Source organism: Nonomuraea sp. CA-143628 (assembly GCF_050942315.1).
Taxonomy (GTDB): Bacteria; Actinomycetota; Actinomycetes; order Streptosporangiales; family Streptosporangiaceae; genus Nonomuraea.
In genome coordinates, this window is record NZ_CP192072.1 from 8,231,974 (window position 1) to 8,287,876 (window position 55,903).

The following is a 55,903-nucleotide window of genomic DNA, read 5'->3' on the forward strand; positions in this document are numbered from 1 at the left end:
ACAGGCGGTGACCCTTGCACACCAGTCTGCGCTGGAGCCGGGAGCTAGCTGAAGGTTCGCTGACAAATCCGGAGCATACGGAGACGCACAGACAACTCTGAGCCCGCTCGCAGCCTCGTACCCATCTGTTCACGCCATGATGGGCCTTCATGAGATCGACTATCCCGCCGAAGGCGCTCAAACTCGGCGGGCTCGCCCTGGCCGTCCTGGTGGCAGGCTCCGGCCTGGTGCTGGCGCTCCGTGACGATTCGGAGCCCGCCGCCCAGGTACGGCTGGCGGCGGCCAAGCGGGGCGTCGTCACCGCCTCGGTCACGGCCGCGGGCAACACCGTGGACGGCTCGCGGCGTGACCTGGGCTTCGGCGGCTCCGGAACGGTGACCAAGGTCTACGTCAAGGTCGGCGCCAAGGTCAAGAAGGGGCAGGTGCTGGCCCGGGTGGACAGCCGGGCGGCCCGCGAGGGCTACACGGCCGCCACCGCCGACCTGGCCGCCGCCGAAGAGGCCCTCGACACCGCCTCGGCCGCCGCCACCAGCACGGCCTCGTGCGCGCCGAGCAGCGGCGGCACGTCCGCCTCCGTCGCCGGGGCGGTCGCCGCGAAGGGCGCCTTCGGACCTTCCGCGGTTCCTGTCGTGGACGCCGGCCCCACCACTACGCTCACTCCGGGCACGACGCCCACCCCCCGGCCCACCTGGACGCCGACCCCGGAGCCCACGCCGAGCGGCCCCGAGCCGCAGCCCACCGTCACGGTGACCGTCACGGCCACGGCGACCGTCACCGCGACCGTCACCGCCACACCGGAGGGCGGCCGGCCATCGGCCTCGCCGACCGGCACCTCCACCGGCAAGCCGTCCGCCAAACCCACCGGGAAACCCACGGGCAAGGCCACCGGCAAGCCCACAGGAAAGGCCACCGGGAGGCCCACGGGCAAGCCGTCGACCGGCGCCTCGGGCCGGCCGACCGGGAAGGCCACGCCCGGAACCCGCCAGTCCCAGGGCGGCAGCCCCTGCGCCGGCACGAACGGCAAGGGCGGCATCAGCGAGGACCAGGCCAGTGCGAACGTCGACCGCGCCCAGGCCGCCCTCGAACAGGCCGCCGACGCGGTGCGCGGCACCCGGATCGTGGCCCCCGCGTCCGGCACGGTTCTGTCGGTGGCGGGATCGGTCGGCGACACGACTGGCACCAGTACGTTCATCAGCCTCGGCGACCTGAACGAGCTCCAGGTCGACGCACTGGTCACCGAATCCGACGTGAACAAGCTCAAGCTCGGCCAGCAGGCGAGCATCACCCTGGCCACGCGCGGCGCGCAGAAGTACCAGGGCACGGTCACCCGCATCGCGCCGACCGCGACCGTGAGCGACCAGCTCGTCCGCTACTCGGTGACGCTCGCCTTCGACCAGCCGCCGCGCGGGCTGATGCTCGGGCAGACCGCCTCGGTGTCGGTGACGACGGGCACGGCCAATGACGGGATCTACGTGCCCGCCGAGGCGGTGAAGAGCCGGGCCGACGGTACGAGCGTGGTCACCGTACGCTCGGGCGGACGCGATGCGGTACGGGCGGTGCGCACCGGGGTGCGCGGAGACCAGTACGTGGAGATCACCTCGGGCCTGAGCGAGAGCGACCAGGTGGTCATGGCGGACAGCGGCACGGGCGAGTTCCCGGACGACAGCTGGCCGGAGAGCTGACGACCCACCGGCCGGGCCACATGGGGTGGCTCGGCCGCTTCTCCGTTGAGCGAACCCTCAGCCGTTTGACAGCGAACGTTCAGGCTCGGGCTCGGGTGGTGGCCGGGATGGTGAGGCTGTGGGCGGTCTTGGCTGGAGCGCCCTTGCGGGAGATGTAATCCAACGTCCGGAAATCCACCGAAATATCGTCACGAGTGACCTTGGCCATCAGGTAGCCCCGCCGCTGGTCGATGTAGGAGATGTGCGGGTTCTCCTGCAGCGACTCGGCGATCCACGTCCGGTCCCGGTACCCATCCCCGTCGCTGGCGATCGACGACGTCACCAGTTCCTTGGCCACCACGGGCGAGTCGGGGTCGTCGAAGTCCGTCTTGAGGTCGGCCAGGTGGTGCATGTGGGCGTCGCCGGTCAGCACGACCGGGTTCGAGGTGCCGGACAGCGAGCCCAGCAGCCGGGTCCGCTCGGCGGCGTACCCGTCCCACGCGTCGAGGTTCACCTCGCGGCCCGGCCCCACCTTGTAGTCGCGCTGCGCCATCAGGATCTGCTGCCCGAGGAGGTTCCACCGGGTGCCGGAGCCGCGCAGGCCGTCCTCCAGCCAGCGCCACTGGTCGGCGCCCAGCAGCGTACGCCCGGCCGCCAGCCGCTCGTCGCACCCGGCGCGTACCCCGTCCAGGCACGCCTGGTCGTCACGGAACTGCCGCGTGTCGAGCAGGTGGAAGCGGGCCAGCGACCCCCAGGAGACGCGCCGGTTCACCCGTAGCACCGCGCCCTGCAGGCTCTCCCTGCGCAGCGGCATGTTCTCGTAGTACGCCCGGAAGGCGTCCGCCCGGCGCCGGGTGAAGTGGGGAGCGTCGGTGCTGGAGACGGACCCGGCCCAGTTGTTCTCCACCTCGTGGTCGTCGAAGGCCACCAGCCACGGCGCCACCGCGTGCGCCCGCTGGAGGTCGTGGTCGCTCTTGTACTGGGCGTGCCGCAGCCGGTAGTCGGCCAGCGTCTCGCACTTGCCCGGTGTGTGCGTACGCACCCGGCCGGCCAGCGCGGTGTAGCCGCTGGGACCGTACTCGTACATGTAGTCCCCGAGGAAGACCACCAGCTCGGGCTCCTGCTCGGCCAGCCGCCGGTAGGCGGTGTAGTAGCCGTGCTCGTAGTGCGCGCACGCGGCGACCGCGAACCTCAGCGGCACCTCTCCCGTGGGCGTGGTCCTGGTACGGCCGGCGGGCGAGAGCCTGCCCTCGCTCTTGAACCGGTAGAAGTAGTCACGCCCCGGCTCCAGGCCCGCGACCTCGACGTGGACACTGTGAGCGGCGCCCGGCCGCGCCTCGGCCGTACCGGACTTGACGATCTTCGAGAAGCGCTCGTCGGTGGAGACCTGCCAGTCGACGTCCACACCACGGGAGGGCATGCCGCCGCGACCGTCTCCGGCGAGGGGGTTCGGGGCGAGCCGGGTCCAGAGGACGAAGCCGTCGGTGGACGGATCTCCGGAGGCGACGCCCAGGTTGAACGGGTCGGATTTGAGGGTTCTGGTCTGCTGGAATGAGGCTGCTGCTGCCTGCTGGGATGGCGCGAGGAACGTCACTGCCGCCGCGGCGAGGAAGGATCTGCGGTCCACGGTCCAGGTATGTCCACCTCGACTGACAGGGTTGTGACAGTGGAGTCAAGGCTGGATGAACAGCGTCAGTCCTCCTGCTCCGTCTCTTCTCGCAGTCCTTCCAGAAGCTCGCGGGCCCGCACGGCGCCGATCTGATCGTCGAGGGCCAGATAGGCGTCGAGGGCTTCCTGGCAGCGTTCGGCCGCGGCCTCGTAGCGCTTGGCCCACTCGAGGGCGACGGCCTCGTCGTAGCCGAGCCCGGCCAGCTCCCAGACCGCCTCCCGCCATTGCCCCGTGTCCGGCTGCCCCGTGCCCGGCTCCCCCGCCTCCGACGCCGCGGTCAGGGCGGCTCTGGCTTGGGCGTACGCCTCGCTGATCTCGGCGAGGTCGTCGCTGGCGAAGTAGACGCACTTCGCGCGCAGCCTCATGGCGCAGCCTGCGGCGAGGAGCTCGCCGGCGTTCCGGTAGAGGTCGGCCGCCACCGCGTACGCCTGTACCGCCTCCACGTCCAGATCGAGGTCGGCCAGCTCCTTGGCCGCCTCCATGGCCGCGGCCGGGTCGCCCGCCTCGCGCAGGGCGGCCTGTCCGGCGTCGTGTTCGCCCATCTCGAACAGCGCGCGGATCGCCGTACGGCTGTCGGTGTCCGCCGGGTCGATCCGTCCGTCCGGCTCGCCGCGGCGGACATTCGGGAGGAGAGGGAGGTGGGCGACCAGCGGCTCGGCCGCCAGGGTGGCCGCCACGCGACGCGTGTGGACGTCGTCGCCGTTTCGGACGTCGAAGCGGGCGGCGATCTCCCGCGCCCCGGCCGCCAGCTCCGCGTGCAGCTCCGGCACGGGCACGTCACGGCCGGCCCGCCGTACGGTGAGCCCGTCGTGGCCCGTCTCCATCAGGCGGCGCAGCACCAGCGCGGCGCCCGTCATGAACGAGCGGGCCTGCGCCGGCGACGGCGGCCGCTCCAGCAGCGGCAGCTCCCGCTCCAGGATCTCCAGCCCGCGCGTCTCGTTCCCGGTCAGCGCGCAGAATTCCAGGTGGTCGCCGATGTCGTCCAGATATCCGATCTGTCCCTGCACGATCCGGTACGCCCGCCGGTGCGCCTCCGCGGCCTCGTCCAGATGCCCGGTCTTGAGGTACGGCGTGAGCAGGGTGCACAGGATGCTCTGCGGCTGCACTCCGCAGGTGAACGTGCCCGAGACGACCGGCCCGCCGACGGCCACGGCCTCCTCGTACCGGCCCAGCGACGCCAGCACGTACGCCCGGCCGCCGAGGTCGCAGGCGCGGCAGTCGGACAGGTCGTCGCGCGGCGCGGTCTCCCAGCGGTGCAGCCACTCCTCGACGCCCGGCTCGTCGCCGAGGTGGAGCGCGACGCGGCAGCGCTGCGCGTACACGGCCTGGGGCGCCCCGGCCTCGCGGTAGCGCCGCTCCATGTCGTCCAGCGCGTCGAGCGCCCGCCGCAGCGGGATCTCCGGGAACCTGCGCATGTCGTTCATGATCCACTTGAACTGCCAGAGCACCCTGCGCGCCTGCCACTCGGTGAACCGGCCGGGCTCGGCGTCGTAGGCGGCCACGGTCCGGGAGAAGGTGGCGAACGACTTCGCGGGCTCACCGCCGTACTGGTACGCCTGGGTGAGCGCGAGCCGCGCCGCGATGGCCGGCTCCGGCTCGCGCAGCGCCTCGGCCTCACGCAGCGCCCGCTCGGCCAGCACGGTCCTGGCCTCCCCGTACGGCAGGCGCGCCGCCTCCGCCAGCAGCGTCTCGACCTGGTCAGTCATGCGTGCCCCCCTGCACGGCCCAGTCGAGCAGGCCGAGGAACGAGCGGTTGAGCGCCGCGGTGTCGGCGGGCCGCAGCGGGTGGTGCCCGTGGAGCAGCGCCATGCCGTACAGCGCCTCGACCGCGGTGGCGGCCAGCGTCAGGTCCGGCAGCCCGGTGACGCGGCGGACCAGCGGGTTGCGGTGATTGAGCACCAGCCTGGGCCGGTCCACCGCCAGCGTGCGCTCCATCGCGCCGAGCACGTCGGCCCAGAGCTCGTCCCCCAGGTCGCGGGCCTCGCGCAGCTCCGCGTGGTGCTGGGCCGCGCGGCTGGTCAGGTAGAGGGCGGGCAGCGAGGCCGGGTCGAAGTCGCGCAGCACCACCTCGCAGCCGAGCGGGTCGAGCACCCGCCCTGCGGCGCCGAGGAAGGGGCGGGCGCGTAGTTCCGCCTCGGGGTCCGCCGGGCCCAGGTGGGTGACCAGCTCACTGGGGTCGAGGCGGGCCAGCCGGGCGTCCGGGTCGACGCGGGTGAGGCGCGGCAGGATCTCGCCGTCGTAGACGTAGCCGCCGTTGACCAGGCCGACGCCCTGCGCGCCGGAAACGGCCGCGAGCTGGCGGAACTCGTCGACGCTGGTGGTGTAGCGGCCGTTCGGGTGCCTCGTCCTGAACTGGGCGAGTGTCATCCGCCCGGCGCTGGTCTCATACTCCAGCCATTGATCGACCAGCCTGAGCATCTCGTCGTCGTGCAGGGCCAGAGCCTTGACGCCCAGGTGGTGCAGGCCCAGGAAGGCACGCAGGCCGTCGGGGTCGGTCTCGGCCAGCCGGACCAGCCAGGCGCGCAGCTGGCGGCCGAGCTCCAGGCGGGTGTGTTCGAGGAGGTCGTCCTCGTAGAGCGCCTCGCGGCTGGCGGTGGGCCGCAGTTCGGCCGCGTCGACGACGCAGCGGGCGAAGAACGCCCACTCGGGCAGCAGGCCGTCGGCGCTCTCGGTGAGGAGCATGCGCTTGAGGTAGACGCGGTGGCCGCCGCGGACGGCCGGGTTCGCCGGAGTGGGCAGGATGTAGGCCACGCCGGTGAGCCCGGCTTCGGGGACGTGGAGGTCGACGACGTCGAGCGGCGTGAAGCCGAACAGCTCCGCGCCATGCTTTTGCAGGAAATTCCGTCTCATCGCGGGAGAGGCGTGCTTTGTCTGCCAGGGCGGGGCACCGACGGTGGTGCGGCGGCCGTTCACGGTGACATCGATCGGCAGGAGCGAGCCGTACAGCTCCGCCAGTTCGGTGATCGTCCGCTCCGTCACCCACTCGGCGGCGTCCGGCCGCGCCGCGAGGGTGACCGTGGTGCCCGGCTCGTCCCGCTCCTCCCCCGCCGGCGCCACCTCGTAGCGGCCGTCGGAGCGTCCGGTCCAGAGCACCGTCGGGCCGCCCGTCGCCGACCTGGTCCGCACGCTGATCTCGTCGGCCACCAGGAAGCCGGACAGCAGGCCGATGCCGAACTGGCCGAGGAACTCGTGCCGGGCGAAACCCAGCTCGTCGCGCTTGGAGGAGCGGCCGATGGTGGCCAGGAGCACGTGGACCTCGTCCTCGGTGAGGCCGATGCCGGTGTCGTGCACACTGAGCCGCCCATCGGCCACCTCGATGGTCACCGTGGCGGGCGCCTCCGGGTCGGCCGCCCGGCGTGCGGTGATCGCGTCGGCCGCGTTCTGGAGGAGCTCACGTACGTACACGCGGGGGCTCGAGTACAGATGGCGGCTGAGCAGGTCGACCACGCCGCGCAGATCGACATTAAACGCGCTTTCCATTTGAAACACCATAAATCACATAAGACGTAATCCGCCGCTCGATTAACGCGCCTCACGCCTTGAGCACCTCACGTCTTGAGCGCCTCCCGCAGCGCCTCGGCGGAGGTGAAGCGGACGCCTGTCATGCCCGCACGCTCGGCCCCGGCCACGTTCTCCGCCCGGTCGTCGATGAACACGATCTCGGCCGGGTCGGCGTCGAGATCGGCCGCCATCCGGTCGAAGATCTCCCGGTCCGGCTTCACCAGGCCCATCCTGCCGCTGTAGAAGCGGTGCTTGATGTTCGCGATCCAGGGCAGCCCGTCCAGGCCGTCGGCCAGGCAGGCGGGCGCGTTGGACAGCAGGGCCACGTTGCCGCCGTCGTCCAGGAGATCGTTCAGGATGGCGACCGTCCCCTCGTCCGGGTAGGCCCAGCTGGCCACGTCCATCGCGACCAGCCGGGCGATCTCGGCGATGGAGGCCGGCCGGCCGAGGACCGCCGACCAGTAGGCGGCCGGGGACAACGCCGCCCGGTCGAACTCCAGGCGGTGCTCCCAGTAGCCCCGCTTGAACGCCTCGGGATCGGCGTTCACCGCCTGGGCCATCTCGTCGGCGTCGGACTCGGACTGGGGCAGGGACAGCACGTTGCCGTAGTCGAAGACAATCCACGTCATGGCAGGAATGGTCGCAGATGCGGGTCGAGCGCCGGGCAACCCAGGTATTTCTCGGCGGTGTGGAAGTCGATCCAGTCGAGATTGACGAGTTCCTCGACGTCCACGCCGGTGAAACTGCCGCACAGATCGGGTGGGATGGCCGCGATGTCGTCTTTGTCGGCGATGTTCACCCAGCGCTTGACGCCGGCGGGCCGGCTGCCGAGTCCGTTGATCGGGGCGGGCAGGAGGCGCTCGAAGACCACGTTGCGCATGCCCAGCGGGCTGCCGAGGGTGATCAGCAGGTCGACCTCGAGGTCGGGGTTGGCCCAGAGCGTCTCGTAGGCCACGACGCTGCCCAGCGAATGGGCGATCACCACCCGGGGGCTGTGCTTCCTGATCGTGTCACGGACCGCCTCCTGGCACCTCTCGCGCCGGGCCGGGTCGGTCAGGTAGGCCGCCACCTCCGGCGCGAACAGCGACGCGAACGCCGCCGACCTGCTGTCGAGCCGGGCCAGCAGCCACCCGGTGAACAACTTGAGCGCTCCGGTGAAGCGCTCCCCCAGGCCCATGTTCCTGGCCCAGTCGACGAGCACCTGGTGGGCGGAGCCCTGCATGGCCGCGAACGCCTGCGGGCCCTCCTTGGGCCGGCCGTCGTGCAGCAGATGGGAGAAGTAGGCCACCTCGCTGAAGTACGCCCGGCCCTCTCCCCCGAGCGCCGCCTGAAGGTAGCGGTCCCACTTGAGGCGCATCGCCTCCGCCGCCCCGGTCGCGGAGTTGCCCGCCGCCACGTAGTAGTTGTACTTGCCGATCCCATGCACGCCGACGATGCCCGCCACAGCGCCCTCCCTGTTTCCCCGTGATTCCAGGCGATGGTGACACACCTCACTTGCAGATGGTTTGCTGGTTTAGTCTTGCCTAAAGGTTTAGGTAGAGCTAAAGTTGAGTCACCAGGAACCGACCGCTGAGAGCGAGACCGAGATGGCCTTTCGCCGGAGCATGCCTGACGAGGTGAGCCCGGGCGGTCTCGCCCAGGACGCCGTCGACGAGATCACTTGGTATATGCGCGAACACAAGGTCTCGCGGGCCGATCTGGCCGCCTCGATGGGCGTGTCGCCGGGCCGGGTGAGCCAGATCCTGTCGGGGGACGAGAATCTCACGCTCCGCACTCTCGGCGCCGTGGTCAAGGCGCTCGGCGCCCGCATCGAGTTCACGCTGAGCGAGGCCGAGGAGGAGTCCATCCTGCTCGTCGAGGAGCCTCGCGGCTCTCATGGGTGAAACCTGAGCAGCCTGAGCGGCGCGGCTCATGGGTGAGGTCTGAGCGGCGTGGCGATTCGCGACCGCGCCGGCGGTACGAACCTGGGCAGCGACCGATACCCGCTCCGATAGGCCGAGGCCAGCAGCCGCAGCACGTCGTTCTCGGCGTCATGCCGGAGGATGCCGTGCAACCGGGTCAGATCATTGATATAGCGCTCATACCTGGCCAGCCGCGTGTGCCGGGAGCCGCGCAGCGCGGTGATCACCTTGGACCGCGACGCCCCGTCCTCGACCAGCGCGGCCACGTCCAGCCGCCGCTCGATCGCGTCGAGCCTGGCGTGCACCCGCTCCTTCCTGCGCTCCTCCACCGAGAGCCGCTCGCCGATGCGCTCGTGGTAGCGGTTGGCGGCCAGGCTCAGCTCGTAGACGCTCCACGAGTCATCGACCCGCTTCTCGCACCAGACCCGCTGGTCCTCGGCCATCGCCTGGTCGAGCTTGGCCAGCAGCGACACCAGCCAGAACGTCGCCGCCTCCTTGGCCAGCGAGCGCCGGTCGTCCTCGCGGGAGCGCACCTGGCTCAGCCACAGGCCGCCGGGCGCGACCGCGCCCAGCACCGTGGACAGGTAGTTGTTCAGCAGCTCACCGCCTACCAGCGCCACGGCCGAGGAGACCAGCCCGGTCAGCAGGATGATGACGACCGCCAGCCACCAACCGCCGGGCCCGAACGGCCGGCCCTTGCCCTGGCAGCGGAGTAAGAGGAAGCCGGTGGCGGAGGCGATGGCCAGGGGCACTGTCAGAGCTATCTGCGTCGCCGTCACGTGCACCAGGGCCACCTGCGCTGCCGTCACGTGCACCACGGAATTCGGCCTCCCCCACAGATCGTTCATTCCATAGTCGCAGCGCCGTCTGTGATTGAAAATCCCATTGCTTTGGGCATATGTCGCTCGGATACGGTTACCTTCCACATCGAAGAACAGGAGCACCCCGCCATGCCCGGCCCGCTGGTCGTCAATGACTCGGTCGTCATCCCCGACGCCGAGCTCGTCTGGCGTTTCTCCCGTTCTTCAGGCCCGGGCGGCCAGGGCGTCAACACCACGGACAGCCGGGTGGAGCTCGTCTTCGACGTGTCGGCAACCACGGCGCTGCCGCCGGAGCTCAAGGCCCGCGCCCTCGACCGGCTCGGCTCCCCCACGATCACCATCGCCGCCTCTGAATACCGCTCCCAGCTGCGCAACCGCGAGGCCGCCGAGCAGCGCCTGGCCCAGCGCGTCCGCGAGGCCATCGCACCCCCGCCCAAGCGCCGCCGCGCCACCAAGCCCAGCCGGGGCTCGGTCGAGCGCCGCATCGCCACCAAGAAGCTCCGCTCCGACGTGAAACGCCTGCGCCGCAGCCCCTGACCCGCCTTGGCTCGGGTCTGTACGGAAGGACCTGCCGAAGGTCGTCGCCTGCTGTTGGACGACGCCGACGTGGCGGGAGAGCTCCTCGATCTCGTCGATCAGCGGCGTCGCCCGCATCGCGGCGGCCGTCGTGGACCGGAGCCGGGACTATGCCGAAGGGCCTGCCAGGACGAGCCGGGGCGTGAACACGGGCCGCGTCCTGTGCGGTACGGGGCAGAGCTGGCCGACCACTTCCCGCACCTGGTCGCGCAGGTAGAGCGCCGTCAGACGGCCCTGGTCGTCGAAGTGCGGGCAGGTGGGCGAGAGCACCAGCTCCGTGCCCATCACGACCGCGCCCGCGCCGGTGAGCTCCTTGAACAGCTCGGCCTGCGCCCACATGGCGCCGCAGGCGCGCACACTGGCGCTCATCACGGCGACGTGCTTGCCCGCCAGGCGTCCACTGCTCGACATCCAGCGCAGCGCGTGGCCCAGCTCAGCCGGGAGCAGGCTGTGCTCGGGCGCGGTGATCAGCACCGCGTCGGACTCGTCCAGCGTGCGCAACAGGCCCCCGACCTGCTCCGGTACGGGACCGAGGGAGTGAGGCGGGACCGTGCCGAGCCCCCGCCAGCACTCCAGGCGCGCCCCCCGGGGCAGCTCACCCTCCATTGCCTCCAGCAGCCTGGTGATGAACGATCCCGCGTGGAGGCTCGCGGCGATCCCGAAGATTTTCACCCTTCACTCCCAAGGATGTTGATGTGTGGCCCGTAGTCGGGAACCTTCCCGATGTCGCGGATGTCCAAGACCATCTCCGGGTCAAGAGGGGGCACGGGCTTAACGGATGATGGGCCGATGGAATACGTACGCGTGGGAATGTCGGGCCTGAAGGTGTCGCGGATCGGCCTGGGCATGATGAGCTACGGCGACCCGGCGGACTCTCCCTGGTTCCTGCCCGAGGAGGCCGCCGAGCCGATCGTGCGCCGGGCGGTGGAGGGCGGGGTGACCTTCTTCGACACCGCCGACATGTACTCCGGCGGGGTCAGCGAGGAGATCACCGGCAGCCTGCTGCGCCGGCTCTTCGACCGCCGCGAGGACTACGTACTGGCGACCAAGGTCGGTTACCCCATGGGTAAAGGGGTCAACGATCGCGGGTTGTCGCGCAAGCACATCCTGGACTCGATCGACGCGTCACTGCGGCGGCTCGGCACCGACCACGTGGATCTCTACCAGATCCACCGCTGGGACGACGAGACGCCCGTCGAGGAGACCATGCGGGCGCTGGACGACGTGGTCAGGGCGGGCAAGGCCCGCTACATCGGGGCTTCACTCATGTACGGCTGGCAGCTGGCCAAGGCGCGGCATGTGGCGAAGGCGGCGGGGTTGACCAGGTTCGTGGCGATGCAGACCCGCTACAACCTCGCCTACCGGGAGGAGGAGCGCGAGGTGCTTCCCTACTGCGCCGACCAGGGGCTGGGCGTGCTGCCGTACAGTCCGCTCGCCCGTGGCCTGCTGGCCGGCGGGGAAGGGCGGGCCACCACCAGGGCGGCCCACGAGGACCGCGCGCCCGAGAACGACGGCGTCGTGGCGGCGCTGCGGGCCGTCGCCGGGGAGCGCGGCGTGCCGCCCGCGCGGGTGGCCCTGGCCTGGCTGCTCGGCAAGGGCACTGTCGCCGCGCCGATCGTGGGGGCGACGCGCCCCGGCCACCTGGACGACGCGCTCGCCGCCGTGGACCTCGTCCTCACCCCTGACGAGGTCGCCCGCCTGGAGGCCCCTTACCAGCCGCGCGAACCCTTCGGCTACGGCTGGTGATGGGCGAACGGCCCGGACTCTCGGTCAGCGCTGGGCGGCGCGAGCCTTGCGTTCGGCCCGGCGCTCGACGAACCTGGCCGCCGTCGTCTCGGTCTTGGCCAGGAACGCGGCCAGCTCCTCCCGGGCCTGCTCCCCGCCCGCGTCGAGGCCGGTCTTGTCGAACACCGACCACTGCTTCAGCACCGGCATGAGCACGTCGTCGAGGTGCAGGCGCAGGTCGTAGATGCCCTCGTTGGCGATGATCATCGCCTTGCGGGTGAAGCCCTCGATGCTGGAGCCGGGCATCTGGAAGGTCTTCACGACGTCGGTCACGGCGCGCATGGTCTGGTTGGGGTCCAGCTCGAAGGCGGCCTTGAGCAGGTTGCGGTAGAAGAGCATGTGCAGGTTCTCGTCGGCGGCGATCCTGGCCAGCAGCCGCTCGCAGCCCTCGTCGCCGGAGGCCCGGCCGGTGTTGCGGTGCGCGATGCGGGTGGCCAGCTCCTGGAAGGAGACGTAGGCGAGCTGCTCCAGCATGGTGCCGTACTCGGTGGCGAAGCCCGACTCCATGTGCGTCATGCGGGCGCGCTCCAGCGCGACCGGGTCGACCGCGCGCGTCACCGTGAGGTAGTCGCGGATGGCGACGCCGTGCCGGCCCTCCTCGGCGGTCCAGCGCCCCACCCAGGTGCCCCACGCGCCGTCACGGCCGAACGTCGTGGCGATCTCGTGGTGGTAGCTGGGCAGGTTGTCCTCGGTGAGGAGGTTGACGATGAGCGAGACCCGGGCGGCCTCGGGCAGCTTCGAGTCGCCGTCCTGCCAGGCCTCGCCGCCGTAGACGCCGTCGAAATCACGGCCTTCGCTCCACGGAATGTACTCGTGCGGGAACCACTCTTTCGCCATCGCATGGTGGCGGTCGAGCTCCCCGGCGACCACGGGCTCCAGCTCGTGCAGAAGTTGCGTCTGCGTCATCGCCTTCAAGATCGTCTCCCTGTAGGTTACGGTACCGTAAGTTAGGCTACCCGAAGGTCATACCGGCCAAATAGGGTGGTCGTATGCGACCGAGTGTCCGTGGTGTCCTCCTTGACCATGACGAGCAATTAGTGATCTTCCGTCGGACGGTGCCGGGGCGCCAGGTCTACTGGTCGGTGCCCGGCGGCCACGTCGAGCCCCAGGACGCGACCCTGGAGCACACGCTGCACCGGGAGCTGCTGGAGGAGCTGGGCGCGACGGTCTCGGGCGTGACCCCGCTGACCACGGTCACCTATCCGTGGCAGGGCGAGGTCAAGACTCAGCACGTATTCGGCTGCCGCCTGATCGACATGGACCCGGCCCTGCGGCACGGGCCCGAGTTCGAGGACCCGTCGCGCGGGGTCTACGAGGTCGTACGGCTGCCGCTGCGGGAGGCTGAGATCACCTCCCGGCACGTCGTCCCCGAGGCCGTGGCCGCCTACCTGTCGGCCAACATCAGCGCGCTGCCGCGCCTCATCGGCGGTCCTCGATCTCCCACAGATGGTCGATGACGTGCCAGGCGGTCCGCCGTACGGCGTAGGCGGGCGGCCAGCCGGTGGTCTGCGGCGGCTGCCAGGGGCGTGACAGCACCTCGGCCAGCTCCTCGCGCATGGCGTCGCGGTCCGCCGGGCTCTTGTAGGGCTTGTGCCGTACGCCCACCTTCCGGGCGTAGGCCCGCTCCGCCTCCGCGACGTGCGCCACGACCTTCGACAGGTCGCGCCCGCCACCCCGCGGCCCCTTGCGCAGGTCCTCCGGCGACTCGGCGGCGACCTCGTCGAACAGCTCCCAGGCGGCGCGCAGCAGCGTCACCCGGCGGCCCGCGGTCTCGGCGTCGACCGGCTCCTGATCGAGCTCGGGGACCGCGAACGGCGCGCCGAAGTCGGTCATCTCGCTGCCCGGCTCGCGGGCGACCACCACGGGATCGCCCGGCTCGAACGGCAGCCCGGCCCGCTCGGCGATCACCCGATAGCGCGGCGCGTAGTCCACGAGCAGGTCGATGGCCGCCTCCTCACCCTTGGCCACCCGGCACCAGCCGGGCCACTCCAGCGAGCAGGCGAAGACCTTCTTGGGGCCGACCTCCAGGTAGATGTGCGTCATACGGGGCACCTTGCCAGGCTTACCTGCCAACCTGTGTCAGGTTCAGATCAGGTCGATGAGATCCGCCACCGAGTCGACGACCAGCGACGGCCGGAACGGGAAGCGGTCGATCTGCTCGCGCTGGGTGACGCCGGTGAGCACCAGGATCGTGTAGAGACCGGCCTCCATCCCGCACACGATGTCGGTGTCCATCCGGTCGCCGATCATCGCGGTGGTCTCGCTGTGCGCCTCGATCTCGTTGAGCGCGCTGCGCATCATCCGCGGGTTGGGCTTGCCGACGAAGTAGGGCTCGACGTCGGTGGCCTTGGTGATCATGGCGGCGACCGCGCCGCAGGCGGGCAGCGAGCCCTCGGTGGACGGGCCAACCGGGTCCGGGTTCGTGGCGATGAAGCGGGCGCCGCCCTCGATGAGGCGGATCGCCCGGGTGATCTGCGTGAAGCTGTAGGTACGCGTCTCGCCGAGCACCACGTAGTCGGGGTCGAGGTCGGTCAGCACGTAGCCGATCTCGTGCAGCGCCGTGGTCAGCCCGGCCTCGCCGATCACGTAGGCGGAGCCGCCCGGCCGCTGGTCGTCGAGGAACTGGGCGGTGGCCAGCGCCGAGGTCCAGATCGACTCGGCGGGCACCTCCAGACCGGAGTTCGCCAGGCGAACCGACAGGTCCCGCTGGGTGTAGATGGAATTGTTCGTCAGCACCCGGAATTTCTTGCCGGACTCGCTGAGCCGCTTGATGAACACATCCGCACCCGGGACGGGCCGACCCTCGTGTACGAGAACGCCGTCCATGTCGGAAAGCCAGGAGTTGATCCGCTTACGCTGAGTCACGCGGCCCATCGTACAGAGTGTCCCTTATCGACTTCCCGACCAGCACATGAAGAATGTTGTTCATGTCGTTCACTGAATCCGCGCGGGACCTGCGGGACGAGCTCGTCCGGCTGCGTCAGTCACTGCACACCACCCCTGAGATCGGCCTCGCGCTGCCGCGTACCCAGGAGAAAGTCCTGACGGCGCTCGACGGGCTGCCCCTGGAGATCACCACCGGGAAGGCGCTCAGCTCGATCACCGCCGTACTCAGGGGCGGCCGGCCGGGTCCGGCGGTGCTGCTGCGCGGCGACATGGACGCGCTGCCGGTCACCGAGCGCAATGATCTGCCCTACCGGTCGCAGATCGACGGGCAGATGCACGCGTGCGGCCACGACCTGCACACCGCCATGCTCACCGGCGCCGCGCATCTGCTGAGCGCGCGGCGGGCGGAGCTGGCCGGGGACGTCATCTTCATGTTCCAGCCGGGCGAGGAGGGTCACGAGGGCGCCAAACACATGATCGAGGAGGGTGTGCTGGACGCGGCCGGTGCGCGGCCGGTCGCCGCGTACGGGATGCACGTCGTCTCCTCCATGCTGCCCCCGGGCCTGTTCGCCTCCCGGCCCGGGCCGCTCATGGCCGCGGCCGACGTGTTCGAGGTGACGGTGAAGGGACGCGGCGGGCACGGCTCCAGCCCGCACCGCGCGCTCGACCCCATCCAGGCGGGCTGCGAGATGGTGACGTCGCTGCAGGCGATGGTGACCAGGACCTTCGACGTGTTCGACCCGGTCGTGGTCACGGTCGGGTCCTTCCACGGGGGCACGGCCGACAACGTGATCCCGGACGAGGCGCGCTTCGAGGCGACGGTGCGCACGTTCTCACCGGGCAACCGGGAGCTGGTCAAGCGGCGGCTGGTGGAGGTGGTCGAGGGCGTCGCGGCCGCGCACGGGCTGTCGGTCGAGGCGTCGTTCGGCATGGGCTACCCGGTCACCGTGAACGATCCCACCGAGGCGGACTTCGTCTCCAGGACCGCCGAGGAACTGTTCGGGCCGGGGCGCTACTTCGTCTCGCCGCAGCCGGTGATGGGGTCGGAGGACTTCTCGTACGTGCTGCAGGCCGTCCCCGGGGCATTCGTCTTCCTGGGGGCGTGCCCGCCCGACCGCGACCCGGCCACGGCGCCGTACAACCACTCCCCCGAGGCGCGGTTCGACGACTCGGTGCTGCCGGACGGCGCCGCCCTGTACGCCTCCCTGGCGCTGTCCCGGCTGGCGTCCTGAGCTGAAGGGGGCCCGATGAAGGCATGGATTCCGGATCCGGACCGGCTGCTGGTCATGGTGGACAAGCCCATGCCGGAGCCGGGCGTCGGAGAGGTGCTGGTCCAGGTCGAGTCCTGCGGGGTGTGCCGGACCGACCTGCACCTGGTCGAAGGGGACCTGCCGCCCCGCCACCCCGCGATCTCGCCCGGCCACCAGGTCGTCGGGCGCGTGGTCGGCGGGGACGGGGACGTCGGGCAACGGGTGGGGGTCGCGTGGCTCCGGTGGACCTGTGGGGCCTGTCGCTACTGCCTGGACGGTAAAGAAAATCTTTGCCTTTCGTCGGCCTACACCGGGTGGGATGCCGACGGCGGTTACGCGGAGTATCTGACGGTGCCCGCCGCCTACGTCTACGCCCTGCCCGAAGGGGCGCCCGCCGAGAAGCTGGCCCCCCTGCTGTGCGCCGGGATCGTGGGCTATCGGGCGCTGCTCCGAGCCGACCTGCCGGAAGGCGGCCGGCTCGGGGTCTACGGGTTCGGCGCGTCCGCCCACCTGACCGCGCAGGCGGCCATCGCCCATGGGGCCGTCGTCCACGTGGTCACCAGGTCCAACGCCGCCAGGCAGCTGGCCCTGGAGCTGGGCGCCGCCTCCGCCGGGGACCGCCCGCCCGAGCCGCTGGACTCGGCCATTCTGTTCGCGCCCGTAGGCGATCTGGTGCCCGTCGCGCTGGCGGCGCTCGACCGGGGCGGCACGCTCGCCGTGGCCGGAATCCACCTCACCGACATCCCCACGCTGAACTACGAGCGCCACCTTTTCCAGGAACGGACGCTACGGAGCGTGACCGCCAACACCCGGGCCGACGGACGGGCCTATCTCGACCTGTCATTCGGGCGTCCGCCGCACGTGATGACGACGCCCTATCCCTTCGGCACGGCCGCTTCCGCGCTCCGCGATCTGGCAGATGGGCAGGTCAACGGGGCTGCGGTGCTTATGCTGGGCTAATGGCGCCGAGCGCCATCGACATGGGGCATGAAGGAAAGTTACATTAGCCTCACAACACCTGGAGATTATTGACGTGACCTGTGCGTGACCGTAGGGTCCGGCTAATCCCACGCGATCCTCAACAGGTCCGACACTCCCCGGAGCGGTACATGAAGCGACTAGCAGCGGTAGTAGCGTTGCTGGGCCTGGCCACTGCCACAGCGTGCAGCAGTGGCTCCACCAACAAGTCCAGCTCGGGCGGTGGTGGCGGGCTCTTCACCACGATCGACGTCAACCGGCCCGGCCTCGACGCCTCGGCGCCGGCCAACCCGTACAACCCCAAGGGCAACTCCTTCTCGGGCTTCAACGCGATGCGCATCGCGTGGGTCAAGAACCACCTGACGGACCCGAACCAGGCTCTGCCCGGCATCGCGGCGAGCTGGGAGATCGCGCCGGACAACTCCGCGATCACGCTGAAGCTCCAGCCGAACGCCAAGTGGTCCGACGGCAAGCCGGTCACCGCCGAGGACGTCAAGATGTCCATCGGCATCGCCTACACGCAGGGCAGCACCGCCTTCTCGGTCACCCCGGGCGCGGCGGGCACCGCCGCGGAGATCACGGTCGTCGACCCGCAGACCTTGAAGATCACGCAGGACATGGCGAACCCCAGTCCGAAGTTCGCCCGCGGCGTGCTCGACACGGCCGTCCTGCCCGCCCACGTGTGGAGCAGCGTTCTTCCCGCGGACTTCTGGGACAAGCTCAAGGCCGCCCGGGGTGACGGCGCGGCGGCGGAGGCGGCTCGCACGGAGATCACCGCCATCGGCCAGAAGGTGATCGCCTTCGCCCCGCCCAAGGACGTCTCCGCCGGCCCGTTCGTGCTGGAGCGGGTCAACCCCGGAGAAGCCCTGCTGGTCAAGAACAAGAACTTCTACAACGCCGCCAACGTGGCCCCGGCGCAGGTGAAGTTCCTCAACTACACCGGCAACGAGCAGATCTGGAACTACCTCACCGCCGGCAAGCTCGACCAGTCCGGGTTCGTCGCCGCTCCCACGGACGTGATGAACCGGATCAAGCAGGGCCCGGGCAACGAGGTCATCAAGGGCTACTCGCCGGTCGCCGTGAGCATGGCCTTCAACCAGTCCAAGAAGCCCTATGACAACGTGCACGTGCGCAGGGGCCTGGCCTACCTCATCGACCGCGACCAGGTCACCAAGGTCGCCTCGCCCGAGGGCGGCACGCCGGCCGTCACCACCAGCGGCATCCACCAGAAGGCCGCGCAGGCCTGGATCCCCGACACGCTTCCGAAGCTCGACCCGTACAAGCCCGACGTGGCCAAGGCCGAGGCGGAGTTCAAGTCGGCCGGGCTGACGAAGAAGGACGGCAAGTGGACACTGGCCGACGGCAAGCCGTGGAAGGTGTCCATGCACGCGCCGGCCGGCTTCTCCGACTGGCTGTCGGCGCAGGAGAACATCAAGAGCCAGCTGATCAAGGCCGGCATCGACGCGGAGATCCAGACCAGCCCCGACTACCCCGTCTACCTTGAGGAGCTGGCGGCCGGCAAGTATGACGTGGGCTTCTGGCTCATGGCGCTCGGCCCGGCGCCGTACGACATCTTCCAGCGCCTCTACGGTGCCTCCAACGGCTGGACCAACGTCGCGGGCAAGATCGAGCACTCCCCGGCGGGCAAGAACGGCAACTGGATGGGCGGCCCCGAGCAGATCGACGTCAACGGCACCAAGATCGACCCGGGTGAGCTGACCGGCAAGCTGAACTCGGCCAACGAGGAGGCGGCCAAGCCGATCATGGCGCAGCTGGCGACGGCGGCCAACCAGGACCTGCCGGTCATCCAGCTCTGGGACTACGTCAACAACCAGTTCGTCAACAACAGCCGATTCACCGGCTGGCCCCACGATGACGAGATCCTTCGTCTCGGCACCGGCGTTCTCGCCTCCGGTGTGTGGATCCAGCTCGGTATGGTCAAGTCGAAGCAGTAACTTATGACGCTTATCGCACGACGACTCGCGGGCCACCTGGCCCGCGGTTTCGTCATGATCATCGTTGTCGCCACGATCAGCTTCTTCATCATCAACAACATCCCGGGCGACCCCATGGCGGCCCAGTACGACAAGCTGCTCCAGAGCGGCATGTCTCCTGAGGCGGCCACGCAGGCCGTCAAGGTGTTGTACGGGTTCCAGCCGACGGGCTCGCTGTGGCAGCAGTACACCGACTACATCGGCGGGCTGCTCCACCTCGACCTCGGCACCTCGGTCAGCCGCCCGGGCCAGCCCGTGCTCAGTGTGCTCGGCGAGGCGACCAAGTGGACCATCCTGCCGGTGCTGGGGGGCACGCTGCTCAGCTTCCTCGTCGGCGTCATCCTCGGCGTCTACGCGGCCATCAAGCGCAAGAGCAAGCTGGGCGACGCCCTGGCCATCTCCGGCTCGCTGCTGCACGGCATCCCGCAGTATGTGCTGGCGATGCTGCTCGTGGTCATCTTCGCCACGCTCATCCCCATCCTGCCCGCCGACGGGCCGGTGGACATCATGTTCGAGCCGGGCTTCAACGCCGGCTACATCGGCTCGCTGGCCGAGCACGCGGTGCTGCCGATCGCCACCTACGCGCTGTCGGCCTACGGCGGCTGGGTGCTGGCGATGAAGTCGAGCGTGGTCACCGTGCTCGGCGACGACTTCATCCTGGCGGCCGAGCTGCGCGGCATGAAGCGCTCGATCATCTTCCGCTACATCGCGCGTAACGCGATCCTGCCGCTGTTCACGATCCTGGCCCTGTCTCTGGGGCTGCTCCTCGGCGGCGCGGTCTTCATCGAGAAGATCTTCAACTATCCGGGACTCGGGTGGCTGCTCATCGACAGCATCAACACCCGCGACTACGCGCTGATGGGCGGGGCGTTCCTGCTGATCACCGCCTCCGTCATCGTGGCGAACATCGTGGCCGACCTGTTCTACACGGTGATCGACCCACGGGTACGCAGCGGAGAGGACTCGACATGAGCACCGTGCTGATCCCTGAGACGGCCTCCGCCGCCGCGACCATGCGCCGTAACTTCTGGCTCGGCGTCTGGCGGGTGATGAAGCGCAAGCCCAGCCGGCTGGCCGGTGTGATCATCGTCGCCGGCTTCGCGTTCATGGGCGCCTTCGGGCCGATGTTCTATCCGGCCCAGCTGCCGGACGACTCCAACGCCATCACCCAGGCGCCGAGCTGGGCGCACTGGTTCGGCACCGATCCCCAGGGCAGGGACGTGCTCGCGCTGGTCATCACCGGCTCCCGCTACGTCCTGCTCAGCGCCGCGGTGACCGCGGTCATCACGGTGGTCTTCGGTACGACGCTCGGCCTGTTCTCCGGGTTCAAGCGGGGCCGCTGGGACAGCGTGCTCATGCGGATCACCGACATGAAGCTCACCATCCCCGGCCTGCCACTGCTGCTGGTCCTGGCGATGGTCTGGAAGTTCGGCAGCCCGATCCAGATGGGCCTGGTGCTCGGCCTGCTCGGGTGGGGCGGGGTGGCGCGGGCCGTCCGCGCCCAGACGCTGTCCCTGCGCGAACGCGGCTTCATCGAGGCCGCGCGCGGGCTGGGCCTGTCCACGAGACACATCATCGGCAAGGAACTGCTGCCCAGCATGGCCCCGTACATCGCGATGAACATGCTCATCGCGGTCACCGGCGCCGTCTACGCGCAGGTAGGCCTGTTCTTCCTGGGCGTTCTGCCGTACGAGGCGAACAACTGGGGCGTGATGCTCAACCTGGCCGTGTTCCAGGCGGGCGCCATGATCACGCCGAACGCGCTCGGTTACCTGCTGGGGCCGCTGCTGGCGATCCTGCTGCTCACCCTTGGCATCGTGCTCGTGGTCGACGCCATGGACGAGATCTTCAACCCCCGGCTGCGTGAGGAGTAGCGGTGGCGGACCAAGCGCCGGGAGTGCGCATCGACGGCCTCACGGTCGTCTACAAGACGCCGGCGGGCGAGTTGCCCGCCGTACGCGGCATCAGCCTGACCCTGGAGCCCGGCACGATCACCGGCATCGTCGGCGAGTCGGGATCCGGCAAGTCCACGCTGGCCCTGTCCCTGCTCAACGCGGTGCAGCCGCCGGGCAGGATCGCGGCGGGCAGTGTGGAGATCGACGGGCTCGGCGACGTGGTCGGGCTCGCGGGCGAGGAGCTGCGCAAGGCCAGGGGCGCCCACATCGGGTACGTCTTCCAGGCCGCCCAGAACTCCCTCAACCCGCTCAAGACGGTCGGCAAGCAGCTCCTCGACCTGGGCCGCTCGCACGGCGTCGAGGACCTGCCCGGCCTGGTCCGCGAGGCCAGGGAGTTGCTGGGCCGGATGGGCCTCGACGGGGCCAGGGTGCTGGACTCGCACCAGCACGAGTTGTCCGGCGGCATGCGGCAGCGGGTCGGCATCATGCTGGCGCTGGTGCTCAACGCGCACCTGGTGGTGCTGGACGAGCCGACGACCGCGCTGGACATGATCACCCAGGCGAACATCCTGAAGATCGTCCGTGAGGTGCACGCCGAGCGCGGCCTGACCACCCTGGTGATCACGCACGACATCGGCGTGGTGGCCGAGGTGGCCGACCGGCTCGCGGTCATGTACGGCGGACGCCTGGTGGAGCAGGGGCCCACCAGGGAAGTCCTGGGCGCGCCCCGCCATCCCTACACCAGGGGCCTGATCAAGGCGATCCCCCGGCTGGTCGGCGACATCGACGAGGCCCGCGCTCTGCCGGGGCGGCCGCCGACGCTGGTGACGGTGCCCAAGGAGGGCTGCGTGTTCAGGGAGCGCTGCTCGCTGCGGATGGACGTGTGCGACACCGTCGATCCCTCGGTGGTGGCGGACGGGGCGAGGTTCGTGGCCTGCCACGCGGTGACGGTGAAGGAGCACGCTTCGTGATTACCGGGACGGGCATCACCAAGACGTTCAAGCAGCGCGGCAACATGCTCGGCAAACGGGAGGTCCCGGCGCTGCGCGGCGTGGACTTCGCGATCGCCAAGGGCGGGTCCGCGTCGTTCATCGGCGAGTCGGGCTGCGGCAAGACCACGCTCGGGCGCATCATCGCCGGGCTGGAGAGCTACGACGCGGGCGAGATCGCGATCGACGGGACGCCCATGTCGCCGCTGAAGGTCAAGCAGCGGCAGCCGCACTTCCGCAAGATCCAGATGATCCACCAGGACCCCTACTCGGCGCTGAACCCCACCCGGACGATCTACCAGACCCTCCAGGCGCCGCTGGCGCTGCGGGCCGGGCAGACCGGCCGGCCCAAGGGGTGGATCGACGAGCGGGCCGCCGAGGTGCTGTCGCTGGTCGGCCTCGACCCCGGAACGGTCCTGTCGCGCTACCCGCACCAGCTCTCGGGCGGCATGCGGCAGCGCGTCGTGATCGCCCGCGCGCTGACCGTCGACCCCGAGATGCTCGTCGCCGACGAGGCGGTCTCGATGATCGACGTGTCGCTGCGGCTCGGCATCCTGGCGCTGCTGAAGGACCTGCGCGAGCGGCTGGGCGTCAGCGTGCTGTTCATCACGCACGACGTGGCCACCGCGCGCTACATCGGCGGCGACGGCGAGCTGTACGTGATCTACCGCGGCCAGGTCGTGGAGCGCGGGCCGGTGGACACGATCATCGCCGACCCGGTGCATCCGTACACGCAGTCGCTGCTGTCGGCCATCCCCGTCCTGCACGGGCTGGAGCGGCCCGGTGAGGAGCCGGTGGTGCCGCTGGAGCCGCTCGCCGCCGACCAGTCCGACGGCGGGTGCCTGTTCGCGCCCCGGTGCCCGTTCCGGGGTGACGGGTGCACGAGCGAGCGGCCGCTGCTCCAGGTGACGGAGGGCGTACCTCAGGAGCACGCCTGCTACTACCCGCGGCGGCGCAGCGTCATCGCGCGCCCGATGAGCGAGGTGTGACCCCGGTGACCCGGCAGGGCGACGCCACCGACCTCGCGGCCGCCGCGGAGGTGGCGCGGGCGGCGCTGACGCTGGACGGCGGTGAAGGGGCGGCCCTGGTCGAGCGGCTGGCGCGGCCCCCCGCCGGTCGGCGCTGGACCGCCCTGGTGATGGACGGCGGGGTCGTCATGGCCTCGGTGTCCGCCAAGGATCCGGCCGTCGGGCACCTCGATCTGCTGGCCGTACACCCTGACGCGCGGGGGCGGGGGCACGGCCGGGCCCTGGTCGGCGCGGCCGAGGAGTGGCTGCGGTCGGAGGGGGCGAGGCAGGCGCGCTTCGCCGGGAATCCGCCCTGCTACGCCTGGCCGGGCATCGACGTGCGCTACACCGCCACCGCGTGCCTGGCGGAGAGCCTCGGCTACGAGCGTTATCACGTGGCCTGGAACATGACCGCCGACCTCGGCGCGGACCTGTCCGTCGAAGAGGAACTGGTACGGCTGGCCGAGGCCGGAGTGAGCGTGCACGCGGCCTCGGCGGAGCGGGGGCACGCGGCGGACCGCGAGCGGGTCGCCGCCTTTGTGCGTGAGCACTGGAACGAGAACTGGGCCTGGGAGGCCGCCAACGCCGCCGGGCTGCACTACGCCGAGCGCGACGGGCGGATCCTGGGGTTCGCCGCCTGGGGGGCGCGGCCCGCGTGGTTCGGGCCGATGGGGACGGCGCCCGAGGCGCGCGGGCTCGGCGTGGGCGGCGTGCTGCTGCGCCGCTGCCTGGCCGAGATGCGCGCCGCCGGACTGTCCAGCGCGCAGATCGGCTGGGTCGGGCCGCTGCGGTTCTACTCGCGCGCCGTGGGCGCGCGGGCCGAACGCGTCTTCTGGCTCTATCGACGCGATCTGGCGTGATGTCGCACGCCGGTACGGATTCCGCAACCTTCGGTGCGCCGCTAAACGCGGCCTCCGTAGAGGAGTCGTCCCTCAGGGTGGACCGGGTCGGGGCAGAGGGTGCGCGGGTCCTCCCCGGCGTCCAGGCACCTCGTGAGCGTGTCGGAGCCCCACAGGTGGTCCATGAACAGCTCGGGCCCCCACCAGGCCAGCTCGCCCGGGTAGAGCGTGCGGGCCACATGCAGCATCGACAGGCCGGTCAGCACCGGCCGGTACACCTCCCGGTCGTGCACGTGCAGCTGGACTCCGTGCACGGTCGTGCCCGCGTGCTTGTGGAACGTCGGCGTGAACCAGGTCTCCCTGAACCGCACCCCCGGCAGGCCGAGCGCGTTGAGCGCGGGCGCGAACCGGTCGTCGACGTACGGGGCGCCGACCAGCTCGAACGGCCGGGTGGTGCCGCGTCCCTCGGAGAAGTTCGTGCCCTCGAACAGCCCGGTGGCCGGGTAGGCGTACGCGGTCTCGACGGTCGGCATGTTGACCGACGGCATCACCCAGGGCAGCCCGGTCTCGGCGAAGCTCATGCCGCGCCGCCACCCGTCCATGGTGACCACGCGCAGGTCCAGGTCGAAGCCGAACAGCGTGGCCAGTTCCCCGGCAGTCCTGCCGTGGCGTACCGGCAGCGGGAACCTGCCGACGAAGCTGGCGAACTCCGGGTCGAGCAGCGGTCCCTCCTCAAGGGTCCCGCCGAGCGGGTTGGGCCGGTCCAGCACCACGAACCGCAGGCCCAGCCGGCTCGCCGCGGCCATCAGGTCGTACATGGTCCAGATGTAGGTGTAGAAGCGCGTGCCGACGTCGGCGATGTCGAACACCAGCGTATCGACCCCGGAGCCGGCCACCACCTCGTCCAGTGCCGCGCCGGAGACCTTGTGCGTGTTGAAGACGGGCAGGCCGGTTCTGGGGTCGATCGTGTCGGACTCACTGCCGTTCGCCTGAGCGGTGCCCCGCATGCCGTGCTCCGGACCGAACAACGCCGTCAGCGGCACTCCGGCCGCGCTCAGGGCGTCCGTCGTGGGGGTCAGATCAGGCAGGACTCCTGTGGGGTTGGTGATCAGGCCGAGCCGGTCGCCGCCCGCCAGGGTGGGATCCGTGGCCAGCCGTTCAGCGCCAGTGCGTACGTACGTCATGAACCCATTGTCTGAAAGATATTTACAAGAGAGAAGTAGAGGGTGGAAATTAGCGTCATGATTGATCCGCTCCCCGAGCTGCCCACCGAACAGAGCGATCCCCGCTACAGCCAGATCGACCGGCTGCCGACAGAGCAGGTCGCCCGGCTGATGAACCAGGCCGACGCCGCCGTGCCCGCCGCGGTCGCCGTCGCGATCCCGGTCATCTCCGCCGCCATCGACGCGATCGCCGCGCGCATGGCGGAGGGCGGGCGGCTGCTGTACGTCGGCGCCGGTACGTCGGGGCGACTGGCCGTGCTCGACGCCTCCGAGTGCCCGCCGACGTTCGGCACCGATCCGTCGCTCGTCCAGGGCATCATCGCGGGCGGTCCGGACGCGCTCACCCGCTCCGTCGAGGGTGCTGAGGACGACGCCGAAGCTGGCGCCGCCTCACTCGCGGAGCTGGAGGTGGGCCCGCTCGACTCGGTGGTGGGCGTGTCGGCCAGCGGGCGGGCGCCTTTCGTGCTCGGCGCGCTGGCGGAGGCGACCCGGCGGGCCGCGCTGACCGTCAGCCTTTCGTGCAACGACGGCGCGCCCCTGTCGGCCGCCGCCGAGCACGCGATCGAGGTGGTGGTGGGTCCCGAGGTGGTGACCGGCTCCACCCGGCTCAAGGCGGGCACGGCTCAGAAGCTGGTGCTCAACATGATCTCCACCATCTCCATGGTCCGGCTCGGCCGTACGTACGGCAACAAGATGATCGAGATGTCGGCGATGAACAGCAAGCTGGCGGACCGGGCGCTCCGCATGGTGCGTGACATCACCGGCGCCGACCACGACACGGCGGGCAAGGCGCTGGACGCGGCGGGCGGACAGGCGAAGATAGCGGTGCTGATGATCCAGCACGGGCTCGACGCCGACGGGGCCCGCACCCTGCTGGAATCGCACGGCGAGCGGCTGAGCGACGCGCTGAGCAGCTGAGCGGGTCGTGGGCGCGGTGAGCGGCTGAGCGGCCGGGCGGCTCGTGGGCGCGGTGAACCCACGAGCCGGCGGACTTACGGGGAGGCTGAACGATGTCCGATCGGCTGGACGCGATCCTGGCGGACGGCGTGCCGCGCGTGTGCTCGGCGGCGGTGGCGGTGATCTCCGTGGACGGCTCGGTGGCGGCCTCGGCCGTCGCCGGGGAGCTCGTCCGCTATACCGACCTGAAGGGCACCCTGACGGCCGAGCGGCCGGCGGCGGCCCGCGACTCGGTCTTCGATCTGGCCTCTATCAGCAAGCTGTTCACCACGGCCGTGGTGCTGTCGCTGGCCGAGGAGGGCTGCCTGGGCCTCGACGAGCCGGTGGCGGCCTGGCTGCCGGGCGCCGACCCCCGGGTCACCCTGCGGCGCCTGCTCACGCACACGGCCGGTCTGCAGGCCACGCGCCGCATCGACCGCGAACTGCCCGACGCCGATCCGGCCGCGCGCATGGCGGCGATGGCCGGCACCCCGGTCACCGGTCCGGTCGGCGGGCCGTACCTCTACAGCGACGTGGGCATGGTCATGGTGGGCCGCGTCGCCGAACTGGCGGGCGGCGCGCCCCTGGACGTACTGGTCGGCGAACGGGTCACCGGCGTGCTCGGCCTGACCGACACCGGCTACCGGCCGGGCCCGGCGACGCTCCCGCGCGTCGCCGCCACCGAGTGGAAGCCCGAGCGCCGGGGACCCGGTTGTGTGCGTGGCGAGGTGCACGACGAGACCGCGTACGGCCTGGGCGGCGTGGCGGGGCACGCGGGCGTGTTCGCGACGGCCGACGACCTGCTGACGTTCGGCGAGACGCTGCGGCTGGGCGGTGGCGCGCTGCTGCGCCCGGAGACCGTGGCCGAGATGGTCCGCGACCAGGGAGCGGAGGGCGCGGCGTTCCGGCACGGCCTCGGCGTGCGGATCAGCGACCCGGCCATCGTGGGACCACTGGGGGCGGCCTTCGGCCATTCCGGGTTCACCGGCACCTCACTGGTGGTCGATCCGGTGCGCGGGCTGACCGTGGTGCTGTTGACGAACGCCGTACACCCCGTACGCGGTCGTGACGGCATCCGCGGCCTGCGCCACGCGGTCGCCGAGGAGGCACTGCGGCTCGCGGGCTGAAGCGACCGCCGGGGCTGGAGACTTCGAGCAGGTACGGAAGATCTACCTTCAGGACGACCGGCTGCGGATGCCGCGAACGGTGGTGTCGCTGGCCCCATACAACGGACCCCTCCAAGTAACCCTCCGCGACCTCGGCTCTGCGGACATGTGATGTTCAAGCGCGACCCCGGCCAGGGCGTACCTGACCTGGAACCCGGCCATCGCGTCCTTGATGCGAGACGTCAGCCGCGCTCGGTCGCGGCCTGCACGATTCGGCGGAAAGGGCGTTCAGTGGCCGGCGGCGCGCAGGACGCGGTCGCGGGACTCGCGCACGTCCTGGCGCAGCTCGGCCAGATCGACGCCGAGGACGGCGCCGCCCCACTTGCGTACTTCGCCCGCGATGAAGACGGCCTGGATGTTGCGCGGGTCTGAGCCGAGAACGAGCGTGCCGATCGGGTCGTTGAGCGGCATGTTGTTGAGGTCCTCGGCTCCGACGATGAGGAAATCGGCCTGCTTGCCGGGGGTGAGCGAGCCGGTGACATCGCCGAGGCCGACGGTCCTGGCGCCCTGCAGGGTCGCGAAGTCCAGGACGTCGGCCACGCCGATCCGAACGGGGGCGGCGGTGGTGCCGTAGGCGGCATTGACAGCGCGCATCCGCTGGATCGCGTGCAAGGCACGCATCTGCGTGAACATGTCGCTGGCCAGCGCCACTTCGACGTCGATGCTGAGACCGGGGCGGATACCGGCCGCGAGCGCCTCGTCGATGGCCGGGACCGCCGTCTCCAGGCCGATCTGCGCCTCCGAGGTGGGGGCGAGCGACACCGTGGTGTCCGAGTCACCCATGGCCCGCCAGGCGTCGGCGGTCAAGCCGGTGCTGTGAATGAGCGTCACGTCCGGGCCGAGCAGCCCATCGGCGGACCAGCGCAGAATGGCCTGGGAAGAGGGGATGCCGAAGACGGCGTCAACGCTGACGCCGATGCCGAGCTCGCGTGCGACGCGGGCGAGCGTGGGCCCATAGGCGAGATCGGGGCCGGCGATCTCATCGGTGGCCAGGGCGGCCAGGCGCAGAGTGAGCAACTGGTCGCCGGAGCCGAAGTACTTGTCCTGCAGCCGGGTCAGGTCAGCCGGCCACTGGCCGTCCCAGTCGCCGAAGTGCGGCCGCATGGAGGCGTGCACGCCTCGGATGCCGGTGTCGATCAGCGCCTCGATGGCGCTGTCGGAGTGGGCGGCGGTGCGAGAGTTGTGGGAGAAGTCGAGCATCGTGGTGATGCCGTTGTCGATGGCGGTCAGGGCGGCGAGCTTCGTCCCGATGTACATGTCCTGCGGCTGATAGGCGGGAGCGATGCCGGACAGGGTGGACATGACGTACTCGCCGAGGTCGTTCACGTCGGGCATGACGCGGCGCAGCTGCGCCTCCCAAGCATGCCGGTGGGTGTCGACGAAGCCCGGGGCCAGGATGGCGCCCGTGGCGTCGATGACGACCGCGCCCGCTGCAGCGCCGGCGGTGCGCAGGTCAGGGGCGACGGCGACGATGACGCTGCCCTGGATGAGCAGATCGCCCTTGGGCAGAACGCCGAGACCGGGATCCATGGTGACGATCGTGGCGCCGGTCAGCAGAACGCGCCGGTCGCGATCGGTGTCCTGGCGGAGCAACTGGTCGAGGGTCGTGTCGGCGTTCATGGGGCCTTCTCTCCGTGGGTTGCGGCGGGGTTGCGCCGCTGACAGATCCGAGTCTGCCCACGTCACCCGGGGTGAAGAAGGCCGCCGATTTCCTAGGAGCGACGTACCTAGGATGGAAGTCGCGTAAAGCTCGAGACCACGGCATGCCGGGCGAGGGGGCCACGACATCGACGGCACGCTGTCGTGACCTTGAGAAGTTACGACCAGCGAACTGACACCCACAGCCCAGGAGGCGCCTCACCCTACGGCCCATGCCACACCGAGGCGATCCCGATCACGGCGCGAGATCCGGTAAGCATGGGGTGGACGGACGGTATCGACTGAGGAAGCAGAGGCGCCGCGATGCGCGATGAGCTGGCTGTACGGCCGATGGGCCGAACCGGGTTGCCGGTCACTCCGGTGGGGATCGGCCTGGCCGCGCTGGGCCGGCCGGCCTACATCACGCTCGGCCGGGAGGAGGATCTCGGCGATGATCGCAGCGTCGCCGCGATGCGGGCGCGGACCTGGGCGGTGCTGGATGCGGCGCTGGCGGCCGGCGTACGGTACTTCGACGTGGCCCGCTCCTACGGCAGAGCCGAGGAGTTCCTCGGCGGCTGGCTACGTGAGCGCGCCATCGCGGCCGGGGCCGTGACCGTGGGGTCGAAATGGGGATACGCCTACGTCGGCGACTGGCGGATGGACGCCGACCGGCACGAGGTGAAGGAACTGTCCGCCGACCGGCTGCGCCACCAGCTGAACCAGACCCGAGCGCTACTGGGCGAGCACCTTTCGCTCTATCAGATCCACTCGGCCACCGTCGAAAGCGGCGTGCTCGACGACAAGGACATCTTGGCCGAACTGCGCGAGTTGCGCGCCGGGGGCGTCTCGGTCGGTCTGTCCACGACCGGCCCGCACCAGGCGGACACCATCGACCGGGCGGTCGAGATCGGCCTGTTCGACACGGTCCAGGCCACCTGGAACCTGCTGGAGCGATCCGCCGGCCCCGCCTTGGCCCGCGCGCACCGGTCCGGCCTGGGCGTGATCGTCAAGGAGGGCGTGGCGAACGGCCGCCTGACCTCCCACGCCGCCCCTGCCGCGCTCGCCAGCGCCGCCGGGGAACGCGGCGTCACGCCGGACGCCCTGGCCTTGGCCGCCGTCCTGGCCCAACCGTGGACCGGCGTGGTGCTCAGCGGGGCCGCCTCGGTGAACCAGTTCTACAGCAACCTGACCGCGATCGGAGTCGGCTGGGATACGGAGCTGGACGAGCGTCTGGCCACGCTGACCGAGGACCCCCAAACCTACTGGACGACGCGAAGCTCACTGAAGTGGCAGTGATCGCTCAGGTCAGCCGCGAAGCAGATCGAGGATGTGCGGCCAGGCGGCCGCTCCAAGCTCGGCGTCGGCGGCGGCGTCACCCCCGTAAAGGAAGCGCGGCGATTCGGGAGCCGGGCCCTCACCTGGAAGACGCGGGCGATGACCGGCGTCGGCCCGGCTGATCAGCCGAGCGGTGCCGCGACGGGCCACGAGCCGCTCGGCGAACGGGAGGGACGGCCACATCGCATCGTCCCCTCCCGCCACCAGCAGCACGTCGGCCCTGCTCTCCTCGATGGGGATCTCGGCGGCGGGGAGCAGGTCGGCGAAGGTCCGCTCACTGCGCTCGTACCAGCCGCGAATGGCCACCGGGCCGTCCGCCGGTTCGGGGGCCGTCCAGTCGTCGTCGTACGGGATGAAGGGCAGCGGTTGCCCCTTCCACGTCCAGGACGACCGGTACGGGCGGTCGCGTCCGTCTCGTCCTGAGCCGACATTGCCCCACACCACTGAGGTGGGCGACATCGCCGCGACGCCATCGACACGCGGGTCATGGACGGAGGTGAGCAGGGCGGCTTCCGCCCCTTTGGACGATCCCAGCAGGCAGATGCGGTGTACGCCGGTGGATTCGAGCAGATCGACGGCGGACACGAAAGTCTCCAAGGGGATCTCGCAGATGCCCGGTGATTGTCCGGGACCGCCGAACCATCGGATCGACAGCGCGGTCATGCCCTCCTGGGCGAGGATACGAGCCCGCTCCCGGTCGACGCGTCCGCTCGAGCCCGCCAGGACGAGAACGCCCGTGTGGCCGATGACGTCTGGAGTGATCAGGACGCCTTCCCACGGCTTGGTCAGTTCCTGCTCATCCATGATGATCCATACCTCTCGGCACTCGGGGCCACGCACTCTACTGAAGGCGGCGATCCGATCCGGTCCGTTGCGGCAGGCTGGAATCATGACCGACCAGACCTGGAACACCCTGCTCCGAGATCAGACCGACTGGCACTGGACCCATCAGCTGCGCGAACGCCTCGACGGGCTCACCGACGACGAGTACTTCTGGGAGCCCGCGCCCGGCTGCTGGAGCGTGCGCCCGCGCGGCACCGGCGACGCACCGGTGCGGGCCGGGTCCGGCGCGATGACCATTGACTTCGCGATGCCGATGCCCGACCCGCCACCTTTCACGACGATCGCCTGGCGACTCGGGCACGTGATCGTCGGCGTGCTCGCGATGCGCAACGCCGCGCACTTCGGTCGCGCGCCCATCGACTACCAGTCGTTCGAGTACGCCGCGAGCGCGGACGCGGCGCTGGCCCAGCTCGACGCGGAGTACGCCACGTGGCTTGCCGGGGTCGAGTCCCTCGGCGAAAGCGGCCTCGCCCGACCGTGCGGGGAGGCGGAGGGACCGTACGCCGAGTACCCTCTGGCAGCGCTGGTGCTGCACATCAACCGCGAGCTGATCCACCATCTGGCCGAGGTATGCCTGCTCCGCGACCTCCACCTGCACACCCGACAGGAGGCGAGCTGAGATGGCCCGCGACGTCCAGATCACCGTCGACTGCGCCGATCCGGGCGAGTTGGCCGCGTTCTGGGCCGAGACCCTCGGCTACCGGCTGCAGGACCCGCCCAAGGGGTTCGAGTCGTGGGAGCAGGCCCTGGAGGCGATGGGTGTGCCGCCCGAGAGCGGCGACAACGCCTCCGCGATGGTCGATCCCGAGGGCTCCGGGCCGCGGTTGTTCTTCCCGCGGGTGCCGGAGCGTAAGCAGACCAAGAACCGCGTGCACCTGGATGTGCGACCCCGAAGGCAACGAGTTCTGCCTCGACTGATCATCAGCCGCGCGACCTGGCGGCCGTGCGCAAGTAGATCTGGCCCATCCCCAACGCGCCGAGGAGCCCGCGCGGGGCAGGCTTTTCGGGGTTGGATACTTCCGAATTAAGACATCGTTTCCAGTTCGGCACGCGTCAGCTTGAGAGGGTTCTCCGGCAGCGACGCGGGGTTGCTGGAGGTGTCCAGCGGATACTTCGCCTGGATGGGGTTGAGCAGTGCGGCGGGCGAGTCAGGGTAGGTTTCCAGGAACAGGACGTAGCCGCTGTCCTGGTTCATCGAAGTGGTGTTTTCCTCCTCATAGGTCACGCCTTCGAAGTTTCCCCCGAGCTCCTTGACCTCGATGGACTGCCCCACCTGAGCCTGACCTTTGTAGACCTTTGTCACCTGGGCGGTGTAGACGGTGATGACCGTCGGCGGGCCCTCGGGCTGCGCGGCCACCTCGGCAGGGGCTCCCGCGTTGGGATTCAGGTTCGGATCCGTCTCTGTGGGATCGGGCGTTTCCGCCTGTTCCTGGAGATATCGCGGCTCTCCGACAATGCGGGCTTCGACGACCAGAGTCGCCTTGTCGAAGAGCGCATCGGCGCTTTGGTACTGGGGATAGTCAGCTCGATAGAGGACGGGTTCCTCATGCGCCGAGCATGCGGTCACGAACACCGCGGCGAAGACAAGCACGCCAAGACGCCGTAGCACTGGCCGACCTCCTTTAGTAGTAGGCGTTGACGTCGGCGACATCGTGCGACTGGGGCTTGGTCATCGAGTTGCGGTTCCTGCTCGAATTCATGATCGAGGTGCCCGAGTTGTGCGCGAGGTTCAACGCGTGCCCGAGCTCGTGAACCAACGTGCTCGTGACGAAGTTCGAGAAGTTCGACGCGTCCCTGTTGATCGTCCGGGAGTTCAGCCGGACGTACATGCACATCCCGCCGCACCTCTGATAGTGCCCGTAATAGGTGTTGCTGTAGGACTTCACTGTGATCGTCGAACCCGAATTCGAGTTCTTGTAGAAATTGGCAGGGCTCGAGGTCGCGTTCCAATTGGACAGCGCCTTGTTCATCGGCGTCTGCCAGGTGCCGTTATAGCTGTAGGGGTAGATGTGGATACTGGCGATATCCTGGCCGGTGCCGTTCCAGTGGGCGAATGCCGGCGAGATGCCCACCGTCCCCACCAGCATGACGGCGAGGACCATGAAAAATCCTCGCCGTGCATTACGTCCTAACGTTCCCGGATGCATTTTCGAGACGTCACTCCTTGCGTTCTGGAGGTGCCGTGCGTGAAAACAAAGAGGGCTGACAACCGAAATGAAAGTCAAGGCCCGACTATCTAAGGGGGGAGGCATCGGAAAGCTGGTCGAAGCGCTTTTAACGGAGTATGGATGCCAGAATGATCACGTGTCAAGGATGGTTGAGCGGGATTTCGGACGCATGGGCGTGAGGGCGCGAAATGAGGCGTACCGGAGCGTCCTCGAGGATTGACCAGGCGTGATTTCCCCGCGAAGAGTCCGCGCACGCGTCCTCGGCGCGGTCATGCCGAGAGACCGACGAAAGCGACCGCTGGGATGCCGGGCCGGCGGTGGCGGTTCCTAGGCGGAGGGTGCCAGGGACTCCAGGGCCTCCTCCGCGCGGCGCATCGCCTCCTTGGCGTCGGAAGTGACGATCTCCGGGTCGAAGTTCAGGTCGTGGAAGACCTCCGTGACGCCCTGAGCCGCCAGTTCGCCGACGTCCGCCCTGATCTGCTCGTAGGTGCCCGTCAGTGGCTGCCGGTCCGCGGCGCCTTCCGGGCGTACGCGGGTCACGCCCCGGCAGACGAAGCGGAGCGCGTCGGCGTCGCGGCGGCCCGCCTCCGCGGCCGCCGACTTGATCAGCTCGATCCGCCCGGCGACCGCCGACAGGTCCTCCCGGCTCGAACTGATCCAGCCGTCCGCGAGCCGCCCGGCCCGCCGTAGCGCGACGTCGGCGGTGCCGCCGAGCAGGATGGGCGGCACCGGCGCCGGCTTGGGGTCGATGTGGGAGCGCGGCACCTGGTAGAACTCGCCGTGGTGCTCGACCACCTCGTCCTGCCACGCCTTGCGCAGAACCCGGACGAACTCCTCTCCCCTGCGCCCCCGGTGCTCGAAGCCGACCCCCGCCGCCTCGAACTCCTCCCGCAGCCACCCCAGCCCGAGCCCGGCCGTCAGCCTGCCCATGGAGACGCTCTGCAGCGTCGCGAGCTGCTTGGCCAGCGGCACCGGCTGGACGAAGGCGTTGACGATCGCCACGCCCAGCCGGATCGTGCTGGTCACCCCCGCCAGGTAGGCGAGCGTGACGAGCGGGTCGTGCACGCTGCGATATGTCGGTCCCATCGGATGCCCCACCGGATAGAGCACCCGCTGGAAGGTCCAGAGCTCGTGATATCCCAGCTCCTCGGCACGGGCGGCGACGCGACGCATGTTGCCCGGCGTGGCCCACGGCCCGGATTGGGGCACGGCGAAACCTATTCTCATGGCCTCTAGTCTGTACGAGTGGCTCTGGAGGAGGAGCTGGCGGGGATCGCCGGCGCTTATGGCGGCACGGGCGACATCGTGCGGCATCCGACACGTACGGACGTGGTGGTCCTGCGCCGGGGCGAGGTGGTGGTGAAGGCGCATTCGGCGCGCGACGAGGTGGAGTCGCTGCGGCCGAGGCTGCGCGCGGCCGGGTCGGCGGCGCTCAGCGGCCTGATGCTGGCGCCGCTGGATCCCGAGGTGCTGACGGTGGCGGGCCGGGCCGTCACGGTGTGGCCGGCGGGCCGTCCGGTCTCCCAGGACGCCCCCGACGCCGCTCCCTGGGAGGAGGGGGCCAGGCTGCTGGCCCGGTTACACGCCGTGCCCCTGACGCTGTTACCGCCGCTGCCCGCGGCGGGAGGACCGGCTCGGGCCGCCCGCGCGGTGCGGCGGATGCCCGGCGACGGTCCCGTCGAGCAGCTCGTACGCCGGGCGTTCAGCGAGCTCCCCGAGCCCGAGCCGGGCCCCGGGCTGCTCACCCACGGCGACTGGCACCTGGGCCAGCTCGTCTGCCGCGACCGCTGGCTGCTCATCGACGTCGACGACCTGGGCGTCGGCGACCCCGCCTGGGACCTGGCCAGACCGGCCGCCTGGTACGCCGCGGGGCTGCTCGACCCGGTCGTCTGGGACCGGTTCCTGGGCGCCTACCTCGCCTCCGGCGGGCCCGCGCTCGGCCGGGGCGACGACCCGTGGCAACGGCTGGACCTTCCCGCCCGGGCGCTGACCGTGCAACTGGCCGCCGTGGCGGTGTTCAACGCCTTCCGGGAGCGTCGGGAACTGGACGAGGTGGAGCATTCGTTGGTCGAGTCGTGCAACAGAATCGTCCGAGCGTGACGGTGTTTCGCGCGGTAGGTTCTTCCCTAAACTCCAAGCCTAGGAGAGCGTGAAATGCAGTGCCCGAAGTGCCGCGGCAATATGCGGACATATGAGCGTAATGGCGTCCACATCGAGCAGTGCGACAACTGCCGGGGGATCTTCCTCGACTATGGCGAGCTCGAGACGCTGACCCGGATGGAGTCGCAGTACCACGCCGCTCCGCCGCCCGCGCCGGGCCCGGCGTGGGGCGCCCCGCAGCACCACGGCGGCGGCCACCACTACGGCCACCACCGTGGCCAGCGCAGCTGGGTGGGCATGCTGTTCTCGACCTGACCGGTCTGCTCCTGAACCAGCGGGCCGCGTACTCCTACTCAAAGTGCGCGGCCCCGGCCCGTCAGTGCGGGAACTGCTCCGGATCCACGTCGGAGGTGCGGGCGTTGCCGCCGGAGATGGCGTGCAGCGTGACCCGCCAGTCATGCCAGCGGATCTGCGTCGCGGTGAACGTGGTCTTGAACTTCACCGTCTTCTGGAACCGCTCGAAACTGCACTCACGGGTGAACGACTTGCTCTTGCCGTCCCAGTCCACGCCGTGCGTGAAGAAGATCTTGTAGCTGCCGTCGCGCACGCCCCTGACCTTGAACTTCGCCTTCTTGCGCACGTACACGCTGAACGCCGTGGACTTGCCCTTCAGGACGGTGACGACCGCGTCGCGGGTGCCGCCGTTGTCGATCTGCAGCGAGCTGCGGCCCGACATGCTGGTCTTGCGGAGATAGTGGCCGTTGCCGAGCCGCCTCGACTGCTTGCCCTTGGCCTTCACGGTGACCACGTCGGCCGGATAGCCGCCGGCGCCCTGCAGCGCCTCGCCCGCCTGGTCGAGCGAGTCGAGCCGGTCGCCCAGGTCGGTCAGCACGGCCGACGAGGTGCACAGGTTGCCGCCGCGGACCTTGCCCGCCGTGGTGCCGAGCTGGGTGGCGAACTCGCGCAGGCTGGCCACGTACGCGTCGTGCTGGGCGCGCACCTCCTGCGGCGGCGCGATGGCGGTCAGCTCGTTGGCGGCGCCCAGCAGTTGCTCCTGGGCGCTCTGCACGCGCTGGTTGAGCGTCTTGACGGTACGGGCGCCGGCCATGGCGTTGATCGCGTCGAGCATGGCCTTGTGCTTGGTGCCCAGCTCGCTCTTGTACGCCTCGGCGGTCAGCGCGGCCGGGCCGGTCGGGCCGCTGCTCTGCGGGGTGGCGGGACCGGAGTTCGCGACGATCGAGCCGGTGCCGCCGCCGACGCCGCTCACACTGGCCTCGCCGCCGCTCGGCCGCTGGGGCGTGGCGGAGCACGCGGCCAGTGTGAGGCTCGCGAGCGCGAGCGTGGAACAGATCAAGCGAGGGGGAGCCACGTGCCACACTATCGCCGGATTGATCCCCACCCGTCAATTACGATTCGGTCAGTCCCTCCTCGCGGTCCTGCCGCAGCCACCTGGTCAAACCGAGCATCTCCAGGAAGGGCAGATCGTGGCTGGCCACGATCAGCGCCCCCCGGTAGGCGGCGAGCGCCTGCGCCAGCTGGCGGACGCTGGGCATGTCGAGATTGTTGGTCGGCTCGTCGAGCAGGAGCAGTTGCGGCGGCGGCTCCGCCGACAGCAACGCCGCCAGGGTTGCGCGGAACCGCTCGCCGCCCGACAGCGTGCCCACCGGCCGCGCCACCCGATCGCCCCGGAACAGGAACCGCGCCAGGCGGGCGCGTACCTGGTTCACCGGCGCGGACGGCGCCAGCGCGCGGACGTTGTCGAGCACGCTCAGCGAGTCGTCGAGCAGGTCGAGCCGCTGGGCCAGGTAGCGGACCGGGACGTTCGCCCCGTGTTCGGTGATGCGCCGCAGCAGGGTGGTCTTGCCGGACCCGTTGGGGCCGAGCAGCGCGATCCGCTCGGGTCCGCGCACGACCAGCTGCTTCAGCGCCTGATCGGAGTCACGCGCCCCGCGGGACAGCGGGAATTCCAGGACGACGCGGCTGCCGGGCACCGCGGTGTCCGGTAGCTGGATGCGGATCTCGGCGTCGTCGCGGACCGCCTGCTCGGCCTCGCTCAGCCGGTCACGGGCCTCCTCCAGCTTCTCGGTGTGCATGTTGCGGTGCTTGCCCGCCGATACCTGGGCCTGGCGCTTGCGCGCCTGCATGATGATCTTCGGTTCGCGCTTGTTGGCGTACATCTTCGCGCCGTAGCGCTGGCGCCGGTCGAGCTTGGTGCCGGCCTCGACCAGCTCACGCTGCTGCCGCTTCACATCGGCCTCGGCGACCCGGACGCCGCGTTCCGCGGCCTCCTGCTCGGCGGCGAGGATCTCCTCGTACGCGCTCAGGTTGCCGCCGTAGCGGCGGACGGTGCCCTCGCGCAGGTCGGCGATGCGGTCGACGAGCTCGAGCAGCGCCCGGTCGTGACTGACGACCACCATCACGCCAGGCCACGCGGCGACCGCGGCGTAGAGCCGCCGCCGCGCGTCTAGGTCGAGGTTGTTGGTGGGCTCGTCGAGCAGCAGGACGTCGGGCCGCCTGAGGAACTGGGCGGCCAGCGCGACCATGACGGTCTCGCCGCCCGACAACGTGGCGACGGTACGGTCGAGCTCCACGTGGTCGAGGCCGAGCGGGTCCAGCTCGGCCCGCGCGCGCTCCTCCACGTCCCAGTCGTCGCCGACGGCCGCGAAGTGCTCCTCGGCGACGTCGCCGGCCTCGATGGCGTGCAGCGCCGCCCGGGCCGCGCTGATGCCGAGCAGGTCGGAGACGGTACGGGCGGCGTTCAGGGAGAGGTTCTGCGGCAGGTAGCCCACCTCTCCCACGACCGAGACGGATCCACTGGAGGGGACCAGCTCGCCGGCGATGAGCCTGAGCAGGGTGGACTTGCCGGAGCCGTTGGCCCCGATCAGGCCGGTACGCCCGGCCGGGAAGGCGGCGTCGAGGCCGTCGAGCACAGAGGTGCCATCGGACCAGGCGAAGGACACGCCGTCGACGACGATGGAGAATGACATGAGGTGGCTCCCGTCACAAAGATCGAAATTTCGTGACTCGGCGGGAAACACCGCTCAATACGACGGCTGAATGCGACAAAAGCCGACAAGGGTCGTACGCCGAAGGAATCGGCCAGGTGCGGTGCCCGCGACCTCAATCCCTCACGTCAACTGCCCCCAGGGCTCGGCGATACGTCGCAGAGGACTGTACCCAGCCGAAAATCATCCGGCAAGGCATTTATCCGGCAAGACCCCTGGCCCGATGGGCCGCCACGTTCACCCGGTTGGCGCAGGCCAGCGAGCAGAACCGGCGCCGGCCGTTGCGCGAGGTGTCGACATAGACCGTCTCGCACCCCGGCCGGTCGCACCGGCCGAGCCGGCGCCCGTCGGAGAACGAGATGGCCATGGCCAGCCCGCCCGCGGTGGTGTCCTTCGCCCTGCTGACGATATCGGCGTCGACGGAGAAGAAGTGCAGGTGCGGCTCGCGGCCGTCGTGCGCGCTCACATAGGGCTTGGACGCGGTGATGTCGAGCAGGTCGTTGATCAGCTTGATCTGGGTGTCCTGGTCCTGCTCGCCGAAGAGCGGGGCGAGGCGGTGCCGCCACTCCGCCAGCTCGGCCGCCTGCTCGGGGGTGACCTGGGGACGGAGCATGGCGTGCTCCGCGAGCATCGCCTCGACCGCCTCTGGCCGGAAATCGGTGCCGTTGACCAGGGCGGCCGCCAGGGCGGCGCCGTTGCCTCCGTAAGCATTGAAATGCATAAGACCATTACATCAGGCTGGAGTCATGCACTCCAGAGACCTCCACGATCCGCTGGCTCTCGCCGTCGTCTCCTCCCACATGACCTCCGAAGGCGTCGTGTCCTACCTGCGCTGCGCCTGCGGCGCGTGGGAGGTGCGCACCGCGCGCCTGGTCGGCACCGCCCGCCCGCGCGGGGGCGTACGGCAGCACGTCTGACGATCAGGCATCGACTGGTACGGGGGGCGGCACCTAGAGTCGGCAGGAACGTCCCCACCAGGAGGTCAGGCATGTCCAGCATCCCCGCCCTGCTGCGCGACCGGATCGCGGCCACCCCCGACGCGACCGCCTATCTGGTGCCGTCGGACGACGGCTGGACCTCGCTGTCCTGGCGGGAGGTCGGCGAACGCGTACGCGGGCTCACGCTCGGTCTGGCCGCTCTGGGCGCCGGTCCGGGTACCCGTGTGTCGATCCTCTGCTCCACCCGGCTCGAATGGGTGCTGACCGACCTGGCCGTGCTGTCCACCGGGGCCGCGACCACCACGATCTACCCGTCCAACACCGCCGCCGAGTCGGCCTTCGTCATCACCGACTCCGGAAGCACGATCGTCGTCGCCGAGAACGACGACCAGGTGGCCAAGCTGAGGTCCGTACAGAAGGAGTTGCCGGACGTCACGCAGGTGGTCGTCATCGACGGCGCGCCCGCCGACGACGGCTGGGTGGTCACGCTCGACTCGCTCAGCACGCACGACGCCGCCCACGCCGACTATGACGCGATGGTCGACGCCATCGGTGAGCACGATCTGGCCACGCTCATCTACACCTCAGGCACCACCGGCCGCCCCAAGGGCGTGGAGCTGACCCACGACAACTGGCTGTACGCCGCCGACGCGGTCCGCAAGATCGAGCTGATCTCCGAAGACGACCTGCACTTCCTCTGGCTGCCGCTGTCGCACTCGTTCGGCAAGCTGCTGGAGGTGGTGATGATCGACATCGGCGTGGCCACCGCGATCGACGGCCGCCTCGACCGCATCGCCGACAACCTCGGCACGCTCAAGCCGACCGTCATGGCCGCCGCGCCGCGCATCTTCGAGAAGATTCACAACACCGTGGCGTCCACGGTGGCGCGCGAGGGCGGCGTCAAGGCGCGTATCTTCGCCTGGGCCAGGAAGACGGGCATCCGGGTCAGCAAGGCGCGCCGGCGCGGTGCCGCGATCCCGCTCAGCGTCCGCCTGGAGTACGGGCTGGCCGACCGGCTGGTGTTCGCCAAGCTGCGGGAGCGGTTCGGCGGCCGGATCCGCTACTTCATCTCCGGCTCCGCGCCGCTCAACCAGGACATCGCCGAGTTCTTCGACGCGGCGGGCCTGACGATCCTCGAAGGTTACGGGCTGACCGAGTCGTCGGCGGGCAGCTTCCTCAACCGGCCGGGCTCGGTGAAGTTCGGCACGGTCGGGCCACCGCTCCCCGGTACCCGGGTGCGGATCGCCGAGGACGGGGAGATCCTGATCGGCGGGCGCGGCATCATGCGCGGCTATCACGACCTGCCGGAGGAGACGGCCGAGACGCTGTCGGACGGCTGGCTGCACACCGGCGACATCGGCGAGCTCGACCAGGCCGGGCGGCTGATCATCACCGATCGCAAGAAGGAGCTGATCAAGACCTCGGGCGGCAAGTACGTGGCCCCCACCTACCTGGAGGGCCGCATCAAGGCCACCTGCCCGTACCTGTCACATGTCTTCGTCCACGGCGACCGGCGCAACTACGTCACGGCGCTGGTGACGCTCGACATGGAGGTCGTCAAGCCCTGGGCCGAGGCCGAGGGGCTGCCCCTCGACCCCGAGCGGCTGCGCGAGCATCCGCGCATGCGCGCCGAGGTCGAGAGCGCGGTCAAGCAGGTCAACGCGGATCAGGCCAGCTACGCGACGGTCAAGAAGTTCGCGATCCTGGCGGCGGACTTCACGGTGGAGACGGGCGAGCTCACGCCGAGCCTGAAGGTCAAGCGCAAGGCCGTCGAGGAGCGCTACGGCGACACGCTCGACTCCTTCTACGCGTGACCTCCCGGCACGGCGACGCTCACAGCACCCGCTTGGCGCCCGGCAGCGATCGTACGAGGTAGGCCAGTCCCCAGCAGACCGGCAGCGAGATGACGGCCGCGATGGCGAACTTGACGACCGCGATCGCCTGCAGCCCGCTCAGCGCGTAGCCGATCGCGACCAGGACCAGCGGGTGGATGATGTACACGGTGAACGCCTGGGCCGACAGCCACTTGCCGCGCGGCCCCTGGTGGTTGAAGCGCTCCCTGAAGACCACGGTGAGCCCGATGATCACACTGACTGCGAAGGCCGACTCCCAGGTGGCGGTCACGGCGGTCGACAGCGCGCCCGTGGTGATCTGCGAGAGCGGCAGCAGCACGGCGCTCACCAGGGCCGCGACGCCGAAGCCGAGCGGCCCCGCCTTGGCGGGCAGGGTCATGAACCAGCCGCGCCTGAAGGCGATGAGGCCGACCACGAACATGGCCGCGTACTGCGGCAGGAAGTACGGCGTGGGCAGCCCGAGCACCGGCACGTAGGACCCCTGGGGCACCGGGATCCGCCACAGCGTGGTGGCCACCGACAGCCCGACGGTGAACAGCACGATCCAGCGCGCCCGCAACTCCGAGTGCCGTGCCCCGAGCGGCGTCTCGACCGGCGTGCTGAAGCGCCGCCACAGCGCGTAGAGGGCGGCGAACACGATCAGCACCTCGACGAACCACATTGGTCCCGGATCCCACGACCCGATGTAGTACTGCCAGTACGGCAAGGAAGCGTAGTCGGACTTGTAGGAGCCGATCGTCACCAGCGGCCGCAGCACGAGCAGGAAGACCAGCAGCGGGATGCCCAGCCGGATCAGGCGGTCCCGCAGGAACGACCGGCCGCCCTTGCGGTCGTAGGAGCCGGGGGTGAAGAAGCCGGAGATCAGGAAGAAGAAGCCCATGAAGAACGCCTGGTCGAACACCACGAGGATGTCCAGCGCGACCCCCGAGGGGTCCTTGGCGGGCTCGGTGTAGAACCAGAGCGGGATGTTTCCGTAGGTGACCGCGACATGGTGGACGACGACCAGCGCGGTCAGCACGATGCGCAGGTTGTCGATGGCGAAGAGCCGCGTGGCAGTCCTCGGCTCGGTCTTCATTGTTTGACAGCCCTCTCGAATAGGTCGGCCAGCTCTCTGGCGTGTGCGTCGAGGTCGTGGTCGGGATAGGTCACCCAGTAGCCGAACATGTTGTCGATGGCCGACGACATCGTGACGGCCATCACGCGGACGTCGAACGTCCTGAACTCCCCGGCGGCCTGGCCGGCGCGGTAGATCAGCTCCAGCGCCGCGTAGGTCTCCTCGTTGGCCTTGAAGCCGTAGCGCGGCTGGCCGTCGGCGGTGCGCAGGTTGTAGAAGATCTGGCCGAGCGCCCTGAGCTGCGTCCGGTGCGCCTTCATGTGCGAGGCGATGGCCAGGATGTACGTCCTGAGCAGGTCCGTGGCTGATTCCTGCCCCTCCATCTGGGCTCGGACGTGCTCGCCGATCGCGCTGTAGACCTGGTTGACCACCTCCTCCATCAACTCGTCCTTGCCGGCGAAGTGATAGGAGATGACGCCCTTGCTGATGCCGGCGTGCTGGGCGATCCGGGCCAGCGACGCCCCGGCGAACCCGGACTCGGCGATCACCTCGATCGCGGACGCGACGATCTGGGCCCGCCGGGCCTCTTCGATGAACGAACGCGCTTTCTGGCCGCTCGGTTCATTTTCTGACCGCATGGCCAAAATTTAACACATGCGGCCACTATCCGCGCATCGCCCTGGTCAGAGCCTCAGCCAGCCCGCCCGGCCGTACCATCCGCCGCCCGCGGCGAGGTGGTCGTCGAGCAGCCACGAGTGGCACGTCGCGACGAGGAAACGCTCCTCCGGGAAGCACTCAGCGTAGACGCGACTGGTAGACCGCTCTGGCCTGTCGCAGCACGGCCAGGTGGTCGACGAGCTGGTCGCGGTCGGCCAGCCTGGCGTGCTGCTTGATGAGGTCTTCCAGCAGGTCGAGCCAGTCGAGGCACCACCGCACGTCGGCGGGCGTGGCCACCGGCCTGCCGTCGACGTCCACGTACACGGGGCTGGTCAGGGCGTAGCCGGTGTGGTTGAGCGTGCGCGGGTGCGGGTCGCACAGGGCCTCGGCGATCACGTACGTGGGGCGGTCGGTCTCCAGCTCGACCGTCACGCTCAGCACCTCCTCCTCGCCGCGCCAGTGGACCGTGGGCGGGCACCCACCGGCCTCGAACCAGTCGCCGGGGCTGGTCGCGGGCTCCAGGCCGCGTACCTCGCCACCCCACCGCTCGCCGGCCGGCAGGCGCTCCGCCCCGGCGCGGACGCCCTCCGCCGTACGGACGCGGACCGCCGTGACCTCCGGGCCGATGGCGGTGGCGGTGACCGTCAGCCGGTCGCCTCGGCACGTGTCGATCGTGTCGCCCGGCCCGTACCCGTCGACCGAGAGCTCCAGCCAGGGCCCGGTGGTGGCGGACGTACGGCCGGCCCGTACCGCCTCGGTGAACGACGCGGCGGTCAGCGCGCCCTCCACCTGGGCGTAGACGCGGGCCCAGCCGGGTGGGTTCGACTGGTTGCCGGCCCGGGTGAAGGAGATCATCGAGTCGGTGCCCGCCGTGACGGCCAGCCGGTTGCCCGCTCCGATCAGCCGCCGGTACACCGCCGCGCTCGCCGTGATCGAGGAGTGGGTCAGCACGTCGAGGCTGTCGACGAGCCCGAGCGCCGCGTCGGCGACCAGCTCCCTGGCGGCGCAGTTGCGCGGCACGGGCCAGACGATGGACTTGGGCGAGTCGCAGTCGCCGATCGGCTGGTGGAACGGGTGGCTGTAGCCGACGAGCGCCCCCAGCCCGCGCAGCTCGCGCAGGCCCTCGGCGTTGGGCGGCCAGTCGGCGTCCCCGTCGAACCCGGTGTGGAAGCGCTCCGGCGCCACCCGTGGCGCGAAGGCGTAGACGTGGCCGAGCAGGTCGTTGCGGTATTCGGCGCCCATCCTGGCCAGGTGGGTCGCGTCGGACCAGGGCAGGTCGTCGCCGCTCCAGTGGTCGAGCGCCGCCCGGTCGTAGACGCGGCTGCCCGAGACGTTGCCGGCCACCAGGTTGAGTACGTGCAGGTCCTCGCCGTGCTGCGCCGCCGCCGCGTCGGCCGGCAGGCCGACCACGTCACCGGCCCAGTTGAGGTGTACGTGCATGTCGCCGCCGTACCAGCCGAGGGCCGCGGCGTCGTAGATCCTGCGCGGGGCCAGCCGTACCAGGTGCTCCTCGCCCGGCTCAGGGGTGATCTCCACGGTGGCCGTGCCGTACTCCATGCCCCTGGTCACCGTGACCGTCAGCGGCTCGGCCGGGACGCGCAGGACGAGGTCGTCACCGTGGAAGTACGGGCGGCCGTGGAAGTCGTGGCGGTGCGGGGTCGCCTCGGGGAACCAGCCCTGTCCGTCGGCGCCAGCGACGCTCCACCGGCAGGGGAACCCGGCGCTCAGCCGTAACGTGGCCGCCGGGGCCGTCCTGGTCAGCCCGTCGATCGGCACGGGCGCTCCGTCGACGGTGACCGTGCTGTCGCCGTCGATCTCGACCAGCCAGGCGCCTCTCGGCGCAACGACCCGTTCGGCGCCGTCCACGACGACGGCGCTGGCGACGTCGCGCCGCGAGTCGACCAGCATCGCGAACCGCGGCGGCCCGGTGCGATCGGCGCGGTCCGGCGGCCCGCCTGTCGCGGGGTCCGGCACCGTGTGCGGCACGCGGTCCAGCAGCGCGCGTGGCGTGCAGTCCAGTACGGCGCCGCCGGACGTCAGGCGCAGAGCGGCCAGGTGGGCGGGCAGTTCGCCGTCGAGCGCGTCGCGCAGGAGCTCGTCGAAGTCCACCTCCGCCAGGCGGGTGGCGAGCAGGTCCAGGGTCTCGCCGGGGTGACGCGCGGCGAGGCGGTCGTAGGCCAGCCGCCAGAACAGGTCCATCTGGGCGGGAGGCAGGACCCTGCGCCTGGCGAAGAGCTTGACGTAGTGGATCTCCGGCTCGCCCCAGGTGATGCCGTGCTCGCCGAGCAGCCGCCCGTACTCCGCCAATGCCCCTGTGACCGACTCCGGCAGCCCCGATTCCGCACCCATATGCCCCTCCAGGCGTTGATGGGGGCAATAGTGACATGAATCACGTCACTGAGTGATTACGGGGCGTAGAGGTGGATGGGATCTTTCACCCAGCGGAGGAGGAATCTCAACCCGAGAGCCACTCACCTATGCCGGTCACCGGCGCGGGCGCTCGAAAGCGGACAGGAGACGGTCGGCGGCGAGGGCCGGGGTGAGGGTGCCCGCGAGGACGTCCCGCTCGACCTCCTCCGCGATCGCCGCCACCTCCGGCGCGTCCCGGAGCTCGGTCAGCAGCCGGTCGCGCACCAGCGTCCACGTCCACTGCACCTGCTGGCGGCGGCGCTTGGCGGCCAGGTCCAGCGACTTCTGGTGGGCCAGCACCTTGCGCCACAGCTCGTCGAGCCCCGAACCCGTGAGGCCGCTGCAGGTGAGGACCGGCGGTGGCACGCTGTCGGAACGCAGCATGCGCAGCGCCCCCGCGAGCTCCCGCGCCGCCTTGCGCGCCGCCGGCTCGTGCTCGCCGTCCGCCTTGTTGACCGCGATGACGTCGGCCAGTTCGAGCACGCCCTTCTTGATGCCCTGCAGCTGGTCCCCGGTACGCGCCAGGCTGAGCAGCAGGAACGTGTCGACCATGTCGGCCACCGCCGTCTCCGACTGGCCGACGCCCACGGTCTCGACGAGCACCACGTCGAACCCGCCCGCCTCCACCACGACCATGGCCTCCCTGGTCGCCTTGGCCACGCCGCCCAGGGTGCCCGAGGTGGGCGAGGGCCGGATGAAGGCGGCGGGGTCCATGGACAGGCGGGCCATGCGGGTCTTGTCGCCGAGGATGCTCCCGCCGGTCCTGGTGGAGGAGGGATCCACGGCCAGTACGGCGACCTTGTGGCCCTGGCCGGTCAGCATGGTGCCGAGGGCGTCGATGAAGGTGGACTTGCCCACGCCGGGCACCCCTGAGACGCCCACCCGCGTGGCCCCGCCGGACAGCGGGGTGAGCTCGACCAGCAGCCGCTGGGCGAGCGCGATGTGGTCCGCCCTGGTCGACTCCACGAGCGTGATGGCGCGGGCGATCCAGGTACGCGAGCCTTCGCGCACCCCACGGGCATAGTCCTCCAGCGAGCGCACTCGCCCCCCTTTCTCAGGCTTGGTCAGCTTAACTTCCGACAGATCCTGACTTTTGGCGCTAGGGTGCTGGACGTCTATTCTCAGCTGTCACAGGAGTCACTCCCCTTATGCCCAATGTCGAACCCTTACGAGCGGGCGACCCGGCGGCGGTGGGGCGTTATCGGCTCGTCGGACGGCTGGGCGCGGGCGGCCAGGGCGTGGTCTACCTCGGCCAGGCGCGCAACGGGGCGCCGGTCGCGATCAAAGTGCTCCGCGAGGACATCGCGGGTGACGACCGCTTCGCCAAGGAGATCGCCGCCGCGCGGCGGGTGGAGCCGTTCTGCATCGCGCAGGTGCTCGACGCGTCGACCACCGGCCGGCCGTACATCGTGACCGAGTACGTGGACGGGCCGTCCCTCCAGGACGCGGGCCGGCACAGCGGGGCGCGGCTGCAACGGCTCGCGGTCGCGACGGCGACCGCGCTGGCCGCCATCCACCAGGCGGGCGTCGTGCACCGTGACTTCACGCCGTCGAACGTCCTGCTCGGGCGGGACGGCCCGCGCGTCATCGACTTCGGCATCGCCCGCGCGCTGGTCTCCGGGGTGACCTCGACGAGCAGCATCGTCGGCACGCCCGCCTACATGGCGCCGGAGCAGCTGGCGGGGCAGGTGGTGGGGGCTCAGGCGGACGTGTTCGCGTGGGCGTCGGTGATCGTGTACGCGGCGTCGGGGGTGCCGCCGTTCGGCGACGACTCGCTGCCCGCGGTGATCAACCGCATCGTGCACAGCGAACCGCAGGTGGGTGAGCTGCCGGAGCCGCTGCGTTCGGTGGTGCTGAGCTGCCTGGCCAAGGATCCGGCCCGCCGCCCGTCCATGCAGGACGTGCTGCTGCACCTGCTCGGCGGACAGTCCCGGCCTCCGGCGCCGCCGGAACAGCCTGGACCTGGATACAGCGCGGACCAGTCTGGGTACGGCGACCCTGGGTATGGTGGCGCGCCCGAGCAGCCTGGCTACGGTCCCGCGCCGGACCAGGCCGAGTATGGCGCCGCGCCCGACCAGGGCGGGTATGGTCCCGCGCCCGATCAGGACGCCACTCAGGTGAGCCCGCAGGCAGCCGGAGGCGACGGCAAGGCGCGGCCACGGCGGCGGCGCGTGAAGACCGTCGCCATCGCGGGCGCTTCCGGCATCTCGGTGCTGGCGCTGGGCGCGGCGATCGTGTGGCTGACCCCTTCGACGCCGACGCCGAAGACCAGGAACCTGTCCGGCGTCTCCACCCCGACCCCGTCGGCCACCTCCCCCACGCGTACACCCCGCCCGAGGAAGACCCGCACGTCCCAGCCGACCCCGGACCCCGCGAGCCAGAACGGCACCCCCACCGCGGACCCGACGGCCACTTCCGTCGCGGGCGGGCAGCTCAAGGTCCGGTACGTCCGCGCCGGCGGCGCGCTCGACAACGGGTGCTACGCCGGCGGCCTGGTGACGCTCAGGGGGCTGGTCCAGCGCCAGGGCACGCCGCTGAACTTCAGCTTCGCCTGGATCATCGACGGCAGGACGGTGTCGCGGTCGACGGCCACCATCCCGCAGGACGGCGAGCTGCGCCTGACCTCGCCCCGCGACATCAAGGGCAGCGGGAGCACCCACCTCGCGACCCTGCGGATCACCTCGCCCGTGGCCAGGCAGCGGAGCGTCTCCGTCACGCTGTGCCCGGGCGAGACGAACTGACGATGGCCGCGCAACCGCTCCTGCCGGAGGACCCCGGCGCCGTCGGCCCGTACCGGCTGGTCGGGCGGCTGGGCGAGGGCGGCCAGGGCGTGGTCTACCTGGCGCAGGCGCCGAACGGCGGGCCGGTCGCGGTCAAGGTGCTGCTGGACGGGCTGGTCGGGGACGACCGCTTCGCCAAGGAGGTCGCGGCGGCGCGGCGGGTGGAGCCGTTCTGCATCGCGCAGGTGCTGGACGCCTCGCTGGGCGCCCGGCCGTACATCGTGACCGAGTACGTCGAGGGCCCCTCGCTCCAGCAGGCGGGCCGGCACAGCGGCGGCGACCTGCAACGACTGGCCGTGGCGACCGCCACGGCGCTGGCGGCCATCCACGCGGCCGGGATCGTGCACCGCGACTTCAAACCGGCGAACGTCCTGCTCGGACGGGACGGCCCGCGCGTCATCGACTTCGGCATCGCCCGCGCCACGGACTCCGCGCTCACGGTCACCAGCGGCATCGTCGGCACCCCGGCGTACATGGCGCCCGAACAACTGGCCGGGGCGCCCGCCGGGCCCGCGGCGGACGTGTTCGCGTGGGGGTCGGTGATCGTGTACGCGGCCGGCGGGGAGCCGCCGTTCGGGCAGGACTCGCTGCCCGCCGTCATCAGCCGCATCCTCAACAACGAACCCCAGCTGGGAGACCTGCCGCGGTCGCTGCAGGCGATCGTGTACGCGTGCCTGTCCAAGGACCCGGCCCGCCGCCCGACCATGCAGGACGTGCTGCTCGCCCTGCTGGGCGGCCAGTCGTCCGGTACGACGGGCGCCGGGCCCGGCTTCCCGCAGACCGGGGCTCACGGCTCCATGGGCCTCGGGCACGGCCCGCAACCCTCGGGGCCGATCGGACCCGGTCAAGGCATGCCGAACGGGCCGCTCGGGCCGGGCATGCCGGTCGGGACCGGGCCGGGCACGCAGCCGGGTAGGCGGTCGGCCGGGCACGGGCGGGGCACGGATCAGGGGCAGGCGGCGGGGCGTGGGCGGGTGCTCATCCCGCTGTTAGCCGGGGGCGGGAGTGTGGCGATCATGGCGTCCATCGCCACAGCCGTGACGCTCGCGTTCCCGCCGGGCACGGGGACCCAGCCGCCCGCCGCCGCCTCCTCCGCGACGAAGACAGGCGTCCAAACCGCGGACACCACCCCGTCGAAGAGCCCCCGGCCGCGCAAGACCACCACCCGCAAGCCCACGCGAAAACCCAGCGCGAGCCCCACCGTGAAACCCACGACCAAGCTCACCGCGGAGCCCACGACCAGGCCCACGTCCTCCCCCGAACGCTCGACACCCGCCCCCACCCGCACCACGAAGAAGCCCACCACCACAAGGGCCAACCTCTCGATCCTCGGCATCACCGTCCACGGCGCCCATCCCACGAACGGCTGCCTCATGCCGCCGGTCAACTTCGACACCCAGGTGGAGACGGACAAGACCCCGGCGGGCGAGTACGGCGTGCTGAAGTACAACTTCGCCTGGCTCATCGACGGCAAGGCCGTCATGCGGCGCGGGGGCCTGATCGGCCATGGGGAGTACACCGGCTGGGAAGGGTCGCTGGGCTACATGGTGAAGGAGGGCACGCACACGGTCACGTTCAAGCTGACGTCGCCGGTCGTCAAGAGCAGGTCCACGACGTTCACCGTCTGCTCCATCGAAGACTGATGACGGAGCGGGATCCCACCGAGATCGGCCCGTACCGGCTGGCCAGGCGGTTGGGCGCGGGCGGCCAGGGTGTGGTCTACCTGGGGTACGCCCCGGACGGCACACAGGTCGCCGTCAAGGTCCTGCGGACGGGCTCGGCCCACGACGACCGCCTGGCCAAGGAGGTCGCGGCGGCGCGGCGGGTGGAGCCGTTCTGCATCGCGCAGGTGCTGGACGCCTCGCTGGGCGCCCGGCCGTACATCGTGACCGAGTACGTCGAGGGCCCCTCGCTCGCGCAGGCCGGCCGGCACACCGGCGCGGGCCTGCAACGCCTGGCGGTCGCCACGGCCACGGCGCTGGCCGCCATCCACCGTGCGGGCGTCGTGCACCGGGACTTCAAACCGGCCAACGTCCTGCTCGGTCCCGGCGGTCCCCGGGTCATCGACTTCGGTATCGCCCGCGCCGCCGGCTCCGCGCTCACGGTCACCAGCGGCATCGTCGGCACCCCCGCGTACATGGCGCCCGAGCAGTTGTCCGGGACCGCCGTCGGGGCCGCGGCGGACGTGTTCGCGTGGGCGTCGGTGATCGTGTACGCGGCGTCGGGGGTGCCGCCGTTCGGCAACGACGCGCTGCCGGCCGTCATCAACCGCATCCTCAACAACGAGCCGCAGCTCGGCGACCTGCCGGACGGGCTGCGGCCGATCGTGTACGCCTGCCTGTCCAAGGGCCCGGCCCGCCGCCCGACCATGCAGGACGTCCTGCTGCGCCTCCTCGGCGGCACGCCGAACCCCCTGCCAGCGGCTCACGCGGCAGGCCCCGGGCAGGGCGAGGGTGGACATGCGGGTCACGGACCGGCCGGAAATGGGTATGCGGCCGCATACGGCGGGCCCGGACAAGCTGGCCCGCCCGGTCCGTCTGGCCTGCCCAGCGCGGCCGCAGTGGGGAACGGGGGCGCGCCCGGCTCGGGACGTAACCGGACGCTGCTCGTGGGCGGTGCGGCGGTCGCTGTGGCGGGCGTCGTGGTGGCGGCGACCGTCGTCTGGGCACTGCCGTCCTTACGCCTGCCGAACGTCTTCGGCGCCTTGGCCACCCCCACCGCGACGCCCATCACCAGCCCCTCCCCCACCGGCGCCTCCCCCACCAAGACCACCGGAGCCAAGGGCAAGCAGTCCGCGACGCCCTCACCCGGCCGCAAGCGGCCCACGCGCGACACGAAGACCACAACGCCGACCACCAAGCCGAGCGCGAAGCCCAGCACCACCGCGACCGCCACCAAACCCGCCGCCAAAGCCACCACCGAGGCGACGACCGCGAGCGGCGGGGTTCGGTCCGTGACCCTGCGGCCGGAAGGCATCGACCTGGGCGGCTGCTGGCGTAGCGACCTCAACGTGTACGCCGTCATCGACGGCCCCAAAGGCCACGCCTTCACCTACCGCTGGCTCGTCGACGGCGAGAACCTGGGCCGCACCCCGGCCGTGACCCCTCACAAGGTCTACCTGCCGGCCGGGTCGTTCAAGACGCAGGGCACGCACCGGGTCGCCTTCAACGTGGTCAGCGGGGGCAGCCAGCAGCGCGCCATCTCCGTGAAGATGTGCGCCCTCGACCGGGTGGACTGAGGCCGGGTCAGTGCCCCAGGCGGGACGCGAGCTCCGTCAGCAGGTCCAGGGCGGCGTCGGCGATCACCGTACCGGGAGGGAAGATCGCCGAGGCGCCGGCCGCGCGCAGTTCGTCGAAGTCGCCCGGCGGGACGACGCCGCCGACCACGATCATCACGTCGTCCGCGCCCAGCGCCGCCAGTGCCTGCCTGAGCGCGGGCACCAGGGTCAGGTGCCCGGCCGCCAGCGAGGACACACCGACGATGTGCACGTCCGCCTCGACGGCCTGCCGCGCCACCTCCTCCGGCGTCTGGAACAGCGGGCCGACGTCCACGTCGAACCCCAGGTCGGCGAACGCGGTGGCGATCACCTTCTGGCCGCGGTCGTGGCCGTCCTGGCCCATCTTGGCCACCAGGATGCGCGGGCGACGGCCCTCGGCGCGCTCGAAGTCGGCGCTCGCCCGGCGTACCCGCTCGATGTTGGCGGCCGGGCCCGCCTCGTCGCGATACACGCCGGAGATGGTACGGACCTGCTCCGCGTGGCGCCCGAAGACCCGCTCCAGCGCGTCGGAGATCTCGCCCACGGTCGCCTTGGCGCGGGCGGCGTCGACCGCCAGTTTGAGCAGGTTGTGTTCGAGACCGGGGGTGGGCTCGCCGGCTGCCTTCGTCAGGGCGTCGAGCGCGCGGGCCACGGCGCCGCCATCGCGTTCGGCCCGCAGCCTGCGCAGTTTGTCGAGCTGCTGCGCCCGTACGGCGCTGTTGTCGACCTTGAGCACCTCGATCGGCTCGTCGGCGTCGGTGCGGTACTTGTTCACGCCGATCACGGGCTGGCGGCCCGAGTCGATGCGGGCCTGGGCGCGGGCCGCGGCCTCCTCGATGCGGAGCTTGGGCAGCCCGGCCTCGATGGCGCGGGCCATGCCGCCGGCGGCCTCGACCTCCTGGATGTGGGCCCAGGCGCGTTCGGCGAGATCGTGGGTGAGGCGTTCGACGTAGTAGGAGCCGCCCCACGGGTCGATCACCTGGGTGGTGCCCGACTCCTGCTGGAGGAGGAGCTGGGTGTTGCGGGCGATCCGGGCGGAGAAGTCGGTGGGCAGCGCGAGCGCCTCGTCGAGGGCGTTGGTGTGCAGGGACTGGGTGTGGCCCTGGGTGGCGGCCATGGCCTCGACGCACGTACGGGCGACGTTGTTGAACGGGTCCTGCGCGGTGAGGGACCAGCCGGAGGTCTGGGAGTGGGTACGGAGACTCAGAGATTTCGGATTTTTCGCGTTAAATCCGGAAACGAGGTTCGCCCACAGGAGGCGGGCGGCCCGGAGTTTGGCGACCTCCATGAAGAAGTTCATGCCGATGCACCAGAAGAACGACAGCCTGGGCGCGAACCTGTCGACGTCCATCCCGGCGGCGACGCCTGCCCGCAGGTATTCGACCCCGTCGGCCAGGGTGTAGGCGAGTTCGAGGTCGCAGGTGGCCCCGGCCTCCTGGATGTGATAGCCGGAGATACTGATGGAATTAAACTTCGGCATCTTTTCACTGGTAAACGCGAAAATATCCGAAATTATCCGCATCGATGGGCCTGGCGGATAAATGTAGGTGTTGCGGACCATGAACTCTTTGAGGATGTCGTTCTGGATGGTCCCGGCCAGCTGCTCGGGCGCCACCCCCTGCTCCTCGGCCGCCACGATGTAGAGCGCCAGTACGGGCAGGACCGCGCCGTTCATGGTCATCGACACCGACATCCGGTCGAGCGGGATCCCGTCGAACAGCTGCCGCATGTCATAGATCGAGTCGATCGCCACCCCGGCCATGCCCACGTCACCGGCGACCCGCGGATGGTCGGAGTCGTAGCCCCGGTGCGTGGCCAGGTCGAACGCCACCGACAGGCCCTTCTGCCCGGCGGCCAGGTTGCGGCGGTAGAAGGCGTTGGAGTCCTCGGCCGTGGAGAAGCCCGCGTACTGGCGGATCGTCCAGGGCTGGTTGACGTACATGGTCGGATAGGGGCCGCGCAGGTACGGCGCGGCGCCCGGATAGGTCCGCAGGAAGTCGAGCCCGTCGAGGTCGCCGGCCGTGTAGACCGGCTTGACCCCGATCCCCTCGGGCGTCTCCCAGACCTCGGCGGCATCTATGGCGGGCTGAGCGGGCTCGGTGGAAGTCGGGTCGGTCAGTGGGATGGCCGAGAAGTCCGGGATCATCGCGTCACCTCCAGGTCGTCGAAGGTCGTGCGGAGCACGGCGAGCGCGTCGCACCCGGCGTAGAGGCGGTCGTCGACGCCTTCGTAACTCCCCTTCCCCGCCAGCCAGATCTTTTTCGCGCCCGCCCGTCTCAGCGCGGCGGCGACCGCCTCGGCGTGCAGTCCGTACATCTTGTCGCTGGAGCACAGGCAGGCCACGTCGCTCCCGCTGACGGCGAAGGCGGTGGCGATCTGGTCGGGGTCGGTCCCCGGTCCGGCGGTCTGGGTGGCCAGGCCGCCCGCCTGGAACAGGTTCGCGGCGAACGCGGCGCGGGCCGTGTGGGCGGCGACGGGTCCGAAGGTGGCCAGGAACACCACGGGCCGCTCCGGCTGCGCGTCGGCGAGATCCCGCAGCGCCTCGAACTCCCGCGCGTACCGAATCCGCGGCAACCCCTCCCCCGCAGGCACGCCCTCATCCCCGGGACTCTCGTCCGCGACCGCGCCCCCATCCTCGGCGCTCTCCCCCGCGAGCGCGCTGCCCCCGGGACTCTCCCCCGCGAGCGCGGCTCCGTCGCCGGGGCTCCGGCGGACCGGTTTCTCGTCGAGGTGGGGGAACTCGCTCACGCCGGTGATCGGGAAGCGCCGGTGGGCGATGTCGTCGGCGCGGCGTTGCCTGGTCTCCGCGATCCGCTCGGCGACCAGACCGGACGCCGCTGTGATCCCCCCGGCGGCCTCGATCTCCTGGAACCAGGCCCAGGCGCGGTCGGCCAGGTCGGCGGTGCGGCGCTCGACGTACCAGGAGCCGGCCGCCGGGTCGGCCACCCGGCCGGCCCCGGCCTCCTCCAGCAGCAGCGCCTGCGTGTTGCGCGCCATCCGCCGGGCGAACGCGTCCGGCGCCCCCAGGCACGCGTCGAACGGCTGCACGGTCACCGCGTCCGCGCCCCCCACTCCGGCGGCGAAGCAGGCGATGGTGGTGCGGAGCAGGTTCACCCAGGGGTCGCGAGCGGTCATCATGGCGGAGCTCGTCACCGCGTGCTGCCGCTGCCCGCCGTCCGCCGCCCCGCACACCTCGGCCACCCGCGCCCAGAGCGTACGGGCGGCCCGCAGCTTGGCGATGGCGGCGAACTGGTCGTCGGTGACGGCGTAACGGAACTCCAGCTGCCCGAACGCCTGCTCGACGCTGAGCCCCGCACCGGTGAGCGCGCGCAGGTGCTCGACGCCCAGCGCGATCGAGCAGCCGAGCTCGTCGGCGTCGCTCCCGCCCGCGTCGTGGTAGGGCGTGGCGTCCAGCAGGACGGCCCGCATCCCGGGGAAGCCCTGCGCGCACCGCGCCGCCAGCTCGGCCGTCGTGTCCCGGCCCGCCGTACCGATCGAGGCGCCCAGGTTGCCCGTCGGCGAGACGCCACGCTCCGCCGCCAGCCCGAACAGGGTCTCGGCGGCCTCCCGGACCTCGGGCCCGGCTTCCAGGACGATCGGCGCGAGGTCCAGAAGGACCTCCCGCAGCAGGTCGGCGAGCCGCCCGACCGGGATCGCGCCGGCGCCCAGGACCAGCCAGAGCGAGGTGACACCGTGCTCCAGATCGGCCAGTACGGCCTCGGGGTCGGCCACGGCGTGCCGCTGCCGCACATCCCACCCGGCGCGCGCCCCAGGGGCGCCCTTCCTCAGGGTCTTGGGGAGATCGGCGGCGTCGTAGAGCGGCGCGAGCCTCACCCCGTCGTACGTGATGCTGGACAGCGCCTCTTCGGGCGACCCGGCTTCGACACCCGTCTTACGCAGGACCTCAAGCGCCAGCGCCCGCCAGTCATCCCGATTGGTGGGGGGAAAACCCGCTACCAGATGCATGTTCGGATAGTAGGCGTTGCCCTGTTGGACGAGGAACCCCGGGTTCGCCCCTGACCGACCCCACTGTCAGGGCAGCGGTGCCTCCCAGCTCAGCCGCCAGGTGGTCGGACCGACGATGCCGTCGTCGTCGATGCTCACACTGCGCTGGAAACGACGGCACACGTCGCGCGAGGCGCTGCCGTAGGCGCCGTCGACCTCGATCTCCCAGCCGCGTACCTTCATCTGCTGCTGCCACGTACGCACGTCCTCGCCCTGCGTCACCGGCGGGTACTTGAGCAGCCGCCCGGGGAACGGCGGCGCCGTCGGCAGGTCGGGCCCACCGCCGCCGCCACCCGGCCGGGGCGCGCCGCGCTTGACCCACGCGTAGAGGGGCTCGCCCGGACAGTCGGTCGAGTAGCCGTCCCGGTGTCCCTTGATCTCCTTGCCCGCCTTGCCGCGTTCCCGGACGTAGTCGACCGCGTCCAGGATGCCGTTGAGCAGGCCGTCGGGCGGCTCCACCAGCCCGGCGTTGCCGACCAGGCCGAGCACGGCGTAATGGCCCGAGTTGAGCCCGGCCCCGTTGGCCGCCGGTAAGTGATGCAGCCCCCGCCCCTCGAACACCTTCCGGTGCGGACACGCCACGAACGAGTAGCCGATGTCGATCCAGCCGTTGCCGTCCATGTGGAAGCCCTGAATGGACTGCACCAGCGACACACAGCCCGCGTGGTCGGCGACGATGCCCGGCTCGACCCGGCCGCCCGTGTAGTGGACCTTCACTCCTTTGGTGGAGTCGAGCTGTGTGTAGTCACCGTGTGGCGCACGGGCGTGCCAGTCACGCCGTAACA

At 70.6% G+C, this 55,903-nt stretch carries 51 protein-coding genes (1 of these 51 cut by a window edge); 25 read left to right on the top strand and 26 right to left on the bottom strand.

The window, feature by feature from the left end:
• The first annotated feature begins 149 nt into the window (after positions 1–149).
• Positions 150–1,682: an efflux RND transporter periplasmic adaptor subunit gene (locus ACQP2T_RS37495; RefSeq protein ID WP_433509625.1), complete on the top strand. Its 1,533-nt coding sequence runs from the start codon at positions 150–152 to the stop codon at positions 1,680–1,682.
• A 79-nt stretch (positions 1,683–1,761) separates the two neighbouring features.
• On the opposite strand, the gene ACQP2T_RS37500 is transcribed toward ACQP2T_RS37495, so the two are convergent.
• The 5 genes from ACQP2T_RS37500 to ACQP2T_RS37520 all read right to left on the bottom strand — a co-directional run bounded on the left by ACQP2T_RS37500 (position 1,762) and on the right by ACQP2T_RS37520 (position 8,275).
• A complete protein-coding gene (locus ACQP2T_RS37500; protein WP_433509626.1) occupies positions 1,762–3,288 on the bottom strand; it encodes an alkaline phosphatase D family protein in 1,527 nt (508 codons plus the stop codon).
• Between the two features lie 65 nt (positions 3,289–3,353).
• On the bottom strand, positions 3,354–5,036 hold the full coding sequence (locus ACQP2T_RS37505; protein WP_433509627.1) for a hypothetical protein: 1,683 nt from the start codon (positions 5,034–5,036) through the stop codon (positions 3,354–3,356).
• The gene (locus tag ACQP2T_RS37510) at positions 5,029–6,810 is read right to left on the bottom strand and encodes an HSP90 family protein (protein ID WP_433509628.1); all 1,782 of its coding nucleotides are present in this window, start codon (positions 6,808–6,810) and stop codon (positions 5,029–5,031) included. Before ACQP2T_RS37510 ends, ACQP2T_RS37505 begins: the two co-directional genes overlap by 8 nt.
• 68 nt (positions 6,811–6,878) lie before the next feature.
• Positions 6,879–7,460, bottom strand: a complete 582-nt coding sequence (locus ACQP2T_RS37515) for an HAD family hydrolase (RefSeq protein ID WP_433509629.1) — start codon at positions 7,458–7,460, stop codon at positions 6,879–6,881.
• Positions 7,457–8,275, bottom strand: a complete 819-nt coding sequence (locus ACQP2T_RS37520) for a hypothetical protein (RefSeq protein WP_433509630.1) — start codon at positions 8,273–8,275, stop codon at positions 7,457–7,459. The genes ACQP2T_RS37515 and ACQP2T_RS37520 overlap by 4 nt, the downstream gene beginning before the upstream one ends.
• Before the next feature lie 160 nt (positions 8,276–8,435).
• On the opposite strand from ACQP2T_RS37520, the gene ACQP2T_RS37525 reads away from it, so the two are divergent.
• Positions 8,436–8,714 carry a helix-turn-helix domain-containing protein gene (locus ACQP2T_RS37525; protein WP_433509631.1) on the top strand — a complete coding sequence of 93 codons (279 nt, stop codon included), beginning with the start codon at positions 8,436–8,438 and terminating at the stop codon, positions 8,712–8,714.
• A gap of 26 nt (positions 8,715–8,740) precedes the next feature.
• Here the strand turns inward: ACQP2T_RS37525 and ACQP2T_RS37530 are convergent, their stop codons facing one another.
• The gene (locus tag ACQP2T_RS37530) at positions 8,741–9,541 is read right to left on the bottom strand and encodes a hypothetical protein (RefSeq protein WP_433509632.1); all 801 of its coding nucleotides are present in this window, start codon (positions 9,539–9,541) and stop codon (positions 8,741–8,743) included.
• Positions 9,542–9,682: 141 nt separating this feature from the next.
• Here ACQP2T_RS37530 and arfB point away from each other — a divergent pair, with 141 nt between their 5' ends.
• Positions 9,683–10,090, top strand: a complete 408-nt coding sequence (gene arfB / locus ACQP2T_RS37535) for an alternative ribosome rescue aminoacyl-tRNA hydrolase ArfB (protein WP_433509633.1) — start codon at positions 9,683–9,685, stop codon at positions 10,088–10,090.
• Positions 10,091–10,237: 147 nt separating this feature from the next.
• Here the strand turns inward: arfB and ACQP2T_RS37540 are convergent, their stop codons facing one another.
• Positions 10,238–10,801, bottom strand: coding sequence for an NADPH-dependent FMN reductase (locus ACQP2T_RS37540; protein WP_433509634.1), 564 nt, complete (start codon positions 10,799–10,801; stop codon positions 10,238–10,240).
• A gap of 117 nt (positions 10,802–10,918) precedes the next feature.
• Here ACQP2T_RS37540 and ACQP2T_RS37545 point away from each other — a divergent pair, with 117 nt between their 5' ends.
• Positions 10,919–11,875: an aldo/keto reductase gene (locus ACQP2T_RS37545; RefSeq protein WP_433509635.1), complete on the top strand. Its 957-nt coding sequence runs from the start codon at positions 10,919–10,921 to the stop codon at positions 11,873–11,875.
• 24 nt (positions 11,876–11,899) lie between these two features.
• Here ACQP2T_RS37545 and ACQP2T_RS37550 read toward each other — a convergent pair whose 3' ends face one another.
• The gene (locus ACQP2T_RS37550) at positions 11,900–12,820 is read right to left on the bottom strand and encodes an acyl-ACP desaturase (RefSeq protein ID WP_433519880.1); all 921 of its coding nucleotides are present in this window, start codon (positions 12,818–12,820) and stop codon (positions 11,900–11,902) included.
• 131 nt (positions 12,821–12,951) lie between these two features.
• Between ACQP2T_RS37550 and ACQP2T_RS37555 the strand changes: the two genes are divergently transcribed.
• Positions 12,952–13,371 (top strand): NUDIX domain-containing protein, encoded by a 420-nt coding sequence (locus ACQP2T_RS37555; RefSeq protein WP_433509636.1) that lies wholly within the window; start codon positions 12,952–12,954, stop codon positions 13,369–13,371.
• Here ACQP2T_RS37555 and ACQP2T_RS37560 read toward each other — a convergent pair.
• Both ACQP2T_RS37560 and ACQP2T_RS37565 read right to left on the bottom strand, forming a co-directional pair.
• Complete coding sequence (locus ACQP2T_RS37560) at positions 13,334–13,957, bottom strand: hypothetical protein (protein ID WP_433509637.1); 624 nt, start codon at positions 13,955–13,957, stop codon at positions 13,334–13,336. The genes ACQP2T_RS37555 and ACQP2T_RS37560 overlap by 38 nt on opposite strands.
• A 42-nt stretch (positions 13,958–13,999) precedes the next feature.
• Positions 14,000–14,788 (bottom strand): HAD-IIA family hydrolase, encoded by a 789-nt coding sequence (locus ACQP2T_RS37565; RefSeq protein WP_433509638.1) that lies wholly within the window; start codon positions 14,786–14,788, stop codon positions 14,000–14,002.
• A 53-nt stretch (positions 14,789–14,841) separates the two neighbouring features.
• On the opposite strand from ACQP2T_RS37565, the gene ACQP2T_RS37570 reads away from it, so the two are divergent.
• The 8 genes from ACQP2T_RS37570 (at position 14,842) to ACQP2T_RS37605 (ending at position 23,773) form a co-directional block, all read left to right on the top strand.
• A complete protein-coding gene (locus ACQP2T_RS37570) occupies positions 14,842–16,032 on the top strand; it encodes a M20 metallopeptidase family protein (protein WP_433509639.1) in 1,191 nt (396 codons plus the stop codon).
• Positions 16,033–16,047: 15 nt separating this feature from the next.
• Positions 16,048–17,010 carry a zinc-binding alcohol dehydrogenase family protein gene (locus tag ACQP2T_RS37575; RefSeq protein WP_433509640.1) on the top strand — a complete coding sequence of 321 codons (963 nt, stop codon included), beginning with the start codon at positions 16,048–16,050 and terminating at the stop codon, positions 17,008–17,010.
• A 149-nt stretch (positions 17,011–17,159) separates the two neighbouring features.
• On the top strand, positions 17,160–18,983 hold the full coding sequence (locus tag ACQP2T_RS37580) for an ABC transporter substrate-binding protein (protein ID WP_433509641.1): 1,824 nt from the start codon (positions 17,160–17,162) through the stop codon (positions 18,981–18,983).
• Between the two features lie 3 nt (positions 18,984–18,986).
• A complete protein-coding gene (locus ACQP2T_RS37585; protein ID WP_433509642.1) occupies positions 18,987–19,994 on the top strand; it encodes an ABC transporter permease in 1,008 nt (335 codons plus the stop codon).
• On the top strand, positions 19,991–20,896 hold the full coding sequence (locus ACQP2T_RS37590; RefSeq protein WP_433509643.1) for an ABC transporter permease: 906 nt from the start codon (positions 19,991–19,993) through the stop codon (positions 20,894–20,896). Before ACQP2T_RS37585 ends, ACQP2T_RS37590 begins: the two co-directional genes overlap by 4 nt.
• Before the next feature lie 2 nt (positions 20,897–20,898).
• On the top strand, positions 20,899–21,888 hold the full coding sequence (locus ACQP2T_RS37595; RefSeq protein ID WP_433509644.1) for an ABC transporter ATP-binding protein: 990 nt from the start codon (positions 20,899–20,901) through the stop codon (positions 21,886–21,888).
• Positions 21,885–22,895, top strand: coding sequence for an ABC transporter ATP-binding protein (locus tag ACQP2T_RS37600; protein WP_433509645.1), 1,011 nt, complete (start codon positions 21,885–21,887; stop codon positions 22,893–22,895). Before ACQP2T_RS37595 ends, ACQP2T_RS37600 begins: the two co-directional genes overlap by 4 nt.
• Positions 22,892–23,773 (top strand): GNAT family N-acetyltransferase, encoded by an 882-nt coding sequence (locus tag ACQP2T_RS37605; protein ID WP_433509646.1) that lies wholly within the window; start codon positions 22,892–22,894, stop codon positions 23,771–23,773. The genes ACQP2T_RS37600 and ACQP2T_RS37605 overlap by 4 nt, the downstream gene beginning before the upstream one ends.
• 41 nt (positions 23,774–23,814) lie before the next feature.
• Here the strand turns inward: ACQP2T_RS37605 and ACQP2T_RS37610 are convergent, their stop codons facing one another.
• The gene (locus ACQP2T_RS37610) at positions 23,815–24,936 is read right to left on the bottom strand and encodes an exo-beta-N-acetylmuramidase NamZ family protein (RefSeq protein ID WP_433509647.1); all 1,122 of its coding nucleotides are present in this window, start codon (positions 24,934–24,936) and stop codon (positions 23,815–23,817) included.
• A 57-nt stretch (positions 24,937–24,993) separates the two neighbouring features.
• On the opposite strand from ACQP2T_RS37610, the gene murQ reads away from it, so the two are divergent.
• Together murQ and ACQP2T_RS37620 are read left to right on the top strand one after the other, a co-directional pair.
• On the top strand, positions 24,994–25,893 hold the full coding sequence (murQ, locus tag ACQP2T_RS37615) for an N-acetylmuramic acid 6-phosphate etherase (protein WP_433509648.1): 900 nt from the start codon (positions 24,994–24,996) through the stop codon (positions 25,891–25,893).
• A gap of 92 nt (positions 25,894–25,985) precedes the next feature.
• Entirely contained in the window at positions 25,986–27,038 is a 1,053-nt protein-coding gene (locus ACQP2T_RS37620) for a serine hydrolase domain-containing protein (RefSeq protein ID WP_433509649.1), read from the top strand.
• 267 nt (positions 27,039–27,305) lie between these two features.
• On the opposite strand, the gene ACQP2T_RS37625 is transcribed toward ACQP2T_RS37620, so the two are convergent.
• Entirely contained in the window at positions 27,306–28,697 is a 1,392-nt protein-coding gene (locus tag ACQP2T_RS37625; RefSeq protein WP_433509650.1) for an amidohydrolase family protein, read from the bottom strand.
• A gap of 342 nt (positions 28,698–29,039) precedes the next feature.
• On the opposite strand from ACQP2T_RS37625, the gene ACQP2T_RS37630 reads away from it, so the two are divergent.
• Entirely contained in the window at positions 29,040–30,011 is a 972-nt protein-coding gene (locus ACQP2T_RS37630; RefSeq protein ID WP_433509651.1) for an aldo/keto reductase, read from the top strand.
• Between the two features lie 9 nt (positions 30,012–30,020).
• Here ACQP2T_RS37630 and ACQP2T_RS37635 read toward each other — a convergent pair whose 3' ends face one another.
• Positions 30,021–30,854: an acyl-CoA thioester hydrolase/BAAT C-terminal domain-containing protein gene (locus ACQP2T_RS37635; RefSeq protein ID WP_433509652.1), complete on the bottom strand. Its 834-nt coding sequence runs from the start codon at positions 30,852–30,854 to the stop codon at positions 30,021–30,023.
• An 85-nt stretch (positions 30,855–30,939) separates the two neighbouring features.
• Between ACQP2T_RS37635 and ACQP2T_RS37640 the strand changes: the two genes are divergently transcribed.
• Both ACQP2T_RS37640 and ACQP2T_RS37645 read left to right on the top strand, forming a co-directional pair.
• Positions 30,940–31,512, top strand: a complete 573-nt coding sequence (locus tag ACQP2T_RS37640; protein WP_433509653.1) for a DinB family protein — start codon at positions 30,940–30,942, stop codon at positions 31,510–31,512.
• Between the two features lies 1 nt (position 31,513).
• Complete coding sequence (locus ACQP2T_RS37645; RefSeq protein WP_433509654.1) at positions 31,514–31,921, top strand: VOC family protein; 408 nt, start codon at positions 31,514–31,516, stop codon at positions 31,919–31,921.
• Here the strand turns inward: ACQP2T_RS37645 and ACQP2T_RS37650 are convergent.
• The 3 genes from ACQP2T_RS37650 to ACQP2T_RS37660 form a co-directional block, all read right to left on the bottom strand.
• Complete coding sequence (locus ACQP2T_RS37650; protein ID WP_433509655.1) at positions 31,918–32,484, bottom strand: hypothetical protein; 567 nt, start codon at positions 32,482–32,484, stop codon at positions 31,918–31,920. The two genes, ACQP2T_RS37645 and ACQP2T_RS37650, sit on opposite strands and share 4 nt — an antisense overlap.
• 31 nt (positions 32,485–32,515) lie before the next feature.
• Positions 32,516–32,995 carry a hypothetical protein gene (locus ACQP2T_RS37655; protein WP_358017654.1) on the bottom strand — a complete coding sequence of 160 codons (480 nt, stop codon included), beginning with the start codon at positions 32,993–32,995 and terminating at the stop codon, positions 32,516–32,518.
• 393 nt (positions 32,996–33,388) lie between these two features.
• Entirely contained in the window at positions 33,389–34,288 is a 900-nt protein-coding gene (locus ACQP2T_RS37660; RefSeq protein WP_433509656.1) for a TIGR03619 family F420-dependent LLM class oxidoreductase, read from the bottom strand.
• An 18-nt stretch (positions 34,289–34,306) separates the two neighbouring features.
• On the opposite strand from ACQP2T_RS37660, the gene ACQP2T_RS37665 reads away from it, so the two are divergent.
• Complete coding sequence (locus ACQP2T_RS37665) at positions 34,307–35,161, top strand: phosphotransferase family protein (RefSeq protein WP_433509657.1); 855 nt, start codon at positions 34,307–34,309, stop codon at positions 35,159–35,161.
• Between the two features lie 54 nt (positions 35,162–35,215).
• Positions 35,216–35,476, top strand: coding sequence for a zf-TFIIB domain-containing protein (locus ACQP2T_RS37670; RefSeq protein ID WP_358432879.1), 261 nt, complete (start codon positions 35,216–35,218; stop codon positions 35,474–35,476).
• Between the two features lie 61 nt (positions 35,477–35,537).
• Here the strand turns inward: ACQP2T_RS37670 and ACQP2T_RS37675 are convergent, their stop codons facing one another.
• The 3 genes from ACQP2T_RS37675 to ACQP2T_RS37685 form a co-directional block, all read right to left on the bottom strand.
• Positions 35,538–36,530, bottom strand: a complete 993-nt coding sequence (locus ACQP2T_RS37675) for a hypothetical protein (RefSeq protein WP_433509658.1) — start codon at positions 36,528–36,530, stop codon at positions 35,538–35,540.
• 37 nt (positions 36,531–36,567) lie between these two features.
• A complete protein-coding gene (locus tag ACQP2T_RS37680; protein WP_433509659.1) occupies positions 36,568–38,148 on the bottom strand; it encodes an ABC-F family ATP-binding cassette domain-containing protein in 1,581 nt (526 codons plus the stop codon).
• Positions 38,149–38,365: 217 nt separating this feature from the next.
• Entirely contained in the window at positions 38,366–38,887 is a 522-nt protein-coding gene (locus ACQP2T_RS37685; RefSeq protein ID WP_357946081.1) for a CGNR zinc finger domain-containing protein, read from the bottom strand.
• A gap of 25 nt (positions 38,888–38,912) precedes the next feature.
• On the opposite strand from ACQP2T_RS37685, the gene ACQP2T_RS37690 reads away from it, so the two are divergent.
• Positions 38,913–39,083 carry a hypothetical protein gene (locus tag ACQP2T_RS37690; protein ID WP_357946078.1) on the top strand — a complete coding sequence of 57 codons (171 nt, stop codon included), beginning with the start codon at positions 38,913–38,915 and terminating at the stop codon, positions 39,081–39,083.
• A gap of 71 nt (positions 39,084–39,154) precedes the next feature.
• Positions 39,155–40,918, top strand: a complete 1,764-nt coding sequence (locus tag ACQP2T_RS37695) for an AMP-dependent synthetase/ligase (protein WP_433509660.1) — start codon at positions 39,155–39,157, stop codon at positions 40,916–40,918.
• A gap of 19 nt (positions 40,919–40,937) precedes the next feature.
• On the opposite strand, the gene ACQP2T_RS37700 is transcribed toward ACQP2T_RS37695, so the two are convergent.
• The 4 genes from ACQP2T_RS37700 to meaB form a co-directional block, all read right to left on the bottom strand.
• Positions 40,938–42,032: an acyltransferase family protein gene (locus ACQP2T_RS37700; protein ID WP_433509661.1), complete on the bottom strand. Its 1,095-nt coding sequence runs from the start codon at positions 42,030–42,032 to the stop codon at positions 40,938–40,940.
• Positions 42,029–42,649: a TetR/AcrR family transcriptional regulator gene (locus ACQP2T_RS37705; RefSeq protein WP_433509662.1), complete on the bottom strand. Its 621-nt coding sequence runs from the start codon at positions 42,647–42,649 to the stop codon at positions 42,029–42,031. Before ACQP2T_RS37705 ends, ACQP2T_RS37700 begins: the two co-directional genes overlap by 4 nt.
• A gap of 157 nt (positions 42,650–42,806) precedes the next feature.
• Positions 42,807–45,017: a CehA/McbA family metallohydrolase gene (locus ACQP2T_RS37710; protein WP_433509663.1), complete on the bottom strand. Its 2,211-nt coding sequence runs from the start codon at positions 45,015–45,017 to the stop codon at positions 42,807–42,809.
• 135 nt (positions 45,018–45,152) lie between these two features.
• Positions 45,153–46,118: a methylmalonyl Co-A mutase-associated GTPase MeaB gene (meaB, locus tag ACQP2T_RS37715; RefSeq protein ID WP_433509664.1), complete on the bottom strand. Its 966-nt coding sequence runs from the start codon at positions 46,116–46,118 to the stop codon at positions 45,153–45,155.
• A gap of 107 nt (positions 46,119–46,225) precedes the next feature.
• Between meaB and ACQP2T_RS37720 the strand changes: the two genes are divergently transcribed.
• The 3 genes from ACQP2T_RS37720 to ACQP2T_RS37730 are packed head-to-tail and all read left to right on the top strand — an operon-like array spanning position 46,226 to position 51,095.
• Complete coding sequence (locus tag ACQP2T_RS37720; RefSeq protein WP_433509665.1) at positions 46,226–47,818, top strand: serine/threonine protein kinase; 1,593 nt, start codon at positions 46,226–46,228, stop codon at positions 47,816–47,818.
• Between the two features lie 2 nt (positions 47,819–47,820).
• Positions 47,821–49,500 carry a protein kinase domain-containing protein gene (locus ACQP2T_RS37725; RefSeq protein ID WP_433509666.1) on the top strand — a complete coding sequence of 560 codons (1,680 nt, stop codon included), beginning with the start codon at positions 47,821–47,823 and terminating at the stop codon, positions 49,498–49,500.
• Positions 49,500–51,095 (top strand): serine/threonine-protein kinase, encoded by a 1,596-nt coding sequence (locus ACQP2T_RS37730; protein ID WP_433509667.1) that lies wholly within the window; start codon positions 49,500–49,502, stop codon positions 51,093–51,095. Before ACQP2T_RS37725 ends, ACQP2T_RS37730 begins: the two co-directional genes overlap by 1 nt.
• A 7-nt stretch (positions 51,096–51,102) precedes the next feature.
• Here the strand turns inward: ACQP2T_RS37730 and scpA are convergent, their stop codons facing one another.
• The 3 genes from scpA to ACQP2T_RS37745 all read right to left on the bottom strand — a co-directional run.
• Positions 51,103–53,259 carry a methylmalonyl-CoA mutase gene (gene scpA / locus ACQP2T_RS37735; protein WP_433509668.1) on the bottom strand — a complete coding sequence of 719 codons (2,157 nt, stop codon included), beginning with the start codon at positions 53,257–53,259 and terminating at the stop codon, positions 51,103–51,105.
• On the bottom strand, positions 53,256–55,079 hold the full coding sequence (locus tag ACQP2T_RS37740) for a methylmalonyl-CoA mutase subunit beta (RefSeq protein ID WP_433509669.1): 1,824 nt from the start codon (positions 55,077–55,079) through the stop codon (positions 53,256–53,258). The genes scpA and ACQP2T_RS37740 overlap by 4 nt, the downstream gene beginning before the upstream one ends.
• 66 nt (positions 55,080–55,145) lie before the next feature.
• Positions 55,146–55,903 carry the 3' portion of a peptidoglycan recognition protein family protein gene (locus tag ACQP2T_RS37745; RefSeq protein WP_433509670.1) on the bottom strand. 16 nt of this gene lie beyond the right edge of the window, so only the last 758 of its 774 coding nucleotides appear in the window; its start codon lies beyond the right edge, outside the window; the stop codon is at positions 55,146–55,148.

What these genes read in the sequence shown, in the direction of transcription:
- ACQP2T_RS37495 (WP_433509625.1), top strand. Translation starts at nt 150, where the DNA reads ATGAGATCGACTATCCCGCCGAAGGCGCTCAAACTCGGCGGGCTCGCC.
- ACQP2T_RS37505 (WP_433509627.1), bottom strand. Translation starts at nt 5,036, where the DNA reads ATGACTGACCAGGTCGAGACGCTGCTGGCGGAGGCGGCGCGCCTGCCG.
- ACQP2T_RS37510 (WP_433509628.1), bottom strand. Translation starts at nt 6,810, where the DNA reads ATGGAAAGCGCGTTTAATGTCGATCTGCGCGGCGTGGTCGACCTGCTC.
- ACQP2T_RS37515 (WP_433509629.1), bottom strand. Translation starts at nt 7,460, where the DNA reads ATGACGTGGATTGTCTTCGACTACGGCAACGTGCTGTCCCTGCCCCAG.
- ACQP2T_RS37525 (WP_433509631.1), top strand. Translation starts at nt 8,436, where the DNA reads ATGCCTGACGAGGTGAGCCCGGGCGGTCTCGCCCAGGACGCCGTCGAC.
- arfB (WP_433509633.1), top strand. Translation starts at nt 9,683, where the DNA reads ATGCCCGGCCCGCTGGTCGTCAATGACTCGGTCGTCATCCCCGACGCC.
- ACQP2T_RS37545 (WP_433509635.1), top strand. Translation starts at nt 10,919, where the DNA reads ATGGAATACGTACGCGTGGGAATGTCGGGCCTGAAGGTGTCGCGGATC.
- ACQP2T_RS37550 (WP_433519880.1), bottom strand. Translation starts at nt 12,820, where the DNA reads ATGACGCAGACGCAACTTCTGCACGAGCTGGAGCCCGTGGTCGCCGGG.
- ACQP2T_RS37560 (WP_433509637.1), bottom strand. Translation starts at nt 13,957, where the DNA reads ATGACGCACATCTACCTGGAGGTCGGCCCCAAGAAGGTCTTCGCCTGC.
- ACQP2T_RS37565 (WP_433509638.1), bottom strand. Translation starts at nt 14,788, where the DNA reads ATGGGCCGCGTGACTCAGCGTAAGCGGATCAACTCCTGGCTTTCCGAC.
- ACQP2T_RS37570 (WP_433509639.1), top strand. Translation starts at nt 14,842, where the DNA reads ATGTCGTTCACTGAATCCGCGCGGGACCTGCGGGACGAGCTCGTCCGG.
- ACQP2T_RS37575 (WP_433509640.1), top strand. Translation starts at nt 16,048, where the DNA reads ATGAAGGCATGGATTCCGGATCCGGACCGGCTGCTGGTCATGGTGGAC.
- ACQP2T_RS37580 (WP_433509641.1), top strand. Translation starts at nt 17,160, where the DNA reads ATGAAGCGACTAGCAGCGGTAGTAGCGTTGCTGGGCCTGGCCACTGCC.
- ACQP2T_RS37585 (WP_433509642.1), top strand. Translation starts at nt 18,987, where the DNA reads ATGACGCTTATCGCACGACGACTCGCGGGCCACCTGGCCCGCGGTTTC.
- ACQP2T_RS37590 (WP_433509643.1), top strand. Translation starts at nt 19,991, where the DNA reads ATGAGCACCGTGCTGATCCCTGAGACGGCCTCCGCCGCCGCGACCATG.
- ACQP2T_RS37610 (WP_433509647.1), bottom strand. Translation starts at nt 24,936, where the DNA reads ATGACGTACGTACGCACTGGCGCTGAACGGCTGGCCACGGATCCCACC.
- murQ (WP_433509648.1), top strand. Translation starts at nt 24,994, where the DNA reads ATGATTGATCCGCTCCCCGAGCTGCCCACCGAACAGAGCGATCCCCGC.
- ACQP2T_RS37620 (WP_433509649.1), top strand. Translation starts at nt 25,986, where the DNA reads ATGTCCGATCGGCTGGACGCGATCCTGGCGGACGGCGTGCCGCGCGTG.
- ACQP2T_RS37625 (WP_433509650.1), bottom strand. Translation starts at nt 28,697, where the DNA reads ATGAACGCCGACACGACCCTCGACCAGTTGCTCCGCCAGGACACCGAT.
- ACQP2T_RS37630 (WP_433509651.1), top strand. Translation starts at nt 29,040, where the DNA reads ATGCGCGATGAGCTGGCTGTACGGCCGATGGGCCGAACCGGGTTGCCG.
- ACQP2T_RS37635 (WP_433509652.1), bottom strand. Translation starts at nt 30,854, where the DNA reads ATGGATGAGCAGGAACTGACCAAGCCGTGGGAAGGCGTCCTGATCACT.
- ACQP2T_RS37640 (WP_433509653.1), top strand. Translation starts at nt 30,940, where the DNA reads ATGACCGACCAGACCTGGAACACCCTGCTCCGAGATCAGACCGACTGG.
- ACQP2T_RS37645 (WP_433509654.1), top strand. Translation starts at nt 31,514, where the DNA reads ATGGCCCGCGACGTCCAGATCACCGTCGACTGCGCCGATCCGGGCGAG.
- ACQP2T_RS37655 (WP_358017654.1), bottom strand. Translation starts at nt 32,995, where the DNA reads ATGGTCCTCGCCGTCATGCTGGTGGGGACGGTGGGCATCTCGCCGGCA.
- ACQP2T_RS37660 (WP_433509656.1), bottom strand. Translation starts at nt 34,288, where the DNA reads ATGAGAATAGGTTTCGCCGTGCCCCAATCCGGGCCGTGGGCCACGCCG.
- ACQP2T_RS37670 (WP_358432879.1), top strand. Translation starts at nt 35,216, where the DNA reads ATGCAGTGCCCGAAGTGCCGCGGCAATATGCGGACATATGAGCGTAAT.
- ACQP2T_RS37680 (WP_433509659.1), bottom strand. Translation starts at nt 38,148, where the DNA reads ATGTCATTCTCCATCGTCGTCGACGGCGTGTCCTTCGCCTGGTCCGAT.
- ACQP2T_RS37685 (WP_357946081.1), bottom strand. Translation starts at nt 38,887, where the DNA reads ATGCATTTCAATGCTTACGGAGGCAACGGCGCCGCCCTGGCGGCCGCC.
- ACQP2T_RS37690 (WP_357946078.1), top strand. Translation starts at nt 38,913, where the DNA reads ATGCACTCCAGAGACCTCCACGATCCGCTGGCTCTCGCCGTCGTCTCC.
- ACQP2T_RS37695 (WP_433509660.1), top strand. Translation starts at nt 39,155, where the DNA reads ATGTCCAGCATCCCCGCCCTGCTGCGCGACCGGATCGCGGCCACCCCC.
- ACQP2T_RS37700 (WP_433509661.1), bottom strand. Translation starts at nt 42,032, where the DNA reads ATGAAGACCGAGCCGAGGACTGCCACGCGGCTCTTCGCCATCGACAAC.
- ACQP2T_RS37705 (WP_433509662.1), bottom strand. Translation starts at nt 42,649, where the DNA reads ATGCGGTCAGAAAATGAACCGAGCGGCCAGAAAGCGCGTTCGTTCATC.
- ACQP2T_RS37710 (WP_433509663.1), bottom strand. Translation starts at nt 45,017, where the DNA reads ATGGGTGCGGAATCGGGGCTGCCGGAGTCGGTCACAGGGGCATTGGCG.
- ACQP2T_RS37720 (WP_433509665.1), top strand. Translation starts at nt 46,226, where the DNA reads ATGCCCAATGTCGAACCCTTACGAGCGGGCGACCCGGCGGCGGTGGGG.
- ACQP2T_RS37725 (WP_433509666.1), top strand. Translation starts at nt 47,821, where the DNA reads ATGGCCGCGCAACCGCTCCTGCCGGAGGACCCCGGCGCCGTCGGCCCG.
- ACQP2T_RS37730 (WP_433509667.1), top strand. Translation starts at nt 49,500, where the DNA reads ATGACGGAGCGGGATCCCACCGAGATCGGCCCGTACCGGCTGGCCAGG.
- scpA (WP_433509668.1), bottom strand. Translation starts at nt 53,259, where the DNA reads ATGATCCCGGACTTCTCGGCCATCCCACTGACCGACCCGACTTCCACC.
- ACQP2T_RS37740 (WP_433509669.1), bottom strand. Translation starts at nt 55,079, where the DNA reads ATGCATCTGGTAGCGGGTTTTCCCCCCACCAATCGGGATGACTGGCGG.